This is a genomic window from Brevibacillus choshinensis (assembly GCF_001420695.1).
Lineage (GTDB): Bacteria > Bacillota > Bacilli > Brevibacillales > Brevibacillaceae > Brevibacillus > Brevibacillus choshinensis.
The window spans coordinates 225,001-272,500 of record NZ_LJJB01000015.1 but is presented as its reverse complement, the minus strand read 5'-3'; the positions used below and the strand labels follow the sequence as shown (position 1 = coordinate 272,500).

The 47,500-nt window shown below is 48.7% G+C and carries 47 protein-coding genes and 2 pseudogenes (2 of these 49 running past the window's edge); 42 read left to right on the top strand and 7 right to left on the bottom strand.

Annotated features, from left to right (window positions below; all coding sequences use genetic code 11):
* Positions 1-1,565: the 5' portion of a hybrid sensor histidine kinase/response regulator gene (locus AN963_RS29695; RefSeq protein WP_055748158.1), read on the bottom strand. 1,549 nt of this gene lie to the left of the window's left edge; 1,565 of the gene's 3,114 nt are visible here — the first part of the coding sequence; the start codon lies at positions 1,563-1,565; its stop codon lies off the left edge, out of view.
* 173 nt (positions 1,566-1,738) lie between these two features.
* Positions 1,739-1,954, bottom strand: a pseudogene (locus tag AN963_RS32210) (hypothetical protein); the annotation flags it as partial.
* Between the two features lie 199 nt (positions 1,955-2,153).
* On the opposite strand from AN963_RS32210, the gene AN963_RS32630 reads away from it, so the two are divergent.
* From AN963_RS32630 to AN963_RS29635, 14 genes and pseudogenes are all read left to right on the top strand, one after another.
* Positions 2,154-2,264 (top strand): hypothetical protein, encoded by a 111-nt coding sequence (locus AN963_RS32630; protein WP_201783801.1) that lies wholly within the window; start codon positions 2,154-2,156, stop codon positions 2,262-2,264.
* Between the two features lie 416 nt (positions 2,265-2,680).
* Positions 2,681-2,857: a hypothetical protein gene (locus tag AN963_RS31365; RefSeq protein ID WP_162531863.1), complete on the top strand. Its 177-nt coding sequence runs from the start codon at positions 2,681-2,683 to the stop codon at positions 2,855-2,857.
* Between the two features lie 290 nt (positions 2,858-3,147).
* Positions 3,148-3,243: pseudogene (locus tag AN963_RS30670) on the top strand (IS3 family transposase); the annotation flags it as partial.
* Positions 3,244-3,472: 229 nt separating this feature from the next.
* Positions 3,473-3,982 (top strand): MerR family transcriptional regulator, encoded by a 510-nt coding sequence (locus AN963_RS29685; RefSeq protein WP_055748156.1) that lies wholly within the window; start codon positions 3,473-3,475, stop codon positions 3,980-3,982.
* Positions 3,975-4,415 carry an SRPBCC family protein gene (locus tag AN963_RS29680; RefSeq protein WP_055748155.1) on the top strand — a complete coding sequence of 147 codons (441 nt, stop codon included), beginning with the start codon at positions 3,975-3,977 and terminating at the stop codon, positions 4,413-4,415. The genes AN963_RS29685 and AN963_RS29680 overlap by 8 nt, the downstream gene beginning before the upstream one ends.
* Entirely contained in the window at positions 4,412-5,959 is a 1,548-nt protein-coding gene (locus tag AN963_RS29675; protein WP_055748154.1) for an MFS transporter, read from the top strand. Before AN963_RS29680 ends, AN963_RS29675 begins: the two co-directional genes overlap by 4 nt.
* Positions 5,960-6,252: 293 nt before the next feature.
* Complete coding sequence (locus AN963_RS29670) at positions 6,253-6,852, top strand: undecaprenyl-diphosphatase (RefSeq protein WP_055748153.1); 600 nt, start codon at positions 6,253-6,255, stop codon at positions 6,850-6,852.
* Positions 6,853-6,982: 130 nt separating this feature from the next.
* Entirely contained in the window at positions 6,983-7,198 is a 216-nt protein-coding gene (locus AN963_RS29665; protein ID WP_055748152.1) for a hypothetical protein, read from the top strand.
* 220 nt (positions 7,199-7,418) lie between these two features.
* Positions 7,419-8,345, top strand: coding sequence for a phosphotransferase (locus AN963_RS29660; protein WP_055748151.1), 927 nt, complete (start codon positions 7,419-7,421; stop codon positions 8,343-8,345).
* A 146-nt stretch (positions 8,346-8,491) separates the two neighbouring features.
* Positions 8,492-8,920 (top strand): MarR family winged helix-turn-helix transcriptional regulator, encoded by a 429-nt coding sequence (locus AN963_RS29655; RefSeq protein ID WP_055748150.1) that lies wholly within the window; start codon positions 8,492-8,494, stop codon positions 8,918-8,920.
* 191 nt (positions 8,921-9,111) lie between these two features.
* A complete protein-coding gene (locus AN963_RS29650) occupies positions 9,112-9,957 on the top strand; it encodes an NAD(P)H-binding protein (protein WP_055748149.1) in 846 nt (281 codons plus the stop codon).
* Positions 9,954-10,433 (top strand): anthrone oxygenase family protein, encoded by a 480-nt coding sequence (locus AN963_RS29645; protein ID WP_055748148.1) that lies wholly within the window; start codon positions 9,954-9,956, stop codon positions 10,431-10,433. Before AN963_RS29650 ends, AN963_RS29645 begins: the two co-directional genes overlap by 4 nt.
* 134 nt (positions 10,434-10,567) lie before the next feature.
* Entirely contained in the window at positions 10,568-11,029 is a 462-nt protein-coding gene (locus AN963_RS29640; RefSeq protein WP_055748147.1) for a GNAT family N-acetyltransferase, read from the top strand.
* A gap of 170 nt (positions 11,030-11,199) precedes the next feature.
* Positions 11,200-11,886, top strand: a complete 687-nt coding sequence (locus tag AN963_RS29635; protein ID WP_055748146.1) for a sulfite exporter TauE/SafE family protein — start codon at positions 11,200-11,202, stop codon at positions 11,884-11,886.
* A gap of 3 nt (positions 11,887-11,889) precedes the next feature.
* On the opposite strand, the gene AN963_RS30665 is transcribed toward AN963_RS29635, so the two are convergent.
* A complete protein-coding gene (locus AN963_RS30665) occupies positions 11,890-12,330 on the bottom strand; it encodes a FixH family protein (protein WP_161827317.1) in 441 nt (146 codons plus the stop codon).
* A 152-nt stretch (positions 12,331-12,482) separates the two neighbouring features.
* Between AN963_RS30665 and AN963_RS29620 the strand changes: the two genes are divergently transcribed.
* Both AN963_RS29620 and AN963_RS29615 read left to right on the top strand, forming a co-directional pair.
* Positions 12,483-14,666 (top strand): heavy metal translocating P-type ATPase, encoded by a 2,184-nt coding sequence (locus AN963_RS29620; protein ID WP_055748143.1) that lies wholly within the window; start codon positions 12,483-12,485, stop codon positions 14,664-14,666.
* A 176-nt stretch (positions 14,667-14,842) separates the two neighbouring features.
* Entirely contained in the window at positions 14,843-15,889 is a 1,047-nt protein-coding gene (locus tag AN963_RS29615) for a hypothetical protein (protein ID WP_055748142.1), read from the top strand.
* 103 nt (positions 15,890-15,992) lie between these two features.
* On the opposite strand, the gene AN963_RS29610 is transcribed toward AN963_RS29615, so the two are convergent.
* On the bottom strand, positions 15,993-16,424 hold the full coding sequence (locus tag AN963_RS29610) for a VOC family protein (RefSeq protein ID WP_055748141.1): 432 nt from the start codon (positions 16,422-16,424) through the stop codon (positions 15,993-15,995).
* Positions 16,425-16,684: 260 nt separating this feature from the next.
* Between AN963_RS29610 and AN963_RS29605 the strand changes: the two genes are divergently transcribed.
* The 10 genes from AN963_RS29605 to AN963_RS29560 all read left to right on the top strand — a co-directional run bounded on the left by AN963_RS29605 (position 16,685) and on the right by AN963_RS29560 (position 26,061).
* A complete protein-coding gene (locus AN963_RS29605) occupies positions 16,685-18,169 on the top strand; it encodes an MDR family MFS transporter (RefSeq protein ID WP_236708146.1) in 1,485 nt (494 codons plus the stop codon).
* A gap of 285 nt (positions 18,170-18,454) precedes the next feature.
* Positions 18,455-18,910, top strand: a complete 456-nt coding sequence (locus AN963_RS29600) for a MarR family winged helix-turn-helix transcriptional regulator (RefSeq protein WP_055748140.1) — start codon at positions 18,455-18,457, stop codon at positions 18,908-18,910.
* A 195-nt stretch (positions 18,911-19,105) separates the two neighbouring features.
* Entirely contained in the window at positions 19,106-19,717 is a 612-nt protein-coding gene (gene wrbA, locus AN963_RS29595) for an NAD(P)H:quinone oxidoreductase (protein WP_055748139.1), read from the top strand.
* A gap of 102 nt (positions 19,718-19,819) precedes the next feature.
* On the top strand, positions 19,820-20,455 hold the full coding sequence (locus AN963_RS29590) for a nitroreductase family protein (RefSeq protein ID WP_055748138.1): 636 nt from the start codon (positions 19,820-19,822) through the stop codon (positions 20,453-20,455).
* A 21-nt stretch (positions 20,456-20,476) separates the two neighbouring features.
* Entirely contained in the window at positions 20,477-21,424 is a 948-nt protein-coding gene (locus AN963_RS29585) for a ring-cleaving dioxygenase (protein ID WP_055748137.1), read from the top strand.
* On the top strand, positions 21,425-22,039 hold the full coding sequence (locus AN963_RS29580; protein ID WP_055748136.1) for an alpha/beta hydrolase: 615 nt from the start codon (positions 21,425-21,427) through the stop codon (positions 22,037-22,039).
* Between the two features lie 22 nt (positions 22,040-22,061).
* On the top strand, positions 22,062-22,736 hold the full coding sequence (gene wrbA / locus AN963_RS29575; protein WP_236708145.1) for an NAD(P)H:quinone oxidoreductase: 675 nt from the start codon (positions 22,062-22,064) through the stop codon (positions 22,734-22,736).
* Positions 22,737-23,078: 342 nt separating this feature from the next.
* On the top strand, positions 23,079-24,353 hold the full coding sequence (locus tag AN963_RS29570) for an MFS transporter (protein ID WP_055748135.1): 1,275 nt from the start codon (positions 23,079-23,081) through the stop codon (positions 24,351-24,353).
* A 45-nt stretch (positions 24,354-24,398) separates the two neighbouring features.
* A complete protein-coding gene (locus tag AN963_RS29565; RefSeq protein WP_055748134.1) occupies positions 24,399-25,448 on the top strand; it encodes an XdhC family protein in 1,050 nt (349 codons plus the stop codon).
* Entirely contained in the window at positions 25,441-26,061 is a 621-nt protein-coding gene (locus AN963_RS29560) for a nucleotidyltransferase family protein (protein ID WP_055748133.1), read from the top strand. The genes AN963_RS29565 and AN963_RS29560 overlap by 8 nt, the downstream gene beginning before the upstream one ends.
* Before the next feature lie 330 nt (positions 26,062-26,391).
* Here the strand turns inward: AN963_RS29560 and AN963_RS29555 are convergent, their stop codons facing one another.
* Positions 26,392-27,309 (bottom strand): LysR family transcriptional regulator, encoded by a 918-nt coding sequence (locus AN963_RS29555; RefSeq protein ID WP_055748132.1) that lies wholly within the window; start codon positions 27,307-27,309, stop codon positions 26,392-26,394.
* A 124-nt stretch (positions 27,310-27,433) separates the two neighbouring features.
* On the opposite strand from AN963_RS29555, the gene AN963_RS29550 reads away from it, so the two are divergent.
* The 7 genes from AN963_RS29550 to AN963_RS29520 all read left to right on the top strand — a co-directional run bounded on the left by AN963_RS29550 (position 27,434) and on the right by AN963_RS29520 (position 34,984).
* Entirely contained in the window at positions 27,434-27,883 is a 450-nt protein-coding gene (locus AN963_RS29550) for an SRPBCC family protein (protein ID WP_055748131.1), read from the top strand.
* Complete coding sequence (locus AN963_RS29545) at positions 27,880-28,755, top strand: FAD binding domain-containing protein (RefSeq protein ID WP_055748130.1); 876 nt, start codon at positions 27,880-27,882, stop codon at positions 28,753-28,755. Before AN963_RS29550 ends, AN963_RS29545 begins: the two co-directional genes overlap by 4 nt.
* Complete coding sequence (locus AN963_RS29540) at positions 28,755-29,240, top strand: (2Fe-2S)-binding protein (protein WP_055748129.1); 486 nt, start codon at positions 28,755-28,757, stop codon at positions 29,238-29,240. Before AN963_RS29545 ends, AN963_RS29540 begins: the two co-directional genes overlap by 1 nt.
* Before the next feature lie 4 nt (positions 29,241-29,244).
* A complete protein-coding gene (locus tag AN963_RS29535; protein ID WP_055748128.1) occupies positions 29,245-31,602 on the top strand; it encodes a xanthine dehydrogenase family protein molybdopterin-binding subunit in 2,358 nt (785 codons plus the stop codon).
* A gap of 164 nt (positions 31,603-31,766) precedes the next feature.
* Positions 31,767-32,549 (top strand): alpha/beta fold hydrolase, encoded by a 783-nt coding sequence (locus AN963_RS29530; RefSeq protein WP_055748127.1) that lies wholly within the window; start codon positions 31,767-31,769, stop codon positions 32,547-32,549.
* A gap of 344 nt (positions 32,550-32,893) precedes the next feature.
* Positions 32,894-33,568, top strand: coding sequence for a response regulator transcription factor (locus AN963_RS29525; RefSeq protein WP_055748126.1), 675 nt, complete (start codon positions 32,894-32,896; stop codon positions 33,566-33,568).
* A 3-nt stretch (positions 33,569-33,571) separates the two neighbouring features.
* Positions 33,572-34,984 (top strand): sensor histidine kinase, encoded by a 1,413-nt coding sequence (locus tag AN963_RS29520; protein WP_055748125.1) that lies wholly within the window; start codon positions 33,572-33,574, stop codon positions 34,982-34,984.
* Positions 34,985-35,044: 60 nt separating this feature from the next.
* On the opposite strand, the gene AN963_RS29515 is transcribed toward AN963_RS29520, so the two are convergent.
* Positions 35,045-35,440, bottom strand: a complete 396-nt coding sequence (locus AN963_RS29515) for an ArsR/SmtB family transcription factor (RefSeq protein WP_055748124.1) — start codon at positions 35,438-35,440, stop codon at positions 35,045-35,047.
* Between the two features lie 164 nt (positions 35,441-35,604).
* On the opposite strand from AN963_RS29515, the gene AN963_RS29510 reads away from it, so the two are divergent.
* From AN963_RS29510 to AN963_RS29495, 4 genes are all read left to right on the top strand, one after another.
* Entirely contained in the window at positions 35,605-35,901 is a 297-nt protein-coding gene (locus AN963_RS29510; RefSeq protein ID WP_055748123.1) for a hypothetical protein, read from the top strand.
* A 195-nt stretch (positions 35,902-36,096) separates the two neighbouring features.
* The gene (locus AN963_RS29505) at positions 36,097-38,340 is read left to right on the top strand and encodes a heavy metal translocating P-type ATPase (protein ID WP_055748122.1); all 2,244 of its coding nucleotides are present in this window, start codon (positions 36,097-36,099) and stop codon (positions 38,338-38,340) included.
* Between the two features lie 464 nt (positions 38,341-38,804).
* Entirely contained in the window at positions 38,805-39,770 is a 966-nt protein-coding gene (locus AN963_RS29500) for a helix-turn-helix transcriptional regulator (RefSeq protein WP_055748121.1), read from the top strand.
* 77 nt (positions 39,771-39,847) lie between these two features.
* Positions 39,848-40,366 carry a DinB family protein gene (locus AN963_RS29495; protein WP_055748120.1) on the top strand — a complete coding sequence of 173 codons (519 nt, stop codon included), beginning with the start codon at positions 39,848-39,850 and terminating at the stop codon, positions 40,364-40,366.
* Here AN963_RS29495 and AN963_RS29490 read toward each other — a convergent pair.
* Entirely contained in the window at positions 40,348-41,436 is a 1,089-nt protein-coding gene (locus tag AN963_RS29490) for an ATP-binding protein (protein WP_201783800.1), read from the bottom strand. The genes AN963_RS29495 and AN963_RS29490 overlap by 19 nt on opposite strands.
* 360 nt (positions 41,437-41,796) lie before the next feature.
* On the opposite strand from AN963_RS29490, the gene AN963_RS29485 reads away from it, so the two are divergent.
* The 5 genes from AN963_RS29485 to AN963_RS29465 form a co-directional block, all read left to right on the top strand.
* Entirely contained in the window at positions 41,797-43,020 is a 1,224-nt protein-coding gene (locus tag AN963_RS29485; protein WP_055748119.1) for an MFS transporter, read from the top strand.
* A gap of 36 nt (positions 43,021-43,056) precedes the next feature.
* A complete protein-coding gene (locus tag AN963_RS29480; protein ID WP_055748118.1) occupies positions 43,057-43,437 on the top strand; it encodes an MmcQ/YjbR family DNA-binding protein in 381 nt (126 codons plus the stop codon).
* 88 nt (positions 43,438-43,525) lie between these two features.
* The gene (locus AN963_RS29475; protein WP_055748117.1) at positions 43,526-44,893 is read left to right on the top strand and encodes a sigma-54 interaction domain-containing protein; all 1,368 of its coding nucleotides are present in this window, start codon (positions 43,526-43,528) and stop codon (positions 44,891-44,893) included.
* 446 nt (positions 44,894-45,339) lie between these two features.
* The gene (locus tag AN963_RS29470) at positions 45,340-46,725 is read left to right on the top strand and encodes a GntP family permease (RefSeq protein ID WP_055748116.1); all 1,386 of its coding nucleotides are present in this window, start codon (positions 45,340-45,342) and stop codon (positions 46,723-46,725) included.
* A 45-nt stretch (positions 46,726-46,770) separates the two neighbouring features.
* On the top strand, positions 46,771-47,500 hold the 5' portion of the coding sequence (locus AN963_RS29465; RefSeq protein ID WP_055748115.1) for a 3-hydroxybutyrate dehydrogenase. It continues 56 nt past the right edge of the window; only the first 730 of its 786 coding nucleotides appear in the window; it begins with the start codon at positions 46,771-46,773; the stop codon falls past the right edge of the window.

Here is a 47,500-nt window from a genome sequence, read left to right as displayed (position 1 = left end):
GTTGCAATTGTCTGGATGGATAGGCTGCGGAGTTGAAGTCGGGGGGCGCCTTCCTTCAAGCTCATCACATCAAGCAGGTCATGGAGCATGAACGACATACGACGTCCCACCGTCAGGACGAGCTCCAGGTCCCGAACGCTTTGTTCATGGAGTGACTTCTTCTCTCTTTCCAGCACTGCTTGTGAAAGGTTGAGTATGCTGTGAAGCGGATTTCGCAGTTCATGGGACGTATTGGCAAGAAACTGGTCTTTTCGTTGATCCGCTCTCTTCAACTTGGCTGCCAGATCAATGGTCGCATGGTGGACCTGGAAATATCTCCTGAACCATAAGGACACAAAGCAGGCCAACGCGATGATGAGATCAAAAGGGTAGTACAAGACCTTGATTTCCATCGCATCCGTCAAGCCCCACCAAACGATGTTGTCCGCAAAAGCGACAAGGGCCAGCAGTAATAAGGTATTGCCCTTGATATCCTTTATGGCGGACGTACGAAGCAGTGACCCGATGGTGATGAGTAAGGAAGTCCCCATAATCAATAGATCCAGCGGCAGAAGCATCATGAGATGTTTGGCAGGCAGGAACAATTCCAACAAGGCATAGGCTCCGCACACTATGCCATACACCGGAAAAGCTTTTTTCCAGAACGCGGGCCACTGCTGCTTTACACACAGAAGGAGAGAGCAGGAAAGGGCGATGATGGCATAAGAAACAAGCTTTACGCCCGTCTCGTAATCAATCGGGAACCAGTAAGGAATCAATTTCTCATCGGTTGCAAGAATATACATGAGAGTCGCACTGGCAAGCATCAAGGAGAAGTAGAGCAATCTACGGTCCCTTTTCCCCATAAAAAACAGAGTCAACGCGTATACAGCATGCAGCAGGGAGACGCCCGCGACCAAAAGCTGCATGGCCATAGAAAGCTGGGTCTGGCGGGCAATAGCTTCTTCGGTTCCAAACTTGATCGAACGAACAATGCCGCTTTTGCCAGGGTAATCGTAATTTGCCGCCTGGATGACAACTTCAATTTCACTGCTGCCGTTCGCTACAAAGGAAGACGTGTAGGGTAAATTACCGGCAACGTACTCCTTCTTGTTCTTTCCTGGCTCTCCTGCTTTGGCCAGAAGTCTGCCGTTTATATACAACGCAGACGAACTACGAACACTGGGGATGCGAATGCTGTAGGTCAAATCGTGTTCCGGATTCACGAGGATTCGCAAGCGGTACGAACCGTAACCGTACGGCGTGTCTTCCCCCGGCTGCAGGATAGAATTCCAATCTCCCGGAACTTGAATTAATAGGTGGCTGCGTTTGTCAGTTTGCTGCGAATATTCCGGGTCCATAAGCCATACATGGGGATAAAATTCCCACTGGCCGTCCAACTCAATTGTATGACCTTCGGCGGCATTCCAGTTTCGCAAATCCAGTTGTCCGTTAACAGCATACGGCTGCTCCGTACTTTGAAACATTGTGAACCAGAGTATGCGGGAGCCTGTCAGAACAAGCAGAAACAGGCTTACAATGACAAAGGTCTTCCATTTGACGATCTTGTTTGTAATGTCCGACAAAATGGCCTGACTCCTTCGTTCGAATTTCGGAATAAAAAATTCAGTATAAAAAGTATTTTGTAATCAACTTGAAAGGTTCATGCAGATTCATTTCCAATTGTGAGGAGATTCATCTGTGAATTTCCGACAAAGAACGGCTGCAGGATGTAACCTGAACCGCATCAGTTTACCATTCACGGATCGCTGGAAGCCAGTCTTTTACGTTTTATTATAACGTTACATACATTGACGATACTACAATCGGCTTCACTCACGCTTTTGCTGTATTGAATCATTTCATAGATAAGCCGCAAAAGAAACATAAACGCTGTATTTCCATCCGGATAATCATCGGGGCCGATATAGGTCCGGCAGCCGCGATCCAAAAATGCTTTTGCAAAGGCCGGGTCAGTAATAAAAAATTCCTTTCATATTAGCCACTCCTTCACAGGAATTACTTGTAGAATACGACTTTAGATTGGGACCAAAAAACCACTCAATAGGAGTGGTTTCGGGCTTTCCTTTTATTGAAGCTAATCACTTTTCCCTGAGACTGCTTTACTTGCTAACGATTTGGAAAAAGGGTGAGGGGAGATAGATATAACGGATGTGATAGCAATTTCTTCTGGCTATCATCATGTTCTCGCCCTCAAAAAAGACGGGGCGTTTTGGTCTTGGGGAGTAAATGAAAGTGGTCAAATTGGCGATGGATCCAAATGATCCAAGACGAGTGATTATCACGATAAGAAGGTGCCGGTTAAAGTGGAGTTTGGCAAATAGGATAAAATCTTATTAGGGAACAATGCGGCGAGGTGCGCAACGGGGCCACACATCCCGAACAGCTGAAAACGAATCTTCATACTCTGGAAATTTCTCTGTCTGACGTTGATTTAGACCAATTAGACAGCTTAAGCCGGTGCATAGATTAGTTTCCAGGCATTAAAGGTTAAATTGATGCAATACTCAGGGAGCAGATCGCCGCCGGCAGCTGCTCCAAATTCACGTTGAAGTAACGGGTTCAATAGCTTAATAAACAAGAAGAACAGCAGCCTGCGTAAATGGCTGCCGTTTTCTCAACTAACGGGCAGATTTGTTTAATGATAAGATGTTGGTAAAGCGAATAAGGGGGTATTGAAGTGCGAATGTATGCCCTTCTTAAAGAGTCTGTTGATACCGTAAGAAAGGTTATGGTTTACGAATCTGAGAATGGAGTTTATGTTTTTTTGTACGATACACAAGAAGATAAGAGCGGCTTTGCCGAGGTTGCTGGATATGATCCAGCAGCCTCGTTTACTCTTTGGCTGGATAGTTGAGAAATGAACCTATTTAACACAAGCTCAATTATGCTAAATAGTATCGTTTTAATCTCTGTCATTAGATAGCAGACGTACAATTTGTGTAGAAGCAATTAATGATAGCAACCATGCAATAGAATCGACAAAATCTACAACTCCTTTTATAGCTATTGAATCAACAAGTTTGTAAATAATGGCGGTCAAGAGTAGGACCAAGAGTATCTTTAAAACTTTATAGTTTAACATTGTTCCTCCTCAAAAGGTAAATATACCCATATGATGATAGATTATTCAATCGAGGAAGGCAAATTGAGGAATACATACACTTCTATAATCACGAACGTTTTCAGACGAAACTAAACAACCCTAGCCCGGTACAATACCGAACTAAGGCTGTTGCGTAAGAAGGCTTGTTTAAAGCTGTCTACTTGACAGGGGTAAGATCATTTTGGGGATCCGCTTTTTATTGTTATACTGTTTGTCTCACGCGATGTGTTGGTTGTTTTGGAAGTGAGTTTGGCACTCGTATTTCGCATTGGAAAAAATTTCATAAGGATCCTTGACCATTACGTAACGTAACGGTTTATAGTGAAGTTACCGGTAAAACGCTAGCGACCAAGAAAGGGGCTGATCATGAAGCGACAGTGGAAAGTCGGAGAACTTGCGAAAATGGCGGGAATTACGATACGAACTTTGCGTTTTTACGATCAGATCGGCTTGTTTTCGCCATCCGGCTATTCGCCATCCGGATACAGACTCTACACCGAAAAGGACATTTCACGCCTTCAGCAAATCTTGTCCTTGAAGGAGTTGGGGCTATCGCTGGAGCAGATTAAAGCCGTTATGGCCGGAGATCAACTCAGCCTGTCAGACATTGTTACCATTCAAATAGACAGCCTGAAAGAAAATATCCGCATGCAGCAGAAACTCTTGCACGAGCTTGAGAATGTATCGAGTCGGATGCAAAGGAACGAACCGTTTACCGTTGAGCATTTCATGAACATCATACGGACGATGAGAATGAATCACGAGAAATTTTTCGCTGAGAGAAAATCGAGTATGGATGTCCACCTCGACCGACTTGGTGAATATTTAGACGAGCATCCGGAAGAACCCGGACAAGGAGGTTTCGACAATGAGTGAAAGATCTGCTAAACATTCCACATTTGTCATCGAAAGAAACTATAAACATTCCCCTGCCCGTGTATTCGCTGCATGGGCGGGTCAAGCAGCCAAAGCCGTCTGGTTTCCTAAAGCTGACGAGTTCGACTTCCGCGTCGGCGGACGCGAATTCAATCGCGGTGGTCCGCCTGGGGGACCCGTTTTTACATTCGATGCCTGCTATCAGGAGATCGTTCAGAATAGGCGAATTGTATACTCCTACACTCTGGACATGGCAGACAAGCGGATGTCAGTCTCCGTGACGACGGTGGAATTCGATTCCGTGGACGGCGGCACGCGCTTGATCTATACTGAGCAGGGCGTTTATCTGGACGGTCTCGATACGCCTGAACAGCGTGAGCACGGAACAAAGGTGTTCTTGGATCGTCTCGGAGAGGCTCTGGACGGCCAATGAAAGATGCTGCGTTTGAATCGAATATCCGTGCCGGTTTGAACGAATGGATTGGACTTGCCGTACTTTCATTGCCTGCCTTGCTCGTTTCGGTAGACTTGTCCGTAATGATTCTCGCACTTCCTCACATAAGCGTCTCTCTCGGCGCTGACAGTACAGAGCAGCTATGGATCATGGACATATACGGCTTCATGCTCTCGGGGTTTCTGATCATGATGGGTTCGCTCGGAGATCGGCTCGGCCGCCGTAAGCTGCTGATGATCGGCGCAGCGGCATTCGGTTCGGCTTCGGTGTTGGCCGCTTTTTCCAACACCTCCGGAATGCTGATTGCAGCACGGGCGCTGCTCGGCATAGCCGGGGCGACGGTATCGCCTTCGTCCCTGGCTTTAATCAGCAATATGTTCCGCGATCATAAGCAGCGCTCCCTCGCCATAGGCATATGGTTCATGTGCTCCATGGGAGGCATGGCGCTTGGCCCAGTAGTCGGCGGGACGATGCTGGAGCATTTTTCATGGGGTTCGCTTTTTCTACTCGGCGTTCCAGTGATGGCGCTGCTGTTATTGACTGCGCCCCATTTTCTGCCCGAATATCGGGATCCCGCACCTGGCCGTTTGGATATGACTAGCGTCATGCTGTCGATGTGCACCATTCTACCGGCAATATACGGCCTAAAGGAAATCGCACAGCAAGGTCTACAGACCTTGCCGCTCATTGCCATCGCGGCTGGTGTTGCTTTCGGGACGTTATTCGTAAGACGGCAGCAACGGTTGGACAGTCCGCTAATTGACTTGCGCCTATTCGCAACCCCCGCCTTCAGCACGGCGCTGGGCGGCATGTTCGGCATCACTTTGACAGGCGCTTCCATGCTCTTCATCGCACAGCATCTTCAATTCGTGGAAGGACTGTCGCCGCTACGGGCAGCAATGTGCATGCTCCCGGGAGTGTTTGCGTCGATGGCGGGCATGTTGTTGTCGCCGATCATCGCTCGGCGGATCCGACCGTCGCTCCTTATCGGGGCAGGCCTTGCCATCTCGGCGACTGGTTGTATTCTATTGTCCCAGGTAGGGGCGGGATCCGGACTATCTACCCTGATCGTCGGTTATATCTTTTTTAATGTGGGTGCAGCCCCGTTTGCGAGCTTGTCCAGTGATCTAATTGTCGGCTCGGCCCCGCCGGCGAAAGCGGGTTCGGCGGCGTCCTTGCTGCAGACGAGCGGTGAATTCGCATTCGCACTTGGTATCGCCGTATTAGGCAGCATCGGTACATACGTGTACCGCACTCAAATTGCCGGCTTCATTCCGAGTGATGTTACGACGTTAACAGCCGGAGCCTCCCGCGAAAGTCTGGCTGGGGCAGTCTCGGCGGCAAAAGCTTTGCCCGAACCTATTGGTTCAACACTTCTTCATGGCGCCCAGATAGCATTTACCGACGGCATGCATGCTGTTGTGGCCGTTAGCGGCGGGCTCATGATCGCTATCGCCATACTCACCGTGATCAAGCTTCGGCATATACCCCCCATCGGGCAGAAAACGCCAGGTGAGTTGTAATTGACTACTCAAGAATAAGGGAAGGCTTGATGTTTTGATTTTCTGCTTTCGTGTCCGCGGCAGTCTAGGACTTTATTTTCTCGTCCTAGGCTGCCGCTGTCTCTTTTATCAGGATCTGTCTAAAACTTATTTTACGAAGGCTGCCGATTTTGTGATGTAAAAACTGGCCTTATTCTTTATTTAGTAGTGCTCTTTCCTTACAAAACTGTAATGCCATGTAAGACAAATCAATTTGTCGATTCACCCAAATCGAATAAGATTCTTCTATTGAGAAAAAGGGGGATCTTACTTCAATGAGTGCAATGGACATAAATATTCATTATTTCAGGTTAATCAATGACTTGGGAAAGCAATTCCCGGCGTTGAATCCTGCGTTTTATGTCATCGCAGAGTACATGGTGTACGTTTTGGCATTGAGCGCGCTTTTCTATTGGTTTACGCGAACGAATGAGAATCGATTGATGGTTGTTTGTGCGTCGGTTACGTTTTTCCTCGCTGAATTATTCGGGAAAGTAGCGGGGCTCCTTCACTTCAACCAACAACCATTTGCAGAGCTGCCTAATGTAAACCAACTGGTACAAAAAGCGGTGAACAATTCGTTCCCGAGTGACCATACGATTTTGTTTTTTTCCTTTTGCATGTGCTTCTGGCTTTTCAAAAAGAAGGGTGGGATTGTCTGGATGCTGCTGGCGATATGCGTCGGCATTTCCCGCATCTGGGTCGGAGTTCACTATCCTGCGGATGTCATTGTGGGTGCATTGATCAGCATCGGTTCTGCCCTGACTGTGTATCTGATTGTGCCGAGATTGCGAGTGGTTCATGCTATTCTTGCGCTGTATGAAAAAGGAGAGCAGGCGATTTTGCCTGCAAAAACGAAGTCCAGAGATTTGTGATCTGCAACAAAAAAGCGGGTGATGAAAGAACTCCAGGAAATAGCGGAGTTCTTTTTCAATGTGACCATGGCTGGGGCTCGGCGATCTAATTACTGTAACTCCCAAAAAAACAAAGAAAGGAGTAGAGAATGTGGAGCTAACCAAACAGGTTCTCCAGGCCAAGCAAGGAGATCGGGATGCATTTATCCGTCTTGTGTTTGATGGAGGCTATGCTACTACAGGGAAGACCAAGTATTTGATCATCAAGCCGTTTGTGTATCAGGATGATTTTTCTGAAAAGGTGAGAGACGATCAATTCGTCAAAGGATTGGAATTGAAAATGGAGCTCCCTGCTCAAAACGAGTAAGTACTGGTGGTGGGCTTTCGATGGGCTCCTCCCAACCCTAAATGAGAAATATTCGATCATGAAAAGCGCCCCTAGGTCACGGAAAGCAGAATTCCGTGGTCAAAGGCGCTTCTTGCCTTTATTATCCATTCTCGTTACTCTATTAAAACACGAGGGAGTACGTAGCAAGCGGGAACGAAAGATAGACGAACATCTGCATGATGGAGGAGGAGAACACGGCGTGGCAAACACAAACCAATGGGATGCGGATTGGGAGGTTTCAGAGGAACTGGTTCAGCGCTTGATTTACAGTCAGTTCCCCGAATTAACCTCAATGCGGATCAAACTAATAGGCAATGGGTGGGACAACACGGTGTATCTGGTTGGAGACGAATATATTTTTCGGTTTCCACGCAGAAACGTTGCGATTGATTTGATCAAAATGGAAGGCAGGCTCTTGCCAAAGCTCGCGGACTATATGACGATTCCGTGTCCCCAGCCGCTCTTTTACGGCCAAGGGAACGATGAATACCCGATGCCATTTCTGGGGTACACCTATGTATCGGGAGAATTTCCTTTGGGTGTAGCGGATGAACAACGTGCAGCGTCGGCAACTGCGCTGGCTCGTTTCTTGAAGAAGCTGCACACCTTTCCACCACAGCTTGCCCGTGAGAGTGGAGCGCCGTATGATCATCGGAATCTCAGGGATGTTGCCGGGCGAAAAGAAAAAATGCGGCGATTCTTCGCCGACCTCAACGATCACATGCAGGAGGAGGAGCGGCTTGCGATGGCGGGGTATTTGGATCAGGTGCAAACAGATCCCGTACAACAGCCAGATGTATTTCTGCATGGAGATCTTCATTTTAAAAATATGCTGGTGGATGAGCAGGGGAAGGTGTCAGGTATTATTGACTGGGGTGATATGAATGTAGGTCACCCTGCCTGTGATTTGAGTGTCGCCTACAGCTTTTTGCCTCCACAGGCACGTCCACTATTTTTTGCGGAATATGGGGAAGTGGAGGAGGAGACGAAGCGGTTGGCTCGCATGATCGCTGTTTACATTCCGATGTTGATCTGGATGCAAGCGATCGCGGATCAAGACGAAAAAGTCGCAGATGAAGCCAGGGCAACGATCAAGCGGGCACTGGCAGATGAAGAGCCGTTCTGATTGTTGTTTGAATAGATCAGGGCTATTCCGATCCAAAAATGGAATGGCTCTGTCTTCAAAATTAGGCTTTACATTGGATTGGAAATCCATTACAGTTGTATGTACAAACAATTTTATCTTCTTGATGTAGAAATGAGGCTGCTACGATGTTGGAGATCTATTTAAAAGAATGCTTGTACTTCACTGCAAACCGACTGAGTAGGGTGATCACCAAAATGGCCGACGAAGAATTTGCGGTAAGTGGCTTGTCGCCGACCTATGCATTTTTATTAATGGCAGTGTACGAAAAGGAAGGAATTGCACAGAAAGAGTTGGGGGAAATTCTACATTTGCAACCGTCTACTGTAACTCGTTTTATCGAGAAGCTCATGGGAAAAGGGCTGATCTACAACCGTGTCGAGGGCCGATTGTCGCTCATCTATACAACGGAAAAAGGGAAGGCATTGGAAGGTGTCATAAACGAATGCTGGAATAGCTTGCGTAGTCGCTACGCTGCGATCTTGGGGGCAAAAGAAGGAGATGAATTATCCCTTTACCTTGACCAGGTTAGTGATCGATTAGAAAATATAGAATGATGACGTTCTATATTTTTACAGTAATATTTGTTTGTGCATACAAATATAAAAACGATGAACTCCTTCATTTGGACATAGGCACTCTGCCATGGAAATCAACCACAGCAAGCTTTGAGAGGAGGTGATGACGCAAAAGCTCGTTCCGTGCATCGTCTTTTAGGGAAAAAAATATGGGTACAAGGAGGATTCAAATGAACAATGATACGAGCAAGATGAAACCATTTTTGATTCTGGGTGGTACAGGGAAGACGGGGCGCCGTGTGGCGGAGCGACTCGTGAAGCGAGGTATGCCTATACGAATCGGCTCTCGCTATGGGGAACCTGCCTTCGATTGGGAAAATCAAGCAACTTGGGAGCCGGTGCTCCAGGATGTAAAGGCTGTGTATATCACGTATTATCCTGATCTAGCGATGCCAGGGGCAGCCGAGGCAGTTGGTGCGTTCGCTAAGCTGGCCGTCAAGAACGGTATCAAAAGGCTGGTTTTGTTGTCCGGGCGAGGGGAAGAAGAAGCACAGCGCAGTGAGCAAGCATTACGGGACTCGGGCGCTGACTGGACGATCCTGAGGGCTAGCTGGTTCTGCCAAAATTTCAGCGAAAACTTTTTGCTCGAACAGGTGCAGAGCGGTACCGTTGCTCTCCCGACCGTAGATGTGAGAGAACCGTTTGTCGACGCCGATGATATCGCGGACGTAGCGGTAGCAGCGCTTATGGAGAACGGGCATGTCGGAGAGCTATACGAACTGACCGGTCCGCGTGCGATCACATTCGCGGAAGCAACGGAGGAAATTGCCAAGGCAAGTGGTAGAGCCGTTCGCTACGTGCCTCTCTCTGCCGAGCAGTTTTCCTCCATGCTGGTACAGCATCATACTCCAGTGGAAATTACGGAGTTGTTGACTGATTTGTTTACCAAGGTCTTGGACGGCCGTAACTCTCACCTGACAGACGGAGTCCAACGCGCATTGGGTCGGGCACCGAGAGACTTCGCTGACTACGCGCGAGACACCGCCGCGACCGGGATATGGAGTGAACTGAAATGATGGATCGCTTACTTGTTAGTCTAACCTTTCTCTCGGCACTGGGTACTGGGTTGATAGCGGGATTGTTCTTTGCTTTTTCGGCATTCGTGATGACAGCTCTCAGCCGACTGCCATCCGAGCAAGGCATTGCAGCTATGCAATCGATTAACATTGCGGTGCTTAATCCGTTGTTTAGTACGGTTTTCATGGGAACTGCGTTGACGAGTGTAGTCTTGACGATCTTCTCTTTTTTCAAGTGGGGGGAAGGGGACGCGGTTTACCTACTCATGGGTGGTTTGCTTTATGTAGTAGGCTCTTTCTTGGTGACGATCATGTGTAACGTACCGCTGAACGATGTGCTGGCAACCGTAGACCCGAGCAGTACCGAAGGAGCAGAAGTATGGACGCGTTACATCTCCAGTTGGACGGCGTGGAACCACGTTCGAACCTTAGCGTCTCTTGCTGCATTGGCATCATTCATCCTCGCGCTTCGATAGCAGGAATGGATTTTCGAAAGCGGTGTTAGGTTTTCTTACATCTGTTGTTGAGGAGCGCGAATGGGCGTGCTACTATAGGAGCAAATGAATGTAGATGTCGTCCGCATCCTATTACGACAGGAGATGTTTAGAACATGATCAGCTTGACGAGAACCTCTGCCGATCACCCTGACTTTGGACTTTTAGTTGAATTGCTCGACAAAGATCTTTGGAATCGATACCCGGATAACCAACAATCGTTTGTGGCGTTTAACGTCATCAAATTGGATGCAAAGGTCGTTGTTGCATACGTAGACAACAGTCCGGTAGGGTGCGGATGTTTTCGAGAAAGAGCAGAACAGGGCGTCGTGGAAATAAAACGGATGTACGTCGACAATGAGGCGCGTGGCAAGGGAATCGCCAAGAAGATTCTCGGGGAGCTGGAAGCATGGGCCGTGGAAATGGGAAAAGAGCGGGCGATCCTGGAGACAGGGAAAAATCAGCCAGAAGCCGTATCGTTATACGATAAACTGGGTTATGAAGTGATTGATCGATATGAGCCCTATGTAGATAGTGCAGTGAGTATATGCATGGGCAAAGTGCTGATTAACAAATAGAGGGACGCATTTCCATGAAAACTGCCGGACATACACTGGCAGTTTTTTTATGTCATGGCAAGGTGCCAACCAGTCTTACCTTTCCTATTCAATTGGCAGTCATAATCCGGCAAGGACAGAAGTAACTAAAAGAGAGGACAACACATCGGATCAAAGGAAGGGATCGGCACATGCATGCGAGCCTGTACGATTATTTGCTCCTGACACTGACGGGACTCTTTAGTGCACCCCATTGCATCGGCATGTGTGGAGGGATCATGTCGGCTTGGACTCTCCAATCGCAATCTTCCATGCTGCAAACGGTTATGGCGTACAATCTGGGCAGGATCGTGACGTACATGGGCGTGGGGGCATTTATGGGATTGATCGGCTCGTTTGTGGATGCGGCGGGAACGATCGTTGGTTTTCAGGGAATCGCCAATGTGCTGGGTGGGCTTTTGATTCTGCTTTGGGTCTTCAAAAAGGTAGCGCTGCCAATCAGTCGATGGTCGGTTCTGCAGGTGCCTTTCGCACAGCGGTGGCTGGAAAAACAAAAATCCCGCCCCGGCGTGCTGCCGATTTTCTTTAGCGGGTTGTTGCTGGGCTTTTTGCCATGTGGCTTGACCTATACGATGCATATGAAAGCAGCCGCTTCCGGTAGCATGCTGGAGGGTGTCCTCACTCTTACTTTTTTTGGAATTGGGACATTGCCAGCCCTGTTTTTCATAGGGTTGTTCTCCGTGGTCTTATCCAGAACGCTTCGCTCCAAAATTTTGATGTTCGCCAATTTGCTCGCCATTTATATCGGGGTAATCTCCATTATGCGAGGGCTGGTGATCAATGGCTGGGTCCCTCATGTGAATCCATGGCTCTGGTAGCAATCAGGGCTCCGCGACAAAGGGATAAGACACCATCGAGGATTTTCCATCTACTTCGAATGTAATATCGGCTTTCCATTCGCCAACCATCGTAGGCACGATTTTTGCGACAAACTCTCCCGTTTCCTTATACTCCGCTGTTACCTGCAGATCTCCGTGATCCATACTCGGCATCGACACGATGACCGAGACTTTCGCGTTCTTCCATTTGTCAGTTTGATCTTTCGGCAGCACGATATGCAGCTCATTTTCATTGAGGATTTTGGGCGGTGCGGGCTGGATGTTTACTTGAATGGGTAGGGAAAATTCCTGCAAGGTCAGCTTACCCGACTCCGAAGCAGATGAGGAAGACGCTTCGGGGTGACTGGAATGCGAAGAAGAGCATGCAGACAGCGATAAGAAGGCAGCAAGGAAAAGGCAAGAAAGACGAAAATCTCGTTTCAAAGGATCACCGCTTTCTCTCCGTAATGCAAGCACCCTATCGTATTCAGAAAACGACGGTTCCATTCGATTTATCTGCTTTCATTTCTAAATCCTTTTGGTTGCGCATACGTATTACAGCGGGACATGCGGTTGTAACAAAGGGGTGTTCATAGATGACCATGAGGCAGACCTATCAGGTCACGGGAATGACTTGTGCTGCTTGCGCGAGTCGGATCGAAAAAATACTGACAAAAACGAATGGTGTCATAGAAGTTCAGGTGAGCTTGACGACCAACAAAGCGCGCGTCGCGTATGACGATCAGCAAATTGATGATGGGGCGATTATTGCCAGGATTGAAAAACTGGGGTATCAGGCCAAGCTGGAGCAAGAAGGAGAGACACATTCGGAAAAGAATGACCTGTTCCGTCGGTTTTTATTTTCGTGCATCCTGACGATTCCGTTTCTCTGGGCGATGGCTGCCCACTTTTCTATTTCCTCGTTCATCTGGGTGCCGCCTTTGTTCCTGCATCCCTACTTTCAATTAGGATTGGCGCTCCCCATTCAGTTTTGGATTGGTTATCCCTTTTATGTTGGGGCTTGGAATGCAGTGAGAAACAGGACGGCCAACATGGATGTGCTGGTTGTTCTGAGTACGTCGGCTGCCTTTTTTTATAGCCATTATCTTACCTTTGCCACCTCGCCAACCTCTTCGCATGGGCTTACGCTCTACTATGAGACATGTGCGGTCATTTTTACCTTTCTCTTGCTAGGCAAATATTTGGAGGCGATGGCCAAGGACCGGAGTAAAAACGCGATCCGGCAATTGCATCATCTGCAGCCTAAAGTTGCGAATGTGGTGCGTCCGACAGGCATTACCGCCGTTCCGGTAACGGAGCTGGTCGTCGGGGATATTTTTATCGTCAAGCCTGGCGAACGAATCCCTACAGATGGTCTCGTCATCGAGGGTCAATCGACGGTAGACCAGTCTATCTTTACTGGTGAAAGTCTGCCTGTCGAGAAGTGGAGCGGGCAAACGGTCATCGGAGCGACGTTGAACCAAAATGGATGGCTAAAAGTAAAAACGACAAAAGTAGGTAACGAAACAGCACTCACGCAAGTTATCAAAACGGTAGAAGAAGCACAGATGTCCAAAGCACCGATCCAACGGATGGCAGACGAGATGACCGATATATTTGTGCCCATCATCATTACGATTGCGGTTACTTCTTTTTTGGCGTGGTATTATCTGTTTACTTCTCATGACTTTGGACAATCACTGGAAAAAGCAATTGCGGTACTCATCATCGCTTGTCCGTGTGCATTAGGGCTGGCGACACCGATGTCCATTCTGGTCGCCTCCGGTCGAGCCGCACAGCTGGGCATTTTATTCAAGCAGGGCAAGGACCTGGAGACGCTGCAAAAGGTAGATACCGTCATATTGGACAAAACAGGTACCCTGACAAAAGGCAAACACGAGGTCTTGGACATCTATACGCAAAACTGGTCAAAAGAAGAGTTCATGTGTCTGGTGGCAGCGGCTGAAACGGCATCCGAACATCCTCTAGCAGCAGCGATCGTCACCTACATGAAAAATCGGGGGATACCGATCCCTACACCAACTGGGTTCACACCTTTGCCAGGATATGGGATCATCGCCAGCGTACACGGACATTCGGTCATTGTAGGCTCTGCCAAGCTAATGCACAGCCATAGCATAGACGTAGCCCCTATAAGGGAACGCATTCATTCACACGCCACGGAGGGGAAAATCGTCATGCTGGTCGCAATCAACCGACAGCTAGCCGGTTATATCGCCCTATCCGATCCGTTGAAAGAAGATGCCGAGCTCGCCGTTCGTCGACTGAAAAAGCTCGGGAAAGATATCATGATCATCACAGGTGACAATGAACATACGGCGTGGAGTATTGCCAAACAGGCGGGGATATCGCGAGTATACGCAGGAAGACTGCCGGCGGAAAAGGCGCAGATCATTCAGGATCTGCAAAAGAGAGGGAGAACCGTCGCCATGGTTGGTGATGGGATCAATGATGCCCCGGCTCTGATGGCTTCCCATATTGGAATCGCTCTCGGGACCGGAGCAGATATCTCAAAAGACTCTGCGGATGTGCTGATTATGCACGGCGATCTGATGGGGATCGTCCACGCGTTCCTCCTCAGTCAACACACGATGAAGAACATCCGACAAAACTTATTCTGGGCTCTCTTTTACAATACGGTTGCCATTCCAGCGACCATGATCGGCTTTCTGGCACCATGGATGGCAGGGATCGCGATGGCCTTTAGCTCCCTTTCCGTTGTGTTGAACTCCTTGCGGCTGAGAGGGAGTAAACTGTGAGGTATGGTTTACACAAGGCTTACGCTGATTTTCACTGCTTATTTAGGCATTTCTAACCTTTTTTCGAGGGTTGGAAATGCCTTTTCTAGTTCTGCCGGAAATGAACGCGTTGAATGCGAAACCATTCCCTTCTTGAAGCCTCTGTAAAAATATGGGTGATACAAAGGGGGATAAAAATGAAAAAATGGAGCGCATGGTTCTTGGTGTTTGTGGTGCTGCTGGGGAGCGGGGAGGTCAATGCGATGGAGCAAACGCCCGTTCCACCGAAGCCCAGCGTGCAGCACATGCAAGTGATGACGAAAAGCACGGATAGCATCGTCATTGTGGACACTTGGCAAGACATACAGCGGAAACATTCTCGAATGGACATCGTCCAGTACGGATTGACAGACGAGGCAGTGATAGCTATGAATCAACACCGAGAAGTGATTCTCTATCAAAATGAAAAGCCATTTGAGATAGCCCGTAGCCAAGGGGAGAAAGCAGAAATAAGCATGGATATACAGGACCCATACAATATACGAAATAACAAAAACCCATTGTTTGAGGCAGTCGTCAGGTGGTACAGCGGCGCGCGGTGGGAGCGTACAGGTACGGTTGAGTTCAATGGACGTCAGGTCAATCGCTTGACATATACGAGAGAAGGTAGCCAGCCTGCGGTAACGATTGCCTACATCGATCCGGACACCGGTCTTCCGGTTAAGGAAGAGGACTACATCGGGGGAAACAGTACCCCTGCCACTACCAAGATGTATGTCTTTGAGGAAATAGATGATCCAACCGGGTTCCTTTTCACGAGGGCAGCCACTCCCCTACTCGAGCGTGATGCGGCTAATTGGTTTTGTCTGGCATTGGATGCGGTAATGCCTTTGGACACTACTCTCAATTCCAACTTGAACTATATTGTGGTCGACATGAGCGATGTACCTGGCTTTCATGAATCGGGCAAGAAACAAGTGCTCCAGTATTTTGAGAAATACAAAGTCAAGACGATGGAAGCATCCCTGGAGCAATTAAGAGAAGAGGGTTTGTACAATCGGGAGAATACAGGACTTGCAGGACTGTTGCTACGGATCAATAAAATCTCGATTTTCGATGGCCAAGTTGTTTTGAATGGTTTCAAGCACAGAGGAACAGGCGGGGCAATAGGATTCAGAGTGGTGCTGAACCGGAAAAATGGACAATGGCAGGTAACTGAAGCAGTGCCTACCTGGATTAGTTAAGCAGGTAAGACCGCCCGCCCGTCAATCGAGCTCTAAACCTGTGCCGCGCTTTTGGATAGAGAAGAACCGAGTCACCTCTAGCAGGCGACTCAGTTTTTTACTATTACATATTGTGTTGGCCTTCTGTATAGATTTGGAAACTCACGCCGAACTTGTCTGTAACAATGCCGTAGGCGGGACTAAAAAAAGCTTCCTGCAACGGCATGACGACAGTGCCGCCTTCTTGCAGGGCTTCATACAATTGTCTGGATTTTGCAGGATCGTTGGTCGAGATGCAAATGGTCACCTGATTCCCAATTTGAACGGGCTGACCAGGGAACGTATCCGAAAACATCAGCTCGGATTCTCCGATCTTGATCATGGCATGTCCGATGCGATTACGGGCAGCTTCAGGCAAAGGAAACTCAGGGTTTTCCGGCATCTCTCCGAACGTTTGTTGGAAGAGCACTTTCGCTTCCAATGCTTTCTCGTAGAACTCGATGGCCTCTTTTGCATTACCATCCATCATGAGGTAGGGAGTCAATCGCAGTGTCATGAACATTCAGCTCCTTGGATAATTAAAATGGGTCATACCGTTCTGTGCGAGAATGGGCCTATCTCCCAGTGTTGCCCGCAATTTGATTATAAAGTCAGGAACGTATGTTTGTAAAAGTAAAAATTGGTATTTTACCCAACACCGCAATCGAGAAGAAATCTTCGGCTCTTTTTCACGCTAGAATGGGGGGGCTGAAATTTTAACGTGTACCGAACATGGGTAAGCGGTTCGATCCATTCGACACGGAAAGGGGAACGATTGTGGACACACAGGACTTGAAGAGTGTTGGGGGTACTTTTGGGAGCAAAGGTAATTTCATGGTGGTCATGGTGATGATTTTGGGCGTCTTCGTGGCAATCCTCAATGAGACGCTCCTGAATGTGGCCTTATCCAAAATCATGGCTGACCTCGGCATTCTGCCAAGCACGGCCCAGTGGCTGACTACGGGATATTTGCTAATTATCGGGGTACTCATTCCCGTCACCGCTTATTTGCTCCAACGATTTACGACTAGAGGGTTGTTTCTATCCGCGATGGGACTCTTTACACTAGGAACTCTCATCGCTGCCCTCTCACCTGGGTTTTCTACGCTCGTTATTGGAAGAATTCTTCAGGCGGCAGGTACGGGACTCCTGTTCCCATTGCTGACCAATGTGGTATTTGCTATCGTTCCGATCGAAAAAAGGGGATCGGCAATGGGGACGATCGGGATTGTGATCACTTTTGCTCCGGCGATTGGTCCGACCTTGTCGGGAATCATCGTAGAGCATTTTAGCTGGCGATATCTGTTCTATGGGGTACTACCGATCGCCGTGTTCGTCATGATCTTTGCCTTTGCCAGATTGAAAAACGTGACAGAGACGACGAAGCCTCGTGTCGATCTGTTATCACTCCTGCTTTCTACGTTAGGATTTGGAGGAATTGTGTACGGATTTAGCAGTGCAAGTGAAGGGCATGGAGGATGGTCTGGCTATGGAGTCCTGCTGCCTATCATTATAGGTGTTATCTCGCTCGCGCTCTTTACCAGAAGGCAGTTGCGGATTGCGGAGCCATTGCTTGATCTTCGGACGTTTCAGTATCGCATTTTTCGAATATCGACCCTGATCATGATCATCGTGATGATGGCGATGTTTGCAGCGATGATGCTTTTGCCTATTTTTCTACAGAATGCGCTGGGCTACACTCCGTTTGAGGCAGGACTAGTTATGCTGCCAGGTGGAGTGATCATGGGGATCATGTCGCCGATCACGGGCCGACTGTTTGATAAGTTTGGAGCGAGGTGGCTGGCGATCATCGGATTGTTGCTGATTGCGCATACCTTGTGGCAATTTGCTTTCATTGGCGTAACGATCTCGTACGTGATGATCATGTTGTTGAACACCTCGCTCATGCTGGGCATATCCATGTTGATGATGCCGGTAATGACAAATGCTCTGAATGAACTTCCACCCCCTTTATATCCCCATGGCACGGCTATCATCGGTACGTTGCAGCAGGTAGCAGGAGCTGTAGGGACAGCCTTGCTGGTAACGGTCATGATGAATGGCACCAGACAGTACTTGCAGAATCCGATTCCGGGACAGGACGAATCTACGTTGAAAATGTTCTCTATGATCGCGGGGATGAAGAGTGCGTTCTTGCTAGCTTTTGCCTTGGTGGTCATCGCGTTGATTGCTTCCTTTTTTCTGAAACGATCGGCATCACCAGAAAAGCAGCCTACAGCCAAGCAAATATCACCGAGCTAAGTGGTCAAACATCCCTTCACCTAGGAAGGGATGTTTTTTATTCTGGGTTTGGACGGTTGGCGTTGGTAGAAAAATTTTGTCGGCAGGCCGGATTCGAGCCGAATATTGGCGAAGTACCTCAGCGTCCACTTCTGGCATTACTTCGGTGAAACTTTCCGCTAAAACGCGGTCGCTCCACCATGAAAAGACCTCGATAGAGTTTTCTTAATGATCGGGTTGACAAAGAGGAAATTTCATCATACAATTATCTCGAATTAAAGATAATTTATTGAAGGATCTGGTTCTGTGAAAAGAGAAGATGGTAACAACGACGAACTCTCATTGAAATTGTTCGTGATCCTGTCGAGAGCCTATCGTTCCATCAGCGATTTTGTGACGGATGATATGAAACGATACGGATTGAATCCATCCGAGTTTATGGTACTGGAGCTGCTGTATCATAAAGGGGAGCAGCCCATCCAGCATATCGGCAAAAAAGTGTTGTTGGCGAGTGGCAGTATGACCTATGTGATCGATAAGCTGGAATCCAAGAAATTATTGGAACGCAAGCTTTGTAAGGAGGATCGACGTGTCATTTATGCCTCGATCACCGATGCAGGGCGAAAGTTGATGGATGAAATTTTTCCTCAGCATCGTGCCGTTATCGAGACTCTCTTTGAAGGATTGACGACTGATCAAAAGAATACGATGATCGACCTATTAAAAGAGACAGGGTTGAGAGTAGCAGATTTAAAAAAGTAAATTTTTTTGTATATATATCTTAAATTTAAGATATATGACATCAGGATAAAACATACTGATGAAGTAGTCATTTGGGAATGATAAGGAAGTCGTGGTAGCAGCGAGTACGCTATCCGAACTTTTCGGGAGGTGGTTCGGTACTTTGGCATTCGGCAGAGGAATTAGGACAATACGAAAAATAAGGAGCGATATAAAATGGCAAACGTAAATTTGGCAGTGATCTATTACAGCTCGACTGGAACAAACTATCAGCTGGCTCAGTGGGCAGAAGAAGGAGCGAAAGCCGCAGGAGCAGAGGTCAAAGTATTGAAAGTACCGGAATTGGCACCAGAGGCAGCAATCGCAGGCAATCCTGCTTGGAAAGCGCACGTGGAAGCAACCAAGGATGTACCGGAAGTAACACTGGCTGATCTGGAATGGGCAGACGCAATCATCTTCAGTATCCCCACTCGTTTTGGTAACGTACCAGGTCAAGTGAAACAATTCCTCGATACGACAGGTGGACTTTGGTTCCACGGGAAGCTGGCCAATAAAGTCGTGAGCGCGATGACTTCCGCTCAAAACGCGCACGGTGGCCAAGAACAAACGATTCTCCAACTGTACACCACGATGTACCACTGGGGAGCAATTGTTGCAGCACCGGGTTACACCGATCCAGTCATTTTCGGAGCAGGTGGCAACCCTTATGGAACGAGTGTAACCGTCGACCAGAACGGAAAAATGGTGGAAGATGTGAGCGGCGCAGTCAAGCATCAGGCGAAACGTACCGTTACGGTCGCTGAATGGGTGAAAAAAGGCATCCAGTAAGGAAGCGTCGGATTCAAGCTTCGAAATGTGGGGAAGCACCTTCTCCTCATTTCGAATAACATCTCAAATTAAAGAAGTTTGAAACCGAGAGGAGAACGTCCTATGAGTGAATTTTCGAACCTGGTGAAGCAACGCCGATCCGCTAGCAAATTTATACCTGATACCAAACTCTCATCGAGTGAGCTCGATGAAATCCTCTCGCTCGTGAAATTTGCACCGTCCGCTTTTAACTTACAGCATGCTCACTATGTCATCGTAAACGACGTAAACATCAAAAATAGAGTATACGAAGCCGCACAGAAGCAATATAAGGTGAAAACCTCTTCGGCCGTTATTCTCATACTGGGCGATACAGAGGCGCATTTACAAGCAGGGAAAATCAACGAAGGACTTCTTCATTTGGGAGTTATCGATAAGCGGGAATTCGACGATACGGTTTCCTCCATACACACGTTCTACGCAAAAGGGGGAGAGTCGCTAAAGCGGGACGAAGCGATTCGCACGGCGAGCCTGTCCGCGATGCTGTTTATGCTGGCAGCAAAAGAAAAAGGGTGGGATACCTGCCCAATGATCGGTTTTGACCCCGGGGAGATTCGTCAGATTTTAGGCATCCCCGATCAGTATGTACCGGCCATGATGATCACGATCGGTAAAGAAGATCTTTCTGGACAACGAGTAAGAGGCTATCGAAAGCCCGTCGGAGAGTTCGTCAGCTATAACCAATTTACAATGAAGTGAACAATAGGGGAGGAAAAAGAAATGAATCAGCAAACTGCAGGAATTCACCACATCACTGCCTTTGTGAAAAATGCACAGGAGAACGTCGATTTTTACGCTGGCTTGCTCGGCCTGAGACTCGTGAAGAAGACCATCAACTTTGATGCACCAGAAGTGTACCATCTGTATTTCGGAAACGAAGTGGGTAGTCCAGGAACAGCCATCACGTTCTTTCCATGGGCCACTTCTCGCAAAGGACGCATCGGCGGCGGACAGGTGGGCTATACGACCTTTATGGTTCCGGTTGGGACTCTAGGATTCTGGGAAGAACGACTGAATACATTCAACGTTTCCTATTCCCGTGTAGAACGCTTTGGGGAGACGTATCTGCAATTTGCGGATCAGGACGGACTGCAGCTGGAGCTAGTAGAGCGCGAAGGCGGGCAGCTGAGCAAGTGGTCTTTTGGAGGAGTGCCTGCCGATAAGGCGATCAAAGGATTTGGTGGTGCGATTCTCTATAGTGTAAACCCTGCGAAGACGATGGAAGTGTTGCAAAACCTGATGGGTCTGGAAAAGGTCGGTGAAGAGGGAGGACTCGTCCGTTTTCAGTCAGTAGGGGATATCGGCAATATTATTGATGTCAATGCCAAACCGATGTTGCGCGGTGCAGGGGGAGCAGGGACCGTCCACCATATCGCTTGGAGAGCGAAAGACGACAGCGATCATCGTCAGTGGCAACAGCGCGTGCGGGCATATGGTCTGCAGCCAACCGATATCGTGGACAGGCAGTATTTCAACGCGGTTTACTTCCGGGAATATGGGGAAATTCTCTTTGAGATCGCGACCGATCCTCCGGGCTTTGAAAAGGATGAGACGTTTGATGAATTGGGCCAAAAACTGATGCTTCCGGAATGGTATGAACCACATCGGGCACAGATTGAGGATGGCCTGATGCCGATCACCGTACGTGTGCTGGAGGGAGATAAGTAAATGAAACATATATTTCGCAAAGGGACTGATCCAAATGCACCTACCTTACTGCTTTTACACGGTACAGGAGGAGACGAGAACGATCTCTTGCCGCTAGCCTCACGGATTTATCCAGGCTCTGCTGTACTCAGCGTGCGAGGAAACGTACTGGAAAATGGAATGCCACGCTTTTTCAGAAGACTCGCGGAAGGCGTTTTTGACGAAGAGGATCTCATTTTCCGTACCAAAGAGCTTAATGATTTTCTGGATCAGGCAGCCGTTGAATATCCATTTGATCGTGACAATCTGGTCGCGGTTGGCTATTCCAATGGAGCTAATATTGCAGGCAGCCTGCTGTTCCATTATCAGGATGCATTGAGAGGAGCTATCCTCTATCATCCAATGGTGCCGCGCCGCGGGATTCCTTTGCCCGATTTGTCAGGAGTACCGATTTTTGTGAGTGCAGGAACGAATGACCCGATCTGTTCCCCACAGGAAACAGAGGAATTACATCGTCTGTTGAAAGAGGCGGGTGCTTCTATTTCACTCCATTGGGCATCCTATGGTCATCAGCTCACCGGTATGGAAGTAGATGCTTCAGCCGAGTGGTTTCGGGAAATATTCGACCAAGACTAATGAAAGGTAGGTGGGATGTAACGTGGGATTCTTTTCTAGACTGTTTGGAATGGAGCCGAAGAAACAGGAAGAGCCCATTCCAGAACCGCCAAAAGTAAATTTAGCCGTCATTTATTACAGCTCGACAGGGACAAATCATCAAATGGCAGAATGGGCCGTGGCTGGCGGCAAGGAAGCGGGTGCAGAAGTCAAACTCTTGAAGATTCCTGAGTGGGCACCTCAATCAGCGATCGATTCCAATCCTGCCTGGCGCGCTCATGTGGATGCGACCAAGGAGATTCCGGAAGTAACCTTACATGACCTGGAGTGGGCAGACGCCATCATTTTTAGCGTCCCGACGCGATTTGGCAACGTGCCAGGTCAGGTGAAGCAGTTTTTGGATACGACAGGTGGCTTGTGGTTTCATGGCAAGCTAGCCAACAAAGTCGTGAGTGCGATGACTTCCGCCCAGAACGCTCATGGCGGACAAGAACAGACCATCATGCAGTTGTACACGACTATGCATCACTGGGGGGCTATCGTGGTGCCTCCGGGTTACACGGATCCAGTCATTTTTGGAGCAGGGGGAAATCCGTACGGAACGAGCGTCACCGTCAATCAGGAAGGAAAAATGGTCGAGGACGTAAGTGGTGCGGTCCAGCATCAAGCCAAGCGAACCGTAACAGTAGCCCAATGGGTGAAAAACAGCAAGCAATGAAAAAGCGCAAATGATAGAAGACAGCAGGGGCTTTGAACTGCTGTTTTTTTTGCCTGCAAAAGGGGAATGACCGGGAAAATGAGTCGATTTGCGTGTTTACTTAAACGTTTGTTTAGTGATCATCCAGCTATTGGCGATGTCTCTTCATTGGGAATAGTCGCAATAACAACTATTAGGAAATATTACGCAGGTTTTTTTCGTGGAAAAAAGGGCTCATTTCGTTTCTATTTTTCGCTTATGAAGTTTTAAGCATGATTTAATAATTCTTTTTATATTTAAAATAATGAAAAATCAAAAGTACAATGAGGGGTGTAACAAGATATAAACATTGGGGGTATTCATTTGAGCCAACTGGGGACTACAGCGACGGCAGCAACTGGGAAAATGACAAAAGCAAGATGGATTCAGATCGGTTTGCCACTGCTCATTCTGTTCACCGTGTCGATGATTGACAAGTCAAACATCAACATCCTGCTGGCGAACAAGCCTTTTCTTCAGGATTTGGGCATCAAGGATGGTGCGATCAAAGGTACGTTGAGCAGTATCTTCTTGATTACGTACGCAATTGGGCAGTTTGGTTGGGGTTTCGTCGTTGACCGTATTGGAGCATTTAAGAGTGGTCTCATCGGTATTTTCTTCTGGGTAGTTGCAATGGTTCTGGGGGGAATGGCTGAATCCGTATCGGCATTGTTCTGGTCCCGTTCGATTCTCGGTTTGAGTGAAGGCGTGCTTTATCCAATCGCGTTGACTTTGACTGCGAAATGGTTCCCTGCAAATGAACAAGCAAAGGCGCAGGCGCTCTGGTTCAATGGTAACTCTCTCGGTCCTGTCATTGGTTTGCCGATTATCGCAATCGTTGCGCAAAATTTTGGATGGAGAGAAAGCTATCATGCTCTTGGAGCTGTATCCTTTCTCTGTCTGATCATGTTCTGGCTGATGGTCCGCAACAGCCCGAGCGAACACCGCGCAGTAAGTGCTTCCGAAAAAGAGTATATCGAAAAAGGGGCTAACACTGCGAAGAAAGAGTTAGCGGATACCAGTGAAGTAAAAGCAGTATTGAAAAATCCAATATTCTGGATGTTAGTTGCGGTTTATGGCTGTGTTTCCATCGGATTTTTCGGGATTTCCACATTTCTCCCAAGCTATCTGACGGAAGTGAAGCAAGTACCATTTGTTCAATCTGCTTTTGTCAACGCTGCTGGTTATGGCTTGGCGATCCTGGTTCAAATGGGTTCCGGCTTCTTGTCAGATAAAATCATGAAGCGTGCCGTGTTTGTAGGCGGAGCGAGTGCTCTGATCATTATCTTCTTGCTTCTGTCGATGTTTACCAGCAGTGTCATGGGTGCACAGCTTTTGAGTATCTTGCTGATCAGCGTGTTGCTGATGCCAGCTGCACTGACCATGACGATGCTGCATAAAGTGGCATCGCCGCGAGTGATGGGACGTATTGGCGGTATTTTTGGTAGCGTATCTTATGCGCTGGCTGCTGTCGGACCTATGGTAGTAGGTGCTGTGAGTCAGGCTACGGGATCTTTCACAGGCGGTTTCCTGGCGCTGATGGGCTTCATCGTCATTTCGTTGGTTCTGTGTCTGGTACTGATGCGTAAGGGCTACTAATCTACAAGAATTACAGCAAGAGGATTACACAAGGAGGATGCCGAAATGTCACGTTTACAGGAGTTTCGGGAAGTAATGAATCAGATCAAGACCGCTTGGCAGGATGGTCATAAGACTGCACTGTTGATGCTCATGAATGTACAAGGGTCGGCCTACCGATTGCCAGGTACGAAAGTGATGATGGCAGAGGACGGACGAATCTTTGGAACCATAAGTGGGGGCTGTCTGGAAAGCGATCTGTTCGGCTGGGCTGAAAAGGCCATGCAGTCGGGAGAACCTCGTCTGCAGCGATACGACCTGAGCGAAAGTGAAGTGTGGAGCTTGGGCATAGGCTGTAAGGGCTCGCTTACGATCGGCATCCTACCTGTGGATCCGCAAGATCGCTTTTGGTTACAGGTTGACGAGGCCCTTCAGCGAGAGGAAAGCGTATCCTTGATTATCGAAATCATGAACGGAGCACGTGCGTTGCTGAAAGAGGACGGGACAGTCACAGGTGCGCAGGACTTGCTCCCTGAGGAAGTACTCCACCATGCCAAACAGCGCTTTGCTCGTCAGACACGGGCAGAAGTCTTTGTATTTGCAGGACGACGTTATTATATCGATGTCGTGAAACCGAGCGAGCGATTGGTAGTGGCGGGTGCTGGGCTCGATGCGCGACCGGTAGTAGAAATGGCGTCTCGCATGGGCTTTTCCGTCACGGTTTTGGATCCACGCAGCGGCTTTAATACACCGGAAGCTTTTCCTGCCGCACGTCATGTTATCCAGTCTGCTTCCGAGGTAGAGCCTGCTAGCCTGACTGATAGCTGGTGGGTCATCATGAATCATCACTTGGAGCGTGACCAAGCTTCTTTGGATCTTGCTCTGCGTAGTAAGCCGAAGTTCATCGGGGTATTAGGTCCCATGACGCGTACAGAAGAGATGTTGGTGCAGATCGATCGCAAGCTATCAAGTGGTCCGATTCATGCCCCAATCGGGCTCGATCTGGGCGCAGAAACCATGGATGAGGTGGCGATGAGTATCGTATCGCAGTTGATGGCAGAAAGAAATAGCAGACAAGCCCTGCCGCTGCATGGAAAGAGCAAGATCCATGACTAGGATCGGAGCGATTGTTCTGGCTGCTGGACTGTCGCGGCGTATGGGTGAGGCCAAACAATTTTTGCCTCTTCGGGGAAAACCGTTGTTTCGGTACGCGGTGGAGAGGGCGATCGCCAATGATCTGAGCCCTGTGCTGCTGATAGGCGGAGAGCGAAGTGAAGAATTACGACGGCTGACAAGTGATTTGCCTCAGGTAGAGGTGTTGGATAACCGTGAGTATGCGACGGGAATGGCATCTTCTCTGAGAGTGGGGATCGAAGCTGCTGGCGGGCGTGTGGATGCTGTTCTCATATTTTTGGCAGACCAGCCGTATGTTCCGGATGAAGTGGTGCAAGCTTTGATCCGCACCTATGAAGAGACTCGGGCAGAAGGAACCAAGATCGTCCGTGCGTTCTATGAGGACACCGTGGGTCATCCTGTGCTTTTTGACGCTTCCCTGATGGAGGAGCTTCGTCAGGTGACAGGAGATCAAGGCGGCAAGGACGTCATCGTCAAATACAAGACTCACACGAAAAAGGTCAGCTTTGATTGTGGGGATTGGAATCTCGATGTCGATACACCGGATGACTATCGGCGGATCCAGGAAATGGATTCAACCAATCAGGAGCAATAGAACAATAGAGCAAAACCAAACGAGGATTTATCCAGGGGCGTGCGTCCAGGGGTAAATCCTTTTTTGTGTGTATGGAGAAAACCACGATGCGGCGCTTCGCTTCATGATCGCTTAACACAAAGGCATTCGGTGGTCGGATATTCGTGTAACTGGCCTGAACCCCGATGGCGAGATGTTCGTAAAAGACATCGAGGCTCAGTACAAATTACCATCGTCCAGCGGCGAAACGGTTGGCGACTTAGACCTGAGCAAAGCCATCATACGGAATTGACGAAGGAAGCGCTTTCGATTTTCTGCAATTATAAAAGGTAAGAATTTTTTGGAAAATCCTTACATGGAATCCTTATTTATTTCTTCAAAGTAACGGATGGTGAAATCCCGCAGTTCTCTCGCTGCCATGGTGAGATAGCGAGCTTTGACCCAGGACAGACCGACGACACGTTTGGAGTAGTGATCGACGATGGGCAAGTAGACTGGCGTTTCTCGTCTTTCAGGCGATTCGGCGCTTTGATCAGGATAGGTCCACCAATGCTCTGGAATGAGGGCGACCCCGAGACCATTGTTCACCATTCGCAGGATCACTTCGGCATCGTTGCATTCGAAGGCCATATTTGGTGAAAATCCAGCTTGCCGACACATATTGGTAGTCGTTTCCGTCAGCTCATACGTTTTCGTCAGACCAATAAACGTTTCCCCGGCTACCTCGCTGAGAGAGACTTTCCCTTTAGTCGCCAGGCGATGATCAGGCGGTACCGCGAGAAACATATTCTCGGTTAACAACGATACGCTTTGTATACGATCTTCCTGGATCAATGGATGGGTGATGGCAAGATCAACTTCTCCACGTTCCAGAAGATTTTGACACTCTTGCGTGGTTCCTTGCAGCAACTTGACATTGACGTGAGGATGACGCTTGAGAAAGGAACTGAGCAGATCAGGTAACAAACGACCTGTAGCAGCTGCCAGGTAAACTTGTCCACGTTCCAAACCTGTGAGGTCGGCCAGCTCATGCTGTCCTTCTTCTAACTCCGCGAAGACACGTTCGACACGTTTGAGGAAGGCTCGGCCAAAACGATTAAGACGGATTTGTTTACCATGACGGTCAAACAAAGGGACCCCCAGATGCTTTTCCAGTCGGCTAATCATTTTGCTTAGGGAAGGCTGGGAAATATGAAGTTCCTCTGAAGCGCGTGTCATATGTTCTAAGCGAGCGACGACTTGAAAATACCGTAATTGGAGCAGATCCATAGGCATCCCACTTTCATATGTCGATTTGTCTATTGATTTATAAATGATTATGTATTTTTAAATATATAAAATCAAGGATAAACTGTAGGAAACGGCAACATGATGCCAGCGGGGAGTGAAAACGATGAATTTAGCAGGTGAGACGAAGTTTAAAGAGTCGAGTCAGAATATTTGGGATGCTTTGCATAATCCGGAAATTTTGAAAGGTGCCATTCCTGGCTGTGAGCGCTTGATTCTCAAGGAAAACGGCGAATACGATGTCGTTTTGAAATTGGGTGTAGCTGCTGTCAAAGGTGAATATATCGGTCAAGTAAAGCTGGAGGATATCGAGGATGGATCCCATTATGTCCTGCTTGCTGAAGGAAGTGGCTCTCCAGGTCACGTGAAGGCGAAAATGGATTGCAAATTGGTGCAAACAGATAAAGGATGTACGTTGATTTGGGATTGTGACGCAGAAGTAGGCGGAATGATCGCAAGTGTGGGTGGACGTGTGTTGGGTGGAATTGCAAAGTTCATGGCAGGTCAGTTTTTCAAAGCAATTGAAAAACAACGGGGGAGTGGGGGAGCAGAATGAAACCAGCCGCGTTTGAATATTTGCGCCCGTCGAGTTTGGAGGAAACGCTTCAATACCTCGCCGATCTGGGTGAGGATGCGAAGATTATGTCAGGTGGTCAGAGCCTGATTCCTGTTTTGAACATGCGGCTTTCGACCCCGAAATATTTGATTGATATCGGTAGAGTGGAAGATCTCTCTTATATCCGTGAAGAGGACGGGTACCTCGTTATTGGTGCGTTGACCAAGCATCGCGACGTGGAATTTTCTCCGTTGGTTCAAAAGCTTTGCCCGCTATTGGTTGAGGCTGTTCGTTGGATCGGTCATCCACAGATTCGTCAAAGAGGTACAATCGGCGGAAGCATCGCCCATGCGGATCCATCCGCTGAGCTTCCCTGTGTGATCGCAGCCCTGCGGGGAGAGATTGTCATTGCTCATGCGGACGGCGAAGAGACGGTAACACCTGAGGAGTTCTTCCTGACTTATCTACTCACATCCCTGCAGCCTGACCAATTGGTAAAAGAGCTGCGTTTTCCTATTCTCCCAGAAACGAGCGGATACGAATTTACCGAGGTGGCACGCCGTCATGGTGACTTTGCTCTAGTAGAAATCGCTGCTGTCATCGATCTGGATGAAAATAATGAAATTACGTTGGCGCGACTGGCTGCGGGTGGTGCGAACCCGGTGCCTTGCGTTCTCGAAGAGGCAGAGGAATTCTTGATCGGAAAAGAGCCAACGGAAGAAGTTCTGGAAGAGGCAGCTGTACTGGCAAGTGAACAGGTAGAGCCAGACAGTGATTTGCACGGCTCTGTGGAATACAGACGCTCTTTGGTAAAAACTTTGACCAAACGTGCGCTGCAAACAGCAATCAAACGGGCGGGAGGGACTGCGTGATGAATACGAGAGAAATTACCGTTACCGTAAACGGAAAACGGCTGACTGAGACAGTAGAAACACGCATACTTCTGGCTGACTTTATACGCGATCATCTGAACCTGACAGGTACACATTTGGGTTGTGAACATGGTGTCTGTGGAGCATGTACCGTATTGGTAGACGGAAAGGCTGCACGTTCCTGTTTGATGCTCGCTGTACAAGCAGACGGCAGCAGCGTAGATACCGTAGAGTCATTGGTAAATGAGGATGGAACCCTGCATCCACTCCAGCAGGCATTTTCAGATAATCATGCCCTGCAATGCGGTTTCTGTACTCCTGGTTTCATGATGACGCTCGTTGATTTCCTGAATGAGAACCCGAACCCGAATGAGACCGAGATTCGTGAAGCCATTTCCGGTAATTTGTGCCGTTGCACAGGATACGCCAACATAGTCAAAGCAGTAGAGCAGGCTTCTCATGCGCTTGCCAAACAAGGAGAGTGAACCGATGGCAACTCTAGTTGGACAAAGCTTGAGACGTAAAGAAGATTATCGCATGGTGACGGGTACAGGTCAGTTTGTAGCAGATATCAAGAAAACAGGGATGGTAGAAGCAACCTTCGTTCGCAGTACACATGCGCATGCGAAGATTAAAAAGATCGATGTCGAGGCAGCAAAAGCACTGGATGGAGTCTATGCCGTCTACACCGGAGCTGACTTGGTAGGAAAAGTTAAACCGCTTACACAGATCGATTCCCACTGTCGTTTGCCAAAGCATATTGAAGATCAGATCCAACCGATCATGCATCATAATGAAGAGCCTGTGCTGGCTCAGGGCAAAGTGATGTATGTGGGTCAGAGCGTAGCAGTTGTCGTTGCGAAAAACCGTTATGTCGCAGAAGATGCGGCTGCATTGATCAAAGTCGAGTACGAGGCATTGCCCTCTGTAGTGGATCCGTTCAAGGCGCTGGAAGAAGGAGCACCACTGGTTCAGGATATTTTGGAAAGCAATCTGCAATCCTACTTCCACTTGCCTGTAGGTGATTATGAAGAGGTCCTGAAAAAGGCTGACCACGTACTGAGCGGACGTTTCACCTCACCACGGGTTTCCTCCAACCCAATCGAGACACGTGGTGTTGTTGCGACGTACGAGAGTCGTGGTGACCAGCTGCACATTTGGTCTTCCACGCAAATGCCTTTCGAGGTTCGTCATTATGTGGCGAAAATCTTGGGTCTGGTCGAACAAAACATTCGCGTGACTGCCCCTGATGTAGGTGGTGGTTTTGGACCAAAAGGCGGTCTCTACACCGAGGAAGTCATGCTGGCTTACCTGGCGAGAGAGCTGAACCGTCCTATTCGCTGGATTGAAGACCGCGTGGAGAGCATGAGTGCTGCGCGTCATTCGCGTGACCAAATTCACGATATTGAAGTGGCGTTTATGAATGATGGTACGATCCTGGGCCTGAGAGACCATTTTGTCCTGGACGTCGGTGCGATCAACTACTTCGCGCTCACTTGCGCGTACAACAGTGCGGCGCATTTCCGCGGAGCTTACAAGATTCCAGTATTTGACCTCACGTGTCGGATTGCCTTGACTCACAAAACACCAAACGTTCCTTACCGTGGTGCGGGACGCCCAGAAGTTGTTTTGGCGATGGACCGGATGGTAGACATGGTCGCTCGTCATTTGGGCAAGGACCCAGCAGAAGTCATGCTGAAAAATATCATTCCTGCGGAAGAAATGCCTTATAGCCAAGGCATGTACTATAAAGATGGAGGCGAGCTGATCTACGATAGCGGTGACTATCCAGAAGCGTTCCACATGGCACTGGAAATGTCGGGCTACAAAGACATTCGCGCCAACCAAGAAGAGTGGAGAAAAGAAGGCAAATACATCGGGATTGGAATTTCTTCCAACGTGGAAGGTACCGGTGTAGGACCATTTGAGGGTGCAAAAGCGGCAATCGACGCTTCCGGCCAACTCATGATCCACACAGGTTCTTCGCCACAAGGACAAAGTCATGAGACCGTCTTTGGACAAGTCGCAGGTGATGTGCTGAACGTCGGACTGGATAACGTAACGGTAAAATGTGGGGATACAGCTCTCTTGGGCTTTGGTGCAGGTACGTACGCGAGTCGAAGTGCAGTAAACGCAGGTTCTGCTACGCACTTTGCTGCTGAGAAGCTGCGTAAGAAGGTGCTGGCGGTTGCAGGACACGTCATGGGTATTGCTGCGGATGAATTGACGATGAAAGATGGTGTCGTGTACGCAGAAAAACTGCCAGATCAACAGATGACCTTTGCAGAAGTTTATGCGGCTGCTGCACCAGGTCCGCGCTGCAAGGTTCCCGATGGTATGGAGCCGGGTCTAGAGGTCACTCACTATTTCGTGCCACCAACCGTAACTTACTCTTCTTCCTTCCATATTGCTGTGGTGGAAGTGGATGTAGAAACGTGCTTTGTCGAGATCAAAAATTACTACATCGTGCATGACAGCGGTCGTGTCATCAATCCAATGATCGTAGAAGGCCAGGTGCAAGGTGGCTTCGCGCAAGGTCTGGGTACGGCTCTGTACGAAGAAATCGTCTACAACGACAACGGTCAGCTGTTGACGGGTACGTACATGGACTACCTGATGCCGACCTCGATGGAAGTACCAAAAGCAGTACAAGGCGAGCAAGAGTACTACTCTACTCGTAACCCACTCGGTGTCAAAGGGGTAGGTGAGAGCGGAGCGATTTCTTCCCCTGCAGCAATCGCCAACGCAGTAGTAGATGCGTTGTCTCCATTCAATATCAAGATCGACCGTCTGCCAATTAGCCCGAACCGCGTGTTTGGTTTGCTGCAAGACCGTCAAAACGCATAATCGTACAAAACAATAGCAATAGAACAAAAAGGGGCGCATCAATCAGAGCGCTTCTTTTTCTTTTGTCTTCTAGCAAGAGGAGAGCTTGTTCTAGCTTCTAGTCTTTTGGCATAGCATGGGATGGAATACGGCGCAAAGAAAATCAGGTAAGAAGGGTGATTGCGATGAAGCTCTCCATCAGCCTCAAAACAGGTCTGGAAATGAAGTATGTAGAAGCTGGTCCACAGGAAGCACAGGTCTTGATTCTCTTGCATGGCCTTACTGATTCGAGCCGTTCCTGGTCGTTGTCTTTGCCTGAGCTGGCCAAGGACTACCACGTGTATGTGCTGGATCAGCGAGGGCATGGCGATTCGGTTGCTCCGGACGGTCCCTATACGTTGTCAGACTTTGCGGATGATGTCATTTCGTTTATGGATGCCTTACACATTGAGAAGGCCTCCATCGCAGGCCACTCGATGGGGAGCTTTATCGCTCAGTACATCGCGATCAAATACCCAGAACGCGTTTCCAACTTGATTCTCGTAGGCTCAGCAGACAAAACAGTAGGGAATGGGACGCTGGACTGGCTGTGGGAGAACATTCAACAGATTCAAGATAAGGTCGATCCTGCCTTTCTCGAAGAGTGGACTTCTACGCCTACTCCCGTTGACACCGAGTTTCTAGCACAGTTAAAAGAGGAGACAGCTGCTGTCCCCATCTCTGTATGGAAGAGCGCGACCCACATGCTGATGACGGACGATTACAGCGCTCGTCTATCTAAAATCAGTGCGCCGACCTTGATCATCTGGGGAGAACAGGACGCTGTGTTTCCTTTCGAAGATCAGGTGCGTTTACAAGCAGCGATTCCCCATGCCCAGTTCAAGCGTTACCCGGACGTCGGTCACAACATCCAGTGGGAAATCCCCCAAAAGATCGGGGAGGATATTGCGGCGTTTGTAAAAGCGTAGCCGAAAAAGAATCGAGAGAAGGGAAGCCATCGTCATGCACCTCGTGCGGCGATGGTTTTTTTGACGTTGTCCAGCCCAAGACGTTATCCTTTGTTCATCCGATGTTCATACAGGATCGATAAAGTGGTGTTGTAATAAGTAATGACAGGTTCGTATGTGATCCAGGCATGCGTAATGACGATAAAATTGGGGAAAAAGGAGAATGTGTATGTATGCGGGAATGTATTTCGCACATATCATGGGTCTTGCCATCTGGTTTGGGGCATTGTTAGTTGGTATCTTGCTTCTCCGCAGCGCGCGTTATTGTCAGCCTGCGATTGGCATAAACAGGGGGGATCGGCAAGATGAAGGTTTCGATTCTGGTCGCTGACGACGATCCGCACATTCGCGAACTGTTGCGATTTTATTTGGAAAAAGAGGGGTATCAAGTAATAGCCGCCTCTGACGGAGAGAAAGCAGCGGCTATGATGGAAGAAGAACAGATTCATTTGGCTGTCGTGGATATTATGATGCCCGGGAAAAATGGATGGGAGCTATGCCGCGAAATTCGGGACGCCTACGATATTCCAGTCATCATGCTGACAGCCAAAGGCGAGGTGCGAGACAAGGAGAAAGGGTTTAAGGCGGGTACAGACGACTACTTGACCAAGCCGTTCGAGCCGATGGAGTTGCTGTATCGGATAAAGGCGTTGCTGCGTCGCTATCAGATGGTCAGCAAGCAGGTCATCGTCATGAACCAAACGGTCATTGATCGCTTGAGTCACGTCGTGAAAATAGGGGAGGAAAGCATCCATCTCCCCCTGAAGGAATTTGAGCTGCTGGTACAGCTGGCGAGCTTTCCGGATCGTACGTTTACGAGAGATCAGCTGCTGAAGCTGGTCTGGGGCAGCGAGAGTGAGAGCGAGAGCAGAACCATCGATGTTCATATCAAACGACTGCGCGAAAAATTCGCGGATAAGACGGACGACTTTGTCATTTCTACGGTCCGTGGCTTGGGCTACAAGCTGGAGGTACGATAGCGGGTGAAGTCTCTCTATGTACGTCTCGTCCTTACCTTTATCGGGATTGTGATCATCAGCGGAACACTGGGCTTTCTACTCGCCAATGAGTATTATCAACAAAACTTGAGAGCGTACAATGAACAGAAAATCACCCGGATCGGAACGGAGATCATCAGCTTGTACGAAAAACGCTCCGCTCTTGATTTGCAGGGCTTTATGACGCATATCGCTAATCTGAACTTTCAATTGTACATGGTCGATGAGCAGGGGAAGGGGACTGAGTTTGGAGCTCCATTTCGGGATTATGAGATAAGTCCGGAAGTCCTGCAAAAAGTGCTTTCGGGTGAAATCTACCGAGGAATCTCGGAAGAACAGCATGGCTTGTTTGTGACCGGCTTTTTTGAGAACACGTTGAAGAACAGCATTGGACTGCCGTTAGAGGAAAACGGTAAGAAATATGCGCTATTTGTGCGCCCTAACATCGAACAGCAATTCGGTGAAGTTCATATTTTGTTTGCCTTTCTGCTTGCTGCGATGCTGTTCATTAGCATGATTTTGATCCTCGTCTTTACGCGGTACTTGGTAAAACCGATCAAGACGCTGACCCGTGCGACCAAAAAGCTGGCGGAAGGCGACTACGAAATCCAGCTCGATATTACGCGCCGAGATGAGATCGGATATTTGGCTGCGAACTTTACGCAAATGACGCAATCTTTAAAGCAGCTGGATGATATGAGACAGGAATTTGTGTCCAACGTCTCTCACGAAATCCAGTCGCCGCTCACGTCGATTCAAGGATTTTCTCAAGCGATCCGCAGTGGCGGCGTGACCCGAGAACAGCAGGAGGAGTACCTCACCATCATCGAGGAGGAGAGCAAACGACTGTCCTCCCTAAGCAAACAACTGCTGACGTTGGCTTCTCTGGATAAAGAAACAGGTCTGTATGAACCAACTGTCTATCAGCTGGACGAGCAAATCAGGCAGGTGCTTTTGATGCTAGAGATCCAATGGCAAAAGAAACGGCTCCAGATAGATCTGGATTTACCGGAAACGTTGGTCTGTGCCGACAAAGCATTGCTCAATCAAGTATGGATCAACCTGTTAGCCAACAGCATCAAGTTTACTGAGCCAGGAGGTTCTATTCGTATCGAAATTCGCCAAGATACCGATATTGAGGTCTCCCTGACAGATACTGGCATCGGGATATCTGAAAACGAGCTCACCCATATATTCGACCGCTTTTATAAAGGAGACAAATCGAGAAATCGTACAGAAACGGGGAGTGGTCTGGGACTAGCAATCGTCAGGAGAATTATTCAAATCGTAGGAGGCAGTCTCCACATAGAAAGCGAGCAAGGGGAAGGAACGAGAGTGACTGTCAAGCTTCCCGCAGCGCTCCCTGTTTCGCTGGAGCGCCCGGACAAGAGAGGATAAAGAAAAAAAGGATTACTCCGCAAGGTGCAGGGAGTAATCCTTTTCTAGTGCAATGCCTCATCATCCGTTGCTTTCTGAATTCACGGGAACTCTTTGTTCCTTGGCGTGTTCAACGCCTGCTGAGATGAGATGGCGAACGTGGTCATCATCGAGTGAATAGAAAACGAGCTTTCCTTCTTTCCGATACTTGGCAAGACCCATATTACGTAGCAAACGCAAATGGTGAGACGTATTGGCAATCGAGCTGCCAATAATAGCGGCGATATCACAAACACAGAGCTCGTCTTCCAAAGACAGGATGTGAATGATTTTGGCGCGCGTATCATCAGCCAATGCCTTGAAAATCTTAGCGACACCGATGGATTCGGCAGCGTACGGCTTTAAGCGATTTACTTTTTCATCATCAAAACACTGAACTTCACAGATATCGTCCTGTTCTTTTGGAGACACCGGAATTCACCTCTTGCCTCATTACAATGTCCTATTATTATAGTCATTCGCAGGAAAACTGGGAAGGAAAAACGACATTTTGATGACGTGGTAGTGTCCCCCTATTTTTTGGTGTAAGATTAAAATGTTCAATCGGAATGTTTAACGTGGAAAGGAACTGGGAGATATTCATGAACGTACAGCAAAAATGTCCAAAATGCCGTTCCAAAAAAATTGACTTTACCGAGTCGATTAATCGACTTCTCTATACCATCATCTATGCATTGGTCTTGGCGGTGCTGGCCTGGATTGGAATTTCCGTAAAAGGAACCCCTGTCATTTTCCTGTTTCTCGGTCTGTCTGGAGCGTTCGTGCTCTTTGCCATTCGTTTGGCGCTCGAGAAACGCAAAGTGATTAAATGTCTTTGTCTGGACTGCGGCGAACGCTGGCAAACCGTACCGAATCCAAAAGAAAACGCTGTTCGTTAATCTTTCAGGGGCTTTCCACAAGGGAGTCTCTTTTTTGTGCATAAAGGGAATAGGGCGTACGAAAAATAGGCTGAAAAATCAAATTCTATTCTTGAACCAACTGAAGGGTTGGGATACTATAATAATTAAATGTTTGTTTGAATGTTATTGGATGAATGAGGACAAAATAGTGGATTAGAAAATAGGTGAGAGCAGATGTCAGAGGACGAAAAAAAGAGTGCCTGCTGTAGCGATCATCACCAGTGCGGCACAGATCATGTGCATGATCATTCAGGCATGAAACTGCTCCCTGTGATCGGTAGCGAAACGGCTGCTGCTGGAGCGATCAGTATGGAGCGTTTATCCAGAGGAGCGGTTTACCGGATCATCGGGATGGATTGCAGCTCGTGCGCCAAATCATTGGAAAAACACATGAAATCAATAGCGGCTGTGCAGGAAGTAAGCGTGAATTTTTCTACGGGAAAAATGCAGATCGTGCAACAAGGCCTCTCCGATGAAGCGATCGTCAGTGAAGTGTCCAAGGCAGGATACGCAGCGAGCCCACTGTCTCGGGGAAGAGGGCAAAAGACGGAACAAACGGACGGGGTGGGTACTAGACTTGCGGTCATCTCGGGTATTTTGCTCGCGCTAGGCTTTCTGGGCTCGTTCACGAGTATTCCTGAGCCTGTCTTGATCGTTTGTTACGCATTGTCCATGATTGTCGGGGGTTACCGACCTGCTCGCAGCGCCTTTTACGCGATCAAAAGTGGTTCGTTAGACATGAACGTGCTGATGTCTGTAGCTGCGATTGGAGCCGCCTTGATCGGAGAGTGGCTAGAAGGGGCGACAGTTGTTTGGCTGTTTGCCATCGGAAACTGGCTGCAAACCAATTCCATCGAGAAGACACGTGATTCGATACGTACCCTGATGGATCTGGCACCGGCCGAGGCGTGGGTAAAGCAAGGAGCATCCATGGTCAGACGGCCTGTGGAGGATGTCGGTGTAGGGGATGTAATCGTAGTCAAACCGGGCGAAAAAGTACCTTTGGACGGAGAAATCCTCGCTGGAGTCTCCAGCGTCAATCAGGCGCCGATTACGGGCGAGTCCATTCCGGTTGATAAGCAGGTAGGTGATTTTGTGTTTGCGGGTAGTGTCAACGAAAGCGGATCGCTGGAAGTGAGAGTGACCCGACTCGTCGAAGATACGGCCATCGCGAAAATCATTCATCTGGTCGAGGAAGCGCAGGAGAAAAAGGCTCCTACCCAAGCGTTTGTCGATAAATTCGCGGCGTTGTACACACCGATTGTCCTCGTCCTGGCTTTACTCGTTATTGTTTTTCCTCCGTTATTTGGTTGGGGGACGTGGGGCGATTGGTTCTACAAAGGTCTGGAGCTGCTAGTCGTAGCATGTCCGTGCGCGTTGGTTATTTCGACGCCGGTGGCCATCGTATCTGCGATTGGGAATGCAGCGCGAAACGGTGTGCTGATCAAAGGCGGAACCTTCCTGGAAAAAGCGGGAGCGATTACGGCTATTGCTTTTGACAAAACGGGTACATTGACTGTGGGCAAGCCGCAGGTCTCCCAGATCGTAGCACCATCGGACAAGGAGGACGAAGTGCTGGCGATCGCTCGAACGATCGAGGAGCACTCCCGCCATCCGATTGCGCAGGCGATCCTGGCGTATGCGAATGAAAAGAAGATCGCGTCCTTGGTTGGCCAAGATTTTCGCGTCCTCGTCGGAAAAGGAGCGGAAGCCACGATTGATGGAGAGAACTATTTCGCAGGGAAGCCGGCTCTGTTTTCAGAAAAGGGAGTTTCACTCACAGCCTGGACGGACCAGATCGAGTCGTTGCAGCAAGAAGGCAATACGATTGTGATGATCGGTACTTCTCAAGCGATTCTCGGAATGATCGCCGTGTCTGATATGATTCGTGATATTTCCGTGGGTGCAATCGGCAAGCTGAAAGCAGCGGGAATTGACGAGATTGTCATGCTGACAGGTGACAACCGCGGGACAGCCGCAAAGGTGGCGAAGCTGACAGGAGTCAGTCGTTATTTTGCAGAGCTGTTGCCGGAGGATAAAGTAGCGGCCATCAAAAAACTGCAGCAAGAAGGAAAGACAGTGGCGATGGTCGGGGACGGGATCAACGATGCGCCAGCACTGGCGACTGCGGATCTGGGTATCGCCATGGGTGGTGCCGGTACGGACACGGCGATGGAAACAGCAGATATTGTGCTCATGGCCGACAATCTGGAGAAGCTCCCCCACACAGTAAACATCAGTCGCAAAGCACTGCAGATCATCCAGCAAAACATCTGGTTCTCGATCATAGTGAAGCTGGTGGCACTCATCCTGATCTTCCCCGGCTGGCTGACCCTGTGGCTGGCCGTTCTAAGCGATACAGGAGCGGCGCTGATCGTGATTTTGAACAGCATGAGGCTGTTGAGGATGAAATCGTAAAAGTGAATGGTAGGAATGAGACCCTTCTGGCGTAAATGCGGAAGGGTTTTTATGTATGCTCTCCCAGAGACGTTTACTTTTAGACGTTGCTCTGACGGGAAATAGCGAAGCATAACAAGCAAACAGAAAGTACTAAAAGCCAGCCTAACCAGAATAGCAGTCCAGGAAAAAGGAGAAAAAAGCGAAGGTATTAGGGACACAGCCGAGGCGGAATGGAAAAAGCGGAACACGCTAGAGCGTCCACCTCTGAAATACTCCCTGGAAGCGACAACTTTGGACGCCGTTCCGCTTTTGGAATGGAGCCGTACAGGGATGCCCCCGCGCAAGTGTCCCTACTAACCTGGAGCGTTTTCTCCTTTTTCCGCCCCACCACTACGGTATCTCGGTTCTTTTCTAATGGTCGACAATGCATGTAATTGTTAAAATAGGGAAACAATACAGACAATAGGAAAAAGGAGAACGAGATGTCCAAAGCGGATAACATGCTCTCTATCTTGTGGCTGTTGCAGACAGGAAAGCGATTGACTGCCAAACAGTTGGCCGAAGCATTGGAAATGAACATCCGAACCGTCTACCGCTACATTGACGCTTTGTGTGCCAGCGGAGTCCCCATTGTTGCAGATGCCGGACATAACGGTGGATACAGCCTCCTCCAGCCTTTTGCCGATGCACCACTCCTCTTTGATTTGAATGAACAAAAATCATTGGTTCACGCAGCCGTGTTCGCTCAAGAGGCAGGGTATCCTTTCGGCGAGGATTTGGATCGCGCCATTGCCAAGCTCAAACGGTATACCAATGAAGAACAGCGTGGAGCGATTGAGCGACACAGCAGAGGCTTTGAAGTTATTTTGCCGCCTGCAAATCCGTTGCTTGCGTCGCTTCTTCAAGAACTGGAAATCTCCGTGGCAAATGAGCTCACCCTATGTATGGAATACCAGAAAAACTATCAGAACGAATTTCAGACCAGGCTGATTGACCCCTATGGACTCGTTCACTGGAAAGCGAATTGGTATATCGTCGCTTTTTGTCACCTGCGAGGGGAAATTCGCAGTTTTCGTGTCGATCGAATTGGTAAGATGACTCCTACAGATTCGACATTTCAGCGACCTGCTTTATTTTCAGCTCGACAATATTTTCTGACCAGCCTCTTATCCGACTCAGATCAGCTAGAAAAACCGATCTCCGTACACATCATAGGAAGAAAACAGGCCATCAACGATCTGTGTGGACACTGGTTTCTCGGACGTACCTTGGTAGATCGCTCTCATGAGCATGCTCATTTTCAAGTAGAGGAAAAGCTCGTCCATACCCAGGTTCCTCACTTCCTGCTCCCTTTTGGAAAAGCCATACGTGTTCAGGAACCTTCCTTCTTAAATGAACGGCTGGCGGCGATCGCGGCAGATTTACATCAATACTATCAATCGAACTAACTTCACTGACAGTCAATGTCAGGGAAGGAACGGTATGATCGAATTATCTCAGGGGAAGTAAAAAGGAGGAAGCTCGAATGACACATGACTCTCTGCGTTTGTATAAATACAATGTATGGGCAAATGAAAGGGTATTCCAACGCTTGCAAGAGGTTCCGCGCGAGGTTTGTGAACAGGAAATCCAGAGCGTATTCCCGACCATTACGCAGGCGTTAAAGCATATTCTGTTGACTGACCATGTGTGGTTGTTGGCGATGAAAGGGGACACCTACGAAAATGTAGGAAAGACGGTAGGACGGCTGTCACAAGAGCTAGAGGGTAAGGGACTGGACGAGATTCATGCAGGATTTATAGACGTCTCAAAAAAATTCAAAGACTTTTTCTCGCAAATCGATCTGAATGCTACCGCACCCTATTCGCATCCGACCATGGGAACGATTCATGCCCCTTACAGCGACATTATCCAGCATGTCGTCAATCACGGAACCTATCATCGCGGCAACATTTCGGCCATGCTGCGTCAGCTAGGTCATGCAGGAGCTTCCCACGACTACATCTACTTCTTGTTTGAAGAAAGTCAAAAACAAAATAGCTGAAAGAGGACATAGCAAAAGCTCCGCCATGATCCGGCAGAGCTTTTGTTGTTTACCGTTTTTTTTGCCGCCCCGAACTGCTGACTGACTCGTTCACTGAGCCCGACCCAGAACTGTCCAATGTTTGGTTTAGGGTCACCGATGATACTTACATCCTTTTGTCCAAAGTCATAGATGACGTCCTGGTTTTCCTGGAGCAGACCGATGTACACCTTCACGATTTCAGCCGTTTTGCTGTCAGGACGTGTCTTCACGAAGTCTCGATAGCTTTTCTTTACAGCCGGAAGCAATTTCATCGTGCTCTCGTCGATAGCCTCGTACCGGTAATCGGACAAATACGCTTTCAGATAATCGGTGTAGAGGGTTTGCACCTGCGATTTTTTGAGACCTGATGGATGTGCGGTGAGGTAGTTTTCCGCCGTCAGCATGCGTTTGCCCAATTCTTCACGCGAGATCTTCAAACCGCCATCGCCAGAATATCCTTTCTTCATTTCCATGGACTGAATCACGAGGTAGTCTTTCAGATCGTTCGATAAAGAGGAGGCGTAGGCTGCTTGCAAGGCCACATAATCGACTTGCCAGTAGAAGGACATGTCAGAGGTAGCCATGAGCCTCAGTTTTCCCGCTGTTTGAGCGAGTAGCCATTGCTTGAGATTATCGTCATTTTGGATCTTGTTGAAGTCATAAGGATATTCGAGCGCATACAGTTTTTCCGTCACACCTGGCTGCTGCAGCAGGTTGCGGAAGTTATCGTCCACAGCAGGCACATTTCCTTTGTAGAATGACTCCAGCGCCACAAACATCTGGTCAGCTGTTTTGGAATCTACCTGCTTCAGATGTTCGTCCAGGAAAGCGGTGACCTCACGTGCTTCCTTTGCTTTGGAGATGATTACCTGGAGCTGCTGGAGCACATCTGCCTCTTGGTTCGTCCCATTCGGACTAGAGGTGGCAGGGGGAACATTACTTTGAGGAGCAGGTTGTGGTTTGACAGTGAGTTGTTTGTCATCGTTCCCGCAACCGGTTAAAAGGACGAAAGCGAGAAAAGGGATAAGGGTGCAGCTATAACGTTTCATCGTATCATTCACTCCGTTTTCATTCGTATAGTAATGGAGCCGCGCTCCCAGTGGCAAGCCGTAGTAGAGATATATAGGGGATAAGACGAAAGATCGTCTTATGCGCTCTTCCGTCTTGGGAAAAGCGATCGCTCTCACTCACAAATAGTTGACGACCAGTAGGACTCCAGACAATCTACTAAGTCCTATTTCCAAAAATAGCATTTGAATTCTAAACGATGCGTTTTTCTGGATAGGATTAGTATGTGCATATTGGCAAATAGATGGTAGCTCCCGCATGATCGTGCTGGGATATCTATGTCTTTTTGTGATGGTATGCGATGCCTCCTGTCCAGAGAAAATGGATAAGGAGGTTTTTTTGTGTCTGAATTATTTCGAAATCGCTACGTGCGGGCCATCCTGCTTTCGGGTCTGCTCTTACAAGTTGGGATATGGGTGCGCAATTTCGCCATTTTACTCTATGTGATGGACCGTACAGGAGGAGATCCTCTGGCCATTTCCATGATATCCGTAGCCGAGTATGCACCGATCTTTTTGTTTTCGTTTTTGGCAGGAACCTTTGTAGATAGATGGAGACCCAAACGAACGATGGTCTGGTGCGATCTCATCAGCGCAGTATCGGTGATAGCGGTGCTGCTGACATTTGTTTATGGTACATGGAAAGCTGTCTTTTTCGTGACGTTGGTATCGTCTATTTTGTCACAGTTCTCCCATCCTTCAGGGATGAAGCTATTCAAGCTGCACGTCCCAGCAGAACAATTGCAAGCGGGAATGTCTCTGTACCAGACCTTGTTTGCCATCTTCATGGTTCTGGGCCCGATCCTAGGTACGTTTGTATTTCAGACCTTTGGCATGGAGATGGCGATGGTCATCACAGCCGTGGCTTTTTTGCTCTCTGCTTTGGTGTTATTCTTTCTGCCACCTGATCCAGTGGAAGAGTCATCTGCACAGCCGTCTGCGCTCTGGACGGAGATGGCCAGCGGGATTCGTTATGTAAAGGAAAATCGTGTACTCACGTTGCTGGGCCTGTGTTTTATGGCGGCTGGTCTGTCGATTGGAATGGTGCAGCCTCTTGGAATATTCCTAGTGACGGAACGATTGGGCCTGCCTAAAGAGAGCTTACAATGGCTGCTCATGCTCCAAGGTGTAGGAATGATCGCTGGGGGAGCCTTGACGATGACTCTCGCGAAAACAGTGGCTCCTCAAAAGCTGCTTGTCATCGGTTTGTTGGGCAATGCGATTGCGTTAGCGTTTTGTGGTTTCTCCACGCAGCTGTGGCTGACATTGGTTGCTCAGCTGCTAAGCGGCTTGCTGTTGCCTTGTATTCAGATTGGGATTAACACGATGCTCCTGAAGCATACGGAGAGCTCATTCATCGGCAGGGTAAACGGGATTTTGATTCCGATGTACACGGGTTCCATGGTGGTGACGATGAGTGTGGCAGGCGTGTTAAAGGAACAATTTTCGCTGGTGTCCATCTACTTGCTGTCTTCCTTGCTCTTTGTAGTGGGTACGATGTTTATTATGCCGCTCTATCGGATGCAAGAAGGAAAGATAGCTGAAAAAGGGGAACAGGTAGGGTAGTAAGAATTCGTTCGTGAAACAGGAGGGATTCGTGAGATGGGACACCATCCAATTTCTTCAAAAGAGGGTCTGGCTTTAGTCGATCAGGTCCGCAAATTGGCGATGCGATTGCCGGAGGTCTCGGAACAAGTGGATGCTTTCGGACACACTTCTTTTCGAGTGAGCGACAAGCCTTTTGTCATGCTGGGTGAGGGCGGTGAGGAAGGTCCTTCGCTGTCCATCAAGACGCTTCCCATCACGCAGGAGCACCTTTTGCAGCGACAGCATTTTTACAAAACCCCTTACATCGGTCAGCACGGCTGGGTCTCGATTTTAGGTAAGAACGTGGCGGACTGGAAGGAAATCGAGAGTTATCTGCTCGAAGGATACTTGCGATCAGCACCGAAGCGTTTAGCGAAGCTGGTCCAGACGACCTGACCGATCGTTCTTTCCAGTTTTACGTCCGTCCCTCTGGAACTCCTGCTATAATTCAAGATAGAAGACTGCCGGGAAAGGAGGAGCCGTTATGGATTGGAATCTTCAACAGATGAGCAAGCTCTTGGAAGCTGTCTTTGAAAATGCACATGAACCCATGATCGTGACGGATAAGGACGGGAAGATCCTCCTCTTGAACAGGAGCTATCGTGAGTTTTTGAATGTACAGGATGTCATCGGCAAACCGGTAACAGAGGTCATTGAAAATACAAGGATGCACATTGTCGGTCAGGCGGGAGTTGCAGAAATTGCAGACATCCAGCAGATCAAAGGCCAGAGCATGATCGCCCACCGCATACCGATTGTGTATGAAGGAAAAGTGCTCGCTGTCCTAGGTACGGTGTTATTTCAGGACGTGCAGGAATTGGCTGCCCTGGCTGCAATGGTCGATCAGCTCAAGGATGAGTTGACGTACTACAAAAAGGAATTGCGCCGCAGAATGGGTGCGACTTATCACATCGATCAGATTGTCGGTTACAGTCAAAAGATGCTGGAGCTCAAGCAATTCTCGCAAAAAGTGGCGAAAAGTGATTCAACAGTTCTCATTACAGGAGAGAGTGGAACCGGCAAGGAACTGTTCGCCCACGCGATTCATGCTGAAAGCAAGCGGAAAATGGGACCTTTCATTCGGGTAAATTGTGCGGCGATCCCGGATTCCCTGCTCGAGTCAGAGCTGTTCGGGTACGAAGAGGGTGCGTTTACAGGAGCAGTACGACGCGGCAAAAAGGGAAAATTTGAACTGGCTAACCACGGAACAATCCTGCTCGATGAGATCGGAGACATGCCGTTGCCTCTGCAGGCAAAGCTGTTGCGCGTCTTGCAGGAGAAAGAAGTGGAGCGAGTCGGGGCGGTACGGACGACGCCGATCGATGTGCGTGTCATTGCCTCGACAAATCAGGATATGTTGACGAGCATCAAGGAAGGCAAATTCCGCGCCGATCTTTACTATCGACTGAACGTCGTATCGCTATCGATCCCTCCAATGCGGGAGAGGCTGGAGGATTTGCCAGAGCTCGTTTCCAATTTGCTAAAGCAATTGACAGAGGCTACAGGAGTGACCGTCAAAGCGATTGATGACGATGTTTGGGCGGTGATGAAAAGCTACTCGTGGCCTGGGAATGTGCGAGAGCTGCGAAACGTGCTGGAGCGAGCGTTGCATTTGATGGAAGATGATGTGTTGAAAAAGGAGCATATCTGGCTCCCCGCATCATTTGAGGAACCGATCGACTCGGTGTTGGTACGTCCGCTAAAGGAAACGCTGGAGTTTGCGGAAAAGGAAGCACTGCTTCACGCAATGAGGGAAGCGGGAGGGAACAAGCTAGAGGCCGCCAAGCTATTGCACATCAGCAAGTCCAGCTTTTACGAGAAGTGGGAAAAGTACCGTTTGGAAAAGGGATAAGAAGCCTAGAAAACCCGGGAGCTGGCAGGTGCGCTGCGTTCTCGGGTTTTTTAGGTTTGCAACGGATTCCGAAATTCCGGAATTCATTCATCGGGCTTTTTGTGAAGCGCTTACAAGGTATTCCGAAAACGCGGAATCAATTTTCCGAAGTTCCGGAAAAATCGGAAGCGATGGACCGTACGATTCTTGGCGGAAAACGTGAAAAGTCATGATACGACAAGATCCTTCACGCTTTTGGAGACTTTGGCACGCTCTATGCAATAGGAAAAGTGTAAGCGGTTTCTTGAGGTCGTTAGGGAGGAGATAAAAAAAGCAGGAGGATGTGGATCTGCCCAACTGGATGATTTTGGTCAAGATGGCAAAGGGTATGATTGTTGTCGCAGGTCCCTCAAATAAACCAAAGATGCCTGGCTATTGGTGACAGGCGTACTTGAAAGGAGAATCGTATGATCATTGAAGTATTGTCCATTGTGATTGCGCTCGGACTCTTAATGTTTTTTGCGTATCGTGGCTATCCTGTAATCGTTTTTGCTCCTATCTTTACTTTGCTGGCGGTCGTCTTGTCCGGGATCGCCCTGTTGCCTAGCTACACCGAGACCTTTATGACCAACGCAGCCAACTATGTGAAATCATTTTTCCCTATATTCCTGCTTGGCGCGATTTTCGGAAAGATGATGGAACTGAGTGGAGCAGCGTCCTCGATCGCGCACACGATTGTGAAGGCGTTGGGCTCAAATCGTGCCATACTTGCTGTCGTTCTTGCTTGTTCGATTCTGACGTATGGTGGTGTGTCGCTGTTCGTCGTGGCATTTGCCGTATATCCATTTGCTGCAGCTATTTTCCGTGAAGCAAATATCCCGAAGCGTTTGATTCCGGGTACGATCGCGCTGGGTGCGTTTACTTACACGATGGATGCATTGCCTGGTACACCGCAGATTCAAAACATTATCCCAACCACTTATTTTGGTACGGATGCATACGCAGCACCTCTCGTGGGAATCATTGGAGCGATCATGGTCTTTGTAGGAGGTATGTACTGGCTGGAGCGCAGACGCAAGCAGGCTGCAGCTGCTGGTGAAGGCTACGGCGAAGGGCATATCAATGAGCCGGAATTGCAGCAACAACAAACTTATATGAACATTTGGATCGCCGTCTTGCCTTTGGCACTGGTGCTGATCGGTAACTATATGTTCAGCCGCGGTATCTGGACCGTAGAAACCTGGTACGATGCTGGCATGCTGAAAGAGTCTTTCAAAATCGAAAAAGTGAAAAACGTTGTTTCTTCTTGGGCTTTGATCATTTCCTTGAGCTTGGGAATCATCGCTGCCTTGCTGATTAATGTGAACCAAGTGAAAAACAAATTGGCGAGTGGCTTGACTGCTGCTGCTATGGGTTCTTTGCTGGCGATCTTCAACACCGCTTCTGAAGTGGGATTTGGAAACGTTGTCAAAACATTGCCTGGTTTCAAATTGATCCAAGGCTGGATCACGGGGGCGAGCAGTCATCCGCTGGTATCGGAGGCTGTTGCTGTAAATGTCTTGGCTGGTGTGACTGGTTCTGCTTCGGGCGGTATGTCTATCGCTCTGGAGGTAGCGGGTAAGCAGTATCTGGAGATGGCGAATGCAGCGGAAATCAGCCCTGAGCTGTTGCACCGCATCGCATCGATGGCTTCTGGCGGTATGGACACCTTGCCGCACAACGGTGCAGTTATCACGCTCTTGGCGATTACTGGCTTGACGCATCGTCAGTCCTATAAAGATATTTTCGCCATCACCGTTTTAAAGACGGCTACTGTATTTATCCTGGCGTTTGCCGTTTCCATCTTCGTATAAACAGCTTGCAGTTCAGTCACGAGAGACAGGAGAGGAGATAGAGAGATGGAGAAACTATTACAACAACAAGTGGCTTTAGTTACAGGTGCAGCGAGCGGGATCGGGCTAGAAATAGCCCGGACCTTCGCTGAGGAAGGTGCCAAAGTGATGATTCTGGACCTCAATCGGGAAGCAGCTGCTGCAGCTGCTTCCCGATTGCAGGGCGAAGGCCATGAGGTTCTCAGTCTAGCATGTGACGTAACCAACGAAGACCAGGTGCAGGAGAGCATCCAAAAAACAGTGGAGCTCTTTGGCAGACTGGACATTCTCGTAAACAATGCCGGGTTGCAATTCGTTTCGCCGATCGAAGACTTTCCTACTGCAAGATTCGAACGCATGATCAGCATCATGCTGACGGCACCCTTCGTAGCGATCAAGCATGCTTTCCCGATCATGAAGCAGCAGGGCTACGGTCGTATCCTCAATATGGCTTCGATCAACGGCTTGATTGGTTTTGCCGGCAAGGCTGCTTACAATAGTGCTAAGCATGGTGTGATCGGACTGACCAAGGTAGCGGCTCTGGAAGGGGCAGCTGATGGTATTACAGTCAATGCGATTTGCCCAGGGTATGTAGACACGCCGCTGGTTCAAAATCAATTGGCTGATCTGGCTACGACGCGAAATGTACCATTGGAAAAGGTAATGGAAGAGGTCATCTACCCGTTGGTTCCACAAAAACGTTTATTGAGTGTGCAGGAAGTAGCTGACTACGCTGTTTTTCTGGCGAGCAAAAGAA

Excerpts from the sequence above, each read along its gene's own strand:
- AN963_RS29685 (WP_055748156.1), top strand. The coding sequence starts at position 3,473 with ATGAAGCGACAGTGGAAAGTCGGAGAACTTGCGAAAATGGCGGGAATT.
- AN963_RS29680 (WP_055748155.1), top strand. The coding sequence starts at position 3,975 with ATGAGTGAAAGATCTGCTAAACATTCCACATTTGTCATCGAAAGAAAC.
- AN963_RS29675 (WP_055748154.1), top strand. The coding sequence starts at position 4,412 with ATGAAAGATGCTGCGTTTGAATCGAATATCCGTGCCGGTTTGAACGAA.
- AN963_RS29670 (WP_055748153.1), top strand. The coding sequence starts at position 6,253 with ATGAGTGCAATGGACATAAATATTCATTATTTCAGGTTAATCAATGAC.
- AN963_RS29655 (WP_055748150.1), top strand. The coding sequence starts at position 8,492 with ATGTTGGAGATCTATTTAAAAGAATGCTTGTACTTCACTGCAAACCGA.
- AN963_RS29650 (WP_055748149.1), top strand. The coding sequence starts at position 9,112 with ATGAACAATGATACGAGCAAGATGAAACCATTTTTGATTCTGGGTGGT.
- AN963_RS29645 (WP_055748148.1), top strand. The coding sequence starts at position 9,954 with ATGATGGATCGCTTACTTGTTAGTCTAACCTTTCTCTCGGCACTGGGT.
- AN963_RS29640 (WP_055748147.1), top strand. The coding sequence starts at position 10,568 with ATGATCAGCTTGACGAGAACCTCTGCCGATCACCCTGACTTTGGACTT.
- AN963_RS29635 (WP_055748146.1), top strand. The coding sequence starts at position 11,200 with ATGCATGCGAGCCTGTACGATTATTTGCTCCTGACACTGACGGGACTC.
- AN963_RS29620 (WP_055748143.1), top strand. The coding sequence starts at position 12,483 with ATGACCATGAGGCAGACCTATCAGGTCACGGGAATGACTTGTGCTGCT.
- AN963_RS29615 (WP_055748142.1), top strand. The coding sequence starts at position 14,843 with ATGAAAAAATGGAGCGCATGGTTCTTGGTGTTTGTGGTGCTGCTGGGG.
- AN963_RS29610 (WP_055748141.1), bottom strand. The coding sequence starts at position 16,424 with ATGACACTGCGATTGACTCCCTACCTCATGATGGATGGTAATGCAAAA.
- wrbA (WP_055748139.1), top strand. The coding sequence starts at position 19,106 with ATGGCAAACGTAAATTTGGCAGTGATCTATTACAGCTCGACTGGAACA.
- AN963_RS29590 (WP_055748138.1), top strand. The coding sequence starts at position 19,820 with ATGAGTGAATTTTCGAACCTGGTGAAGCAACGCCGATCCGCTAGCAAA.
- AN963_RS29585 (WP_055748137.1), top strand. The coding sequence starts at position 20,477 with ATGAATCAGCAAACTGCAGGAATTCACCACATCACTGCCTTTGTGAAA.
- AN963_RS29580 (WP_055748136.1), top strand. The coding sequence starts at position 21,425 with ATGAAACATATATTTCGCAAAGGGACTGATCCAAATGCACCTACCTTA.
- AN963_RS29565 (WP_055748134.1), top strand. The coding sequence starts at position 24,399 with ATGTCACGTTTACAGGAGTTTCGGGAAGTAATGAATCAGATCAAGACC.
- AN963_RS29560 (WP_055748133.1), top strand. The coding sequence starts at position 25,441 with ATGACTAGGATCGGAGCGATTGTTCTGGCTGCTGGACTGTCGCGGCGT.
- AN963_RS29555 (WP_055748132.1), bottom strand. The coding sequence starts at position 27,309 with ATGGATCTGCTCCAATTACGGTATTTTCAAGTCGTCGCTCGCTTAGAA.
- AN963_RS29550 (WP_055748131.1), top strand. The coding sequence starts at position 27,434 with ATGAATTTAGCAGGTGAGACGAAGTTTAAAGAGTCGAGTCAGAATATT.
- AN963_RS29545 (WP_055748130.1), top strand. The coding sequence starts at position 27,880 with ATGAAACCAGCCGCGTTTGAATATTTGCGCCCGTCGAGTTTGGAGGAA.
- AN963_RS29540 (WP_055748129.1), top strand. The coding sequence starts at position 28,755 with ATGAATACGAGAGAAATTACCGTTACCGTAAACGGAAAACGGCTGACT.
- AN963_RS29535 (WP_055748128.1), top strand. The coding sequence starts at position 29,245 with ATGGCAACTCTAGTTGGACAAAGCTTGAGACGTAAAGAAGATTATCGC.
- AN963_RS29530 (WP_055748127.1), top strand. The coding sequence starts at position 31,767 with ATGAAGCTCTCCATCAGCCTCAAAACAGGTCTGGAAATGAAGTATGTA.
- AN963_RS29525 (WP_055748126.1), top strand. The coding sequence starts at position 32,894 with ATGAAGGTTTCGATTCTGGTCGCTGACGACGATCCGCACATTCGCGAA.
- AN963_RS29510 (WP_055748123.1), top strand. The coding sequence starts at position 35,605 with ATGAACGTACAGCAAAAATGTCCAAAATGCCGTTCCAAAAAAATTGAC.
- AN963_RS29505 (WP_055748122.1), top strand. The coding sequence starts at position 36,097 with ATGTCAGAGGACGAAAAAAAGAGTGCCTGCTGTAGCGATCATCACCAG.
- AN963_RS29500 (WP_055748121.1), top strand. The coding sequence starts at position 38,805 with ATGTCCAAAGCGGATAACATGCTCTCTATCTTGTGGCTGTTGCAGACA.
- AN963_RS29495 (WP_055748120.1), top strand. The coding sequence starts at position 39,848 with ATGACACATGACTCTCTGCGTTTGTATAAATACAATGTATGGGCAAAT.
- AN963_RS29490 (WP_201783800.1), bottom strand. The coding sequence starts at position 41,436 with ATGAAACGTTATAGCTGCACCCTTATCCCTTTTCTCGCTTTCGTCCTT.
- AN963_RS29480 (WP_055748118.1), top strand. The coding sequence starts at position 43,057 with ATGGGACACCATCCAATTTCTTCAAAAGAGGGTCTGGCTTTAGTCGAT.
- AN963_RS29475 (WP_055748117.1), top strand. The coding sequence starts at position 43,526 with ATGGATTGGAATCTTCAACAGATGAGCAAGCTCTTGGAAGCTGTCTTT.
- AN963_RS29470 (WP_055748116.1), top strand. The coding sequence starts at position 45,340 with ATGATCATTGAAGTATTGTCCATTGTGATTGCGCTCGGACTCTTAATG.